Source organism: Paraburkholderia sp. MM5496-R1 (assembly GCF_050436205.1).
Classification (GTDB): Bacteria; Pseudomonadota; Gammaproteobacteria; order Burkholderiales; family Burkholderiaceae; genus Paraburkholderia; species Paraburkholderia tuberum.
This window is the reverse complement of record NZ_JBNDLT010000001.1, coordinates 910,879-968,549: the sequence shown is the minus strand read 5'-3', so window position 1 is coordinate 968,549 and position 57,671 is coordinate 910,879. Positions and strand designations below refer to the sequence as shown.

Sequence of the window (57,671 nt, the reverse complement as noted above, 5' to 3'; positions counted from 1 at the left end):
GAATAAACTGATCGATCTCGCGCTCGCGCACAACTTCGACATCGCGACCGCTTACGCACGCGTCGATCAGGTGCAGGCCGGGATCCGGCTGGCTCGCTCGCAACTGCTGCCGTCGGTCGGTGCTGGCGTGAGCGCCGCGAAGTATCACGGCGGCGAGACGCAGCTCGAGTTCGAGGAAGTGCTCGGCATCAACAATACCGATGCGCAGTTCTGGCGTGTCGGCTTGCACGCGCAATGGGAGATCGACCTGTTCGGTCAGGGACGCGCAAGGCTCTCGGCGGCACGCGAACAGGCACGCGCGGCCGCGGGCGACGCGGAGGCGGTACGCCTGAGCGTGGTGTCGGGTGTCGCGGATCTGTACGTCACCTATCGCGGGCTGCTGCGTCAGCGCGCGATTTTGCTGCAGAGCCGCGCGATCGCGGACGACTTCGTCAACATCGCGGAGAAGAGCTTTAACGCGGGTCTCGTGCTGAGTACGGACATCGAAGCAGCGCGCGCCGGCCGCGCGCAGGTCGATGCGCGTTTGCAGGACGTGGAGAACGGCATCGCGCAGGCACGACTCAATTTGCAGAATCTATGCGGCGTGCAGCCCGCGGAATTTGCGGGGATTCTCGATGAAAGCGACACGCTGATGACCGCGCTGCCGCATATCGAGCCCGGCCAGCCGGTCGACCTGCTGATGCGGCGCCCGGATCTGATCGCGGCGCAGGCACGCGTGAATGCGGCGCTCAGGCAGTCGGATGTCGCGCGGCTCAACTACTGGCCGACCATGTCGTTGAGCGGTTTGCTTGCACGCAATGGTTGGGAGATCGCGGGTCAAAGCCTCGGGGCCAGCACGTTCTGGCTATTCGGCGCGGCGATGGCGCTGCCGCTGATCGACTTTGGCGCGCGGCGCTCGCAGGTGGAGTCATCGGATGCGCAGGCGCAGCAGGCCATGTTGAACTATGAAAAGACCGCGCTCGGCGCGTTCTATGACGTCGACCGTGCACTGGCGCGTTTGAACCGGCAGGACGAGTTGTTCAAGGCACGCAATGAAGAAGTCACGCGTCGCACCACGCAGTTGAGCCAGGTGCGACGTCGCTACGAACTCGGCGATACCGGCCGCGTCGATATCGATCAGGTGCGGGTTGCGCTGCTCGAAAGCCAGTCGTCGCAGGCGAGGGAAGAGGTCGGCGAACTGCAGGCACAGTTCGCGCTGTTCAGGGCGATGGGAGGCGGCTGGTTGGCCAATCCGCCAGTGGCCTCGAATACACGAGCGCCGACGGAAGCCGCGCCCGCCACCGCGAGGGCACCGGCGCCGGCCTCACAGTGAACGACCAGGAGGAGTGCGGTCCGGTACTCGCAAGGCCGTTGGCTTCAGTCGCGAGAACTGACAGGAGATGCGCAATGCACGCGTACCTGCTCCGCGTAAGCCCATTTCTGGAGGAAATCAGCTTCTCTGAAGGGTGGACGATGGCAACCCAGGTCGAGACGAAACTGTCGTTGCCCGCATTGACCGCGATGGTCGTCGGCTCAATGGTGGGCGCAGGGATTTTCTCGTTGCCGCGCAATTTCGCGCGCGCGACCGGACCGTTCGGCGCGGTCATTGCATGGTGCGTGGCGGGCATCGGCATGTATGCGCTGGCGCGCGTCTTTCAGGCGCTCGCGCAGCGACGGCCCGAGCTCGATGCGGGCGTGTTCGCATACGCGCGAGCGGGCTACGGCGATTATGCGGGCTTTCTATCCGCATTCGGCTACTGGATGGCCGGCTGCTTCGGCAACGTGTCGTACTGGGTGCTGATCAAATCGACGCTTGGCGCTTTCGTGCCGGCCTTCGGCAACGGCAATACGGCGACCGCGATCCTCGTGTCGTCGGTGGGCATCTGGCTGTTTCATCTGGTGATGCTGCGCGGCGTCCAGCAGGCCACGATGATCAACACGATCGTCACGGTCGCGAAGTTGATTCCAATCGTGCTGTTCATCGTGATGCTGATCGCGTTGTTTCGCGCCGACATGTTTCGCGCGAATCTGTGGGAACGCAGCGATCAGATCGGCAAGGGCTTGTTCTCGCAGGTTCGCGCGACGATGCTCGTCACCGTCTTCGTGTTCGTCGGTATCGAAGGTGCGAGCGTGTACTCGCGCTATGCGAAAAAGCGCTCGGACGTCGGCGCCGCGACGATCACCGGCTTCGTCGCCGTGCTGTGTCTGCTGGTGCTGGTGACGCTGCTGCCTTACGCGACCTTGCCGCGCGCCGATATCGCGGTGATGCGCCAGCCGTCGATGGCCGCGGTACTCGGCGCGCTGCTCGGCCCATTCGGTGTCGTGTTCGTCAGCGCCGGTCTGATCATTTCGATTCTCGGCGCGTACCTCGCATGGTCGCTGATCTGTGCCGAGGTGCTGTTCGCCGCCGCGCGTCTCGAGACGATGCCGCGTATCTTCGCGCGACAAAACGAGCGCAAGCTGCCGGTCGCCGCGATCTGGCTCACGAGTACCGTGGTGCAGTGTTTCGTAATCAGCACGTACTGGTCGACCGATGCGTTTGCGCTGATGCTCAATCTCACGAGCTCGATGGTGCTGATTCCTTATTTTCTCGTGGCCGCATACGGCATCAAGGCCGCGCGTGACGATAGTGGACAGAATGGCGGCACCTTGAGCGGCGCGTTGCGCACCGAGGGTTTCGTCGCGATGTTCGCGACGTTGTATACGGCCTTTTTGCTGTTCGCGGGCGGCCTGAAGTTCCTGATGCTATCGGCGCTGCTTTATGCGCCCGGTACGGTGCTGTATGTGGTGGCCAAACGCGAGCGCGGGCAGCGGGTGTTTTCGAAAGTCGAGTGGGTCATCTTGGCCGTCGCGGCCTGCGGCGCGATTGGCGCGCTGATCGGCCTCGCCACCGGCACGATCGTCATCTGAGCGGTCGATCATCGTAGTCGCACGAGCGCGGCTCGATCGGAACGTGTTCGCGGGAGAGCGATCGCAGCAATGGACAAGCGCGTCAGACTTTCAGCGCCGGGCCTGATGGCGATGGTGATCGGCTCGATGGTCGGGGTGGGCGTCTTTTCGTTGCCGCAGGCGCTCGGCAAATATACCGGCGTAGTCGGTTCGTTGATCAGCTGGACCATCACCGGCTCCGGCATGCTGATACTCGCGCTGATCTTTCAACGGCTCGCATGGCGCAAGCCGGAACTCGACGCTGGCGTCTACACGTATGCGCGCGTCGGGTTTGGACGCTACACGGGATTTCTGTCGGCGTTCGGCTACTGGTGCGCCAGCTGTCTCGGCAACGTGGCGTATCTCGTGCTGATCAAGTCCGCGCTCGCGATCGTCGCGCCTTCATTCGGCGCTGGCAATACGTTTAGCGCGATCGTCAGTTCCTCGCTGATGATCTGGGTGTTTCACTTTCTGATACTGCGCGGCGTGAAGGGCTCGTCGGTAGTGAATGCATCGATGACGGCCGCCAAGTTGTTGGCGCTTGGACTGTTCGCGGTGCTCGTGCTATCGAGTGTCAAGTGGCAGTTGTTCCTCGGGAACCTGTGGACCGTTCCCGAGCCGTCGGCGACCGGTCTGTTCGGCGAGGTGCGCAAGACGATGTTGGGCACGGTATTCGTGTTTCTCGGCGTCGAAGGCGCGAGTGTCTATTCACGGCATGCACGCGAACGGCGCGACGTCGGGGTCGCGACCGTACTCGGCTTTCTCTGCGTGCTTGCGTTGATGGTCATGGTCACGTTGTTGTCGTATGGCGTGTTGCCGCTCGAGCAGTTGGGCACGCTGAAAAATCCGTCGATGGCTGGCGTGCTGAGCGCCGCGGTCGGCGCCTGGGGCGCGGTCGCGGTCAAGCTCGGCCTGTTGATATCGGTACTCGGTTCTTATCTTGCATGGACGTTGCTCGCCGCCGAAATTCTGCACGCGGCGGGCAAGAGCCGCACGATGCCCGCGTTTCTCGGGCGAGAAAACCGCAACCACGTACCGGTCGCCGCACTGTGGATGACGAGCCTCGTGATTCAGGCCTTTCTGATCGTGACGCTGTTTTCGAAAGAAGCGTTCACGCTGGCCAAGGAGTTCACGACGTCGATGAGCCTGATCCCGTATCTGCTCGTCGCCGGCTATGGGTTGAAGCTCGCAGCGAGCGGCGAATCGTATGCGGGGCAGCCGTGGTCACGGCGCATCGATTTCATGCTCGCGCTGCTGGGCTGCGGCTACGCGCTCTTTCTCGTGTACGCGGGCGGCCTGCATTATCTGTTGATGTCGACCGTGCTTTATACGGCGGCGACCGTGTGGTTTTACATCGCCGAGCGTCGCAAGGGGAAACGGCCTGTGTTTACGCTGCTCGAACGCTGGCTGTTCATCGTGGTTCTGCTTACCGGGCTGGTCGCGTTCGTCGATCTCGTGCGCAATCATTTTGCGGCTTAAGGCTCCCGCTCCTGCTCCCGCTCGCGCGCCGCGCGGCTCACGTGATCGCGGCCTGGCGAATGCAGCGGATGAAATAGTCGGCCGGGCGCGTGTGAATCGCGCCTTCGCGCTGCATCAGATGCAGTCTCGCCGTGCGCGACGTTTCAATGAAACCCAGCTTTTTCATCTTCAACGATCAGGCACTGCCGATCGGCTCCGCCTACTGGGCCACGCTCGTCGAGCAATACCTTACAGCCTGACCTTCGCCAATTCGCGTTTCGCCGACCCGGCGTGCTACCTGGCCGGCGGCCAGACTACGTCCATATCGGAAATCGGCCTGTGGGTGCTCGGCAATCCGGCTGGCTTTCTGCTGCTGCTCGAAGGATTCCCGCGCGAAATGCGCGGGCGATCGCTCGGGATCATCTATAGCGTCGGCGTGACGTTGTTCGGCGGTTTCGCGCCGTTCGTCGTGACGTGGCTAATTGGCGTGACGGGCAGCGCCTATGCGCCGGCCTGGTACATGAGCGCGTGCTGTCTCGTCAGTCTCGCCGCGCTGACCGTATTCGACGAGCGCATTACCGATTAGTGACCGGAGTCACCGTCGATGTCATCCGGCCATACACAACAGGAGAACGAAATGAACGCACAGAAATGGCTGAAGCAAATGGGCCCGCGACCGCGGACCTGCTGTCGCCGCGGTCCGCTAGAAGAAACACGGCCGTGACGCCGGCGGCGATGGGGCATTGCGACGGGCCGACTGGGCTGGATGTTGAAAGCACTTCTTGCACCTAGGACGCATATAGGACTCTGCTGACTTTTTTCTTGTTAGCGCATTGTACAATCCGCCTCTGCGCAAGGCGAAGATGTTTTAATTCCTCGCCGACGAGTTGGGGTGCGTTGCGCTATCCCATCTTCATGATTGATCCATGCCAGGTTGCATGCCCAAAAATTGCTTTATCTTTACCAAAGCACACCGACTTTCTCACCGATTTTGCATCGTTTTAAAAAACACTGGTTCGAAAACTTCTATTTGCGTGGTGCCAAAATGCTTTTGTGGAACGATCAAGACAATTTGATATGCGCTATCTGGACTGCACCGCCTGGTGCGCTTAGATGATAGGCGTTCCCGACGCCGTTCGCTTCATTAGAAGCAGGAAGGTTGCGGCTCTCGATCTTGCTGCTGAGGTGTGCGGCTAGGCCCACGCAAACGCAGCGTCCCGTGGCGACACACAGGATCAGGGAAGTCGACGAGTGGATGGGACGAGATGCCCTGCGCCTTTCTCATCATGTAACGGCGTGAAATGCCATGGTACTTTGGTGACAAATCATGCAGGGTGTTTCGGCAAGGAAAAGGTATTCACCTGCGTGGTATGGAGTGTGAGTGAACAAAATAAGAGTGGGTATCGCCGACGATCATCCATTTATTCTCCTCGGCGTCGAGCATCTTCTTCAGCGTTGTCCTGACATCCAGGTCTGCTTCAAAAGCGACAGTATTGGCCTGCTTCTCCAGCGGTTGGTCGAAGTGCCAGTCGATGTTCTTGTGTGCGACTACGAATTCGAAGGCGATCCGTATGCCGACGGTCTCAACCTTCTTGACCGGATCCGGCGTGTCGCCCCAGCCATACGAGTAGTTTTTTTGAGTACGCATTCTTCCACGCACATCATTTCAGCTGCGCTCAACGCGGGGGCGGCCGGCTTCGTCGGTAAGGGTCCCGAGGGCTTTGTCAGCCTTACCGCTGCCGTCCGCGTTGCCAAAAATAAAAGCGTGTTTCTGCCTGATTCCATTGCGGACAAGATGTTGCGCGCAACGGGGCGCGCAGCGCAAGGCGGATCTTCTCTCAATTTGCTATCTGAAAAAGAATCGACGGTCGTGCGAATGATCTGCGACGGGATGTCGATCGCAACAATTGCCGAGCGGCTCAATCGCAGTCCGAAGACCGTGAGCAATCAGAAGAACGCTGGCATGAAGAAGCTCGGTGCCAGAAACGACGTAGAACTCGTCACAATCGTGCGCGAGTGGTCCTGCTCGTAGCAATTGCCGCGATTCTCAGGCGGATTCTGTCGTTCTCGTGGCGCCTTCTCCCTATCGTAGGGTGGTCCTGTGACCTGTTCAGTTCGAGGAATCGACACGCCGTTTCTCGACTGACCTATTTGGTATTTCATTTTGGGTATTGGCCCATTAACACCGATCTTCTTCAATGAGATCATTCCTCTGCCTTGACGATCGCTGGACGTCCCGGCTTCACAAGGGTTTGTAGTTCTGAAATGGCAACAAAGAGGAATCTCATGAAAAAACAAGTAACGCAACTCATGATCGCGCTGATGGGCCTGTCCGTCGCGCCGATGGTTTTCGCTCAAGCTGTACCGGGCACAGGTCAGGTAACGTTCAATGGAGAACTGTATGACGACACCTGTGTGATCAACTCGGGTGACGAGGACCAAACGGTCACGCTGCCTCGGGTGTCTTCGCAGACGTTGCCTGCGGCTGGCGTAGTCGGCGGGTCCACGCCGTTCAACATTTCGGTGTCGCAGTGCCCGGCAACGCTGACCCATGTCGCGGCGCATTTCGAGACCACGAACATGGACCCGGTTACGCGTAATGCCATTAACCAGGCAACTACCTCGCCGGCCGCGAACGTCGAAGTGCAATTGCTTGACCACAATTTCACGAATGGCGCGGCGCAGGTGCTTCCGCTGGGCAGCACGGGCGAGTTCGTTGCTGTTGGGAACGACGGTACGGCAACGATGTACTACGCCGGCCAGTACTATGCAACAGACAGAGCCACGGCCGGTAACGTGACGGCTGTTGTTCGCTACACATTGGCATACCAGTAAGCGAATCTAAGCCGAATGGCATCGGGTTGCTCTTCTAGTTCGAAGGCAACCCGAAGTGGCATTCCGCTTATCTGTCGCGTGGAGGAGCGAGTGTCTTCAATGAAGTTTCCAATGTTGTTCGCCGCAGCTGTCGCCTTAAGTGTGACCTCGTTTGCTGCACAAGCTGCTATCACCATTACCGGTACCCGAGTTATTTATCCGGCGCAAAACCGCGAAGTCAATGTTCGTTTGAACAATGTTGACAGCCGTCCGGTCCTGGTCCAGGCATGGCTGGACGACGGCGATGCGGCCGCTGCCCCGAATGAAATCAAGGTGCCGTTCACGTTACTGCCGGCGGTATTTCGGGTCGAGCCTCACAGAGGGCAGGCTTTGCGCATCCTGTTCACAGGCGGCGACATGCCGAAGGACCGTGAGGCTGTCTATTGGCTGAACGTTCTCGAAATTCCGCCGAAGCCTAAGGACGCTGATGACCGGAACATGATTCAGCTCGCGTTCCGAACGCGTATCAAGATGTTCTACCGGCCGGTATCGTTGCTCGATGACCCAACGGCGGGGCGGGCACAGCTGAAGTGGCATGTCGAGGCAAATGACAAAGGTCAGAGCATCGTTCGTCTGGACAACCCATCGCCCTACTACATTTCCCTCGGCACGGCAGAGGTAGAAACGGCAGGCAGGAAAGTCGCTCTTTTGCCCGATATGGCACCGCCGTTCGGGCACGTCGATCTCCGTCCACAAGATGGAAAGCTGGATATCAAAGCTCCTGCCACCGTTTCCTATACGGTTCTGAACGACTTCGGTACAGCGATCAAGGACTCGGCGGAAGTGACAGGTGCTCAAAGCGCGGAAGCGCAAAAGAATCAATAATTGAAATACGGGATGTCGGGCGTGCGGAATAGTAAGACGGCGGTTGAAAGAGTATTCAGTAATGTCCCTTTCCGGTTTCATCCACTGGCTTGGGCGGCAATCATAGCGTCGGGCTGGGTCTTTTGCTCAAATTCCGCGGTCGCCGCGTGCGCGCCGGACTCAGCGGCGACGCCATCCAGCGACTGCTCGGCGTCCGAGTTGCCGCAACAGGAAGCCGGTGTCGACGGAGAAGCTGCGCGTACGGATGCGTCATCTACCACGGCGACATCAAATGCGCCCGCTGCGGAAGTTCCGCAAGAAGTCGAGTTCAATCCAGCATTCTTTACGGGCAACGTCGCCGATTTGTCACGCTATACGCGAGGCAATCCTGTTGCTCCCGGTGTTTATCCGCTCGAACTGCTCGTCAATGGTAAGAAGCGTGGACGCTTCGATGTCCTGTTTCAGGCAGTGCCGGGCTCGGATATCGCAACGCCCTGTTTCACGATGCCTGGCCTCGACCGCGCTGGCGTAGATACCGAGCGCGTGGCCCAGCGGTTGAAGGAAGCAGGAAAGGGCGACTTCGACGATACGGATGCGTCAGTGCAATGCGTCCCGCTGGTTGAAGCCGTACCGGGATCGGTTGCATCGTTCAACACCGCCGATCTGCAACTCGATCTGTCGATTCCACAGATCGAATTGCGCAAGGAGGCTGCCGGTTACGTTGATCCGTCCCGTTGGGACAACGGGATCAACGCAGGCTTCGTGCAATACAGTCTCGCCGGCTATATGACCCACCAGAACAATGGTAGCGGAGACTTCAGCAGTGTCTACCTCGGTCTGCAAAGCGGATTCAACGTGAACGGCTGGCGTTTCCGCCAGTGGTCCACGGTAAGCTCGCAGAACCGGGGTTCCGGCACGCATTGGCAAAGTGTCGCGCTGTTTGCGCAACACGATGTCACGGCGCTTAAGAGCCAACTGACGATCGGCGACAGCTCGACGAGCGGCGACGTCTTCGACTCATTCAACGTGCGTGGCGTCCAGCTTTCGAGCGACGACCGCATGTTGCCGGATTCCATGCGCTCCTACGCGCCGGTTGTGCGTGGCGTGGCTGATACCAATGCACGCATCATCGTGCGTCAGAACAACATCATCCTGGCCGAGACCAGCGTGCCGCCGGGGCCGTTTGAACTGAACGACCTGCCGGCTACGGGTTATGGCGGCGACCTTCAGGTCACTATTACAGAATCCGACGGCCGTCAGCGGACTTTTCTGGTGCCGTTCGCGTCCGTCCCGCAGTTGCTGCGGCCTGGTGTTGCACGTTTCAATCTGACGACCGGTGTCTATCGCGATACCGTGCTGAATAACCATCCGTGGGTGGCGCAGGCGGTTTATCAGCGCGGCCTGACAAACCTGTTGACCGCCTACACCGGTGCACAGTTTGCGGAAGGTTACTGGGCTGGCCTGATGGGTGTCGCGCTCAATACGCCGCTCGGCGCATTCGCGTTTGACGTAACGGCGGCGGGAACGAATATTCCCGGCGTGTCTGGTGGTCGTCCCGGTTACAGTACCCGGATCAGCTACAGCAAGCTCCTTCCAGGGCCCAACACGAATTTTTCGGTTGCGGCTTACCGATACTCGACCTCACGCTTCTATAGCCTGCATGACGCGATGTACGCGCGATATGGCTCCCGAGACACCACGGGTCAGTATGACTACCGCACGCGCAGCCGTCTGCAGCTGAATATCAACCAGCCAATCGGCGAGTCGAGTTCTTTTTATATCGCCGGCAGTTCGCAGAACTACTGGGGCGCGTCGAAGGGCTACGATCTGCAATATCAGGTTGGTTTCAACAGCGCGTACAAGCGGGTGTCCTACTCGCTATATGCGCAACGCACGCGCCTGCAAAACTCGAAGATCAGCACGCAGGTAGGTTTGAACCTGACGATTCCGCTCGGCAAGGTCGACTCGAACGAGCATCATATGTTCGACTATCTGACCACCAACGTTTCGCGCGGCTCGAACGGGGATAGCACAATTCAGGCCACTGCGTCGGGCAACACGAGCGGAGCCACGCCGATCACCTACGGTGTCAACGCGTCACGGATCGTCGCCGGCGACAATCGGACCGTTTCCGCGGGTGGTTACGCAATGTATCGCGCGCCGTTCGCTACTTACAACGTCAATGCATCGATCAGCAATCAGACCCGTCAAGCCGCGTTCAACGCCGACGGCGCGGTCGTCGTTCACAGTGACGGCATGACGCTGAGCCCGCCGCTTGGGCAGGCGTTCGCGCTCGTCGAAGCGAAAGGCGCGGAAGGCGGCCGGATCATCAATGGCCAGGGTGCAAGGATTGACGCTAACGGCTATGCGGTGGTGTCTTCGCTGATGCCATACCGGGTTAACACGGTCGCGCTGGATCCGAGCGACGTGTCGCTCGACGTTGAACTGGGCAACACGAGTGAGGAAGTCGTGCCGCGCGCGAGTTCGCTCGTCAAGGTGAAGATTGCGACCACGCAGGGCACGCCGATTTTCGCCGAGGTTTTGGATCGGGAAGGCAAAGCCATGCCGATGGGCACCGAGCTATTCGACGAGTCCGAGAAATCGGTGGGCATCGTCGGTCAGGGGGGCCTCGCGTACCTGCGCGGCCTCGAGCACGAAGGCAAGCTGCTGGTGCGCTGGGGCAATCGCGCAGCGGAGCAGTGCGTGATGCCCTACACGGTGCCGGACGACGACAAGGCGGACAGCGGTCAGCGCGCGGGGATCGTTGCGCGCATCAAGCTGAGCTGTGATCCAGCGCTAGTCTGGTCTCCGCCGGCAAAGTCCGTAGCGCGACGTTCAGCGGGCGCGGCGCTTGTCAGTTCGCTTCGCTGAAGTGCGAAGGTCGATACCCGGTCAGCGCCAGCGCTGCGGCTTAGATGATTCCGCCGACAGTAGAGGTCAGAAAATGAAAAATATTTGTAGATACTTTCGGATTGCCGGACTAATTTCCGGATTGATCGCAGGTGCACTGTTGGGATCGGTTTGCGTACATGCGCAAGGCTCGCCTTCGGTCACGCTCAATTTTAGTGGCACCTATAACGCGACGACGTGTGCGCTGGTGAGTTCGCCCGACATGACGGTCACGTTGCCGACGCTTTCGACGCAATCGCTGCCGACGGCCGGAGCTATAGATCGCGGCTCAAAGTTCTTTACCATCACGATCCAATGTCCAAGCGGTGTAACGGGGGCGCGCGTGTATTTCGAGAGCGGTTCGTCGACCGATCCCAACACCGGGAATCTGGACCTGCAGAATGCGAGCGGGGCGGCGTCGGCAACGAATGTACAGGTCATGCTGGCCAATGAGGACGGATCGCGGATCAAGGTCGGCGACCGGTCTACGATGAGAGTCGTTCCGATCACGTCCACGGATCCAACGCCGGTGAAGTTCATTGCCAGCTACTATGCAACCGGTCGGGCCACGGCTGGCACCGTCAATACATTCGTCACCTATGTCGTCGAAATGCCCTGAGGGTGCCGGCGCGAATACGTTTCTTATTATGTTTGACTCAACAGTCGCGCTCATGCGAGCGACTGCGTTGCATGCAGCACTGCTGTCCGACGGCGCGGAGCTGCCGGCTATTCCTTTTTGGCGCGCGCGTTGCAGTACGTTGGTCGAGACGCTACAGCAGCAAATGCTGGATCGAACTTTTCCGGCAACGGACATCCGGGAAGTCAGCCTCGCACAATGCGTTCTGCTAGATGAACTGACGTTGCATGCATTGCCGTCCAGGCAGCGCGAGGAATGGTTGCGTGACCCGCTGCAGATGCGTTTTCATGGCGTGCGCGATGGCGCCGCATGGGTATGGCACCGGATCGAGGCGGTGGTGGACGGCGGCGATCCGGACCCCGCCGGACTTGAGTTCTACACCATGTTGCTGGGGCTGGGCTTCGACGGCGGACGCGAAAACGCCAACGCATATCTGGAGCGTGCGAAATCGGCGTTGAACGGGCATCCGCGTAATAAGGCGGCGTTCTCCATACCCGACGCACCGGATAACGCCATGCCACCGACCAATTCGCTTCGGCCGTCGGACGTGTCACGCATCTCACATTCACGCAGAATCGCCGGCGGGGTGATTGCTGGTGCGGTTGCCATCGCGTCACTATGGACGGCGATGGACCTTAGTCTGGACGTTGCGACGCGCGGTCTACTTCAAACGTCGTCGCCGCAGAGTAGTCCTATGCAGACGGAGCGTTCGCAATGATTTCCGGAAACAGCTACCGGGCGGCGCTGATCTGGATCGCTGTCTCCGTAGTTGGACTGATATGGCTATGTTTGCCGCTTGCTCTCCAACCATCGTGGCTTGTTGTGCTCAGTCTTGTTCTGTTGACGGGGGTGGGCGCCGCCGTTTTGCCAGCTTACGGGCGATCGCATCCGACTCACGAGGATCAGGATTTTCAGCTCGGGAACGTGCGTCAGTTATCGATCGTTCTCGTCGTCGGGCCGCATGCCGGCGCGTTGTTTGCACGCGATGGCCAGACATCCGCACTGCGACGTAACGGTGATGCGCTGTGGTTGCGTGTCCGGTCCCCGCAGCAGTTGTCCAGCGTGTTGGCCACGGTGATGGAGTCGCATCAACGTCCGCCGGATGCCGTGTTGATGCCCGTTGTTCCCGACGGTGAGTGCGACGATGCTGTGATTCGCCGCGAATTTTCCCGCTGGAAGCATCAAATCGACGCTTGCATCGGTCCCCGGGCGTTCGTATTACCCTGCTATATCGCGATCTACGCGTACCTCGGCTCGAATAGCGACCGCGCAGTGGAACCGGTCTGGTTCGGCGATGCCATGAGTATCTCGACGATGCAACCCGCGACCGCAACCGCGCGGCAACATGTGCAAGCGCTCAGGCAACAGCTGGATCAGGCCTGGCTCGCTGTCGCCCACCCGGAACGTGCGTCGCGCGCGGGTCTGGGGCATGCAGTGTTCGACTGGCTAGAAGATGAGGCGCTGCTATCGATACTTTCATCGCTCGCGAACACCGCGCCGTTCTCGCTGCGCGGCTTGCTGTTGGCCGACATAGGACACCCACCGATGCGTCCAGGCGCATGGACGCGATGGCTCACCGGCAAGACCGCGCTGCGGCCGCTGCTGACGAGGCCGAGGGCTCAACCGAAGCCGCTGTCTCTGCCTTTACTTACGACCATCGCGCGGAACGACAGATTCCGGGTTTCGAAGAGCGAGTGGGCCCGGTCGTATTCCGGAAGCTTGCACGCGTTGGCTGCGTCAGCGGTCGTCCTGATGGTGTCGATTGGTGTCTCCGCATGGTCGAACAGCAGGTTGGTCACGCGAGTCGCCGACGACCTCGAGGCTTACACGCATATACCCACAGCCCGCGCGGATACGAAGCGTGAGCGATTCGAATCGTTGCGCAGACAATCCGCCGAGCTGGCTCGTTATGCGAGCAACGGTGTGCCGACCGGGCTCGGCTGGGGACTGTATCGGGGCAAGCAGTTGCAAGTCGCGCTTGAACGCGTGACCGCGACATCGCATTCCCCGACGATCGCCGCGCATTCCCCGCCCCTTGCTGTGACGATCGACAGCCTCTTGTTATTCGACAGCGGCAAGACGACGCTCAAGTCAGGTGCAGAGCCAAGGCTCCACACGGTTCTCGATCTGATTCGCGCGAATCCCGACAAGCGAATTCTCATCGCGGGTCATACTGACAACGTGGGTGCCAGCGTCGCGAATCATAAGCTCTCCGAGGCACGCGCGCGGGCCATCCGCGATTGGTTCGTCAACACGGCTACGTTGCCCGTCACACGTTTCGCAATTCAGGGGTATGGCGATACCCGGCCGATCGCCGGCAACGAAACTAGTCAGGGGCGCGAAATGAATCGTCGTGTCGAAATCACCGTTGTTCCCGATTCAGGCACGCACTGAAAGTACTCGTCGCGGGTAGCCCTCTGGGAGCCTGCGTTCGCGCACGCCAACCCGGCCTCGCTTTTGCGAACGGGACAGACTTTTGGGCAACCGCCCATATCGCCGCGCTGCTCCGAGACATAACATCTTCAGCTTGCGTATTTCATACGAAAGCGAGCGGTGTCGCCGCTCCTTCTTTTACTTGAGCGAACAACCTCAGAGCACTATGTCGGCTTTTACCAGTTCTCAAAAATTCATCGCACGTAATCGTGCCCCCCGCGTCCAGATTGAATACGACGTCGAAATTTACGGTTCGGAAAAGAGAGTCGAACTCCCGTTCGTGATGGGCGTCCTCGCCGACTTGTCGGGCAAGCCGCTCGAACCGTTGCCCGCCGTCGGCGATCGTAAGTTCTTCGATATCGACATCGAGAACTTCGATGAGCGAATGAAGGCCATGAAACCGCGTGTCGCGTTCGCGGTGCCCAACACGCTGACGAACGAAGGTCATCTGATGGTCGATATCACGTTCGAAAGCATGGACGACTTCTCGCCCGCAACCGTCGCAAAGAAGGTTGACGCGCTTGCGCAGCTACTCGAGGCGCGTACGCAACTCGCCAATCTGCAAACGTATATGGATGGCAAAAGTGGCGCGGAAAACCTGGTCAGCAAGGTGTTGAGAGACCCAGCGTTACTTGAGGCGCTCGCAAAGGCGCCAAAGCCGGAAGCGGGATCCACCGGCGAACCGGTGACCAACGAATGATTTTTGCTTTCCGCACGAAAGCACAGCCTGAAACAATGGGGAAATGATGGCCGAACTTCAAGCGAACACGCGCGCCAAGGCAACGGCGAGCGTGACCAATCAGTCCGATTTCAACGCACTCCTATCGCGCGAATTCAAGCCCAAAACTGAGCGCGCGCGCGAGGCTGTCGAGGGGGCTGTCCGGACGCTTGCTCAACAAGCACTGCTTACATCGGCAACGGTGTCCGACGACGCGTACAAAAACATAGAGTCAATTATTGGGGAGATCGATCGCAAATTATCCGAACAGATCAACCTGATTCTCCACCATGAAGATTTTCAGAGTCTTGAGAGCGCATGGCGGGGGCTTCATCACCTCGTCGCGAACACGGAAACGGATGAGAAGCTGAAGATCCGCTTTATGGATGTGTCGAAGGACGACCTGCGTCGCACGATGAAGCGCTATAAAGGGATTGCGTGGGACCAGAGTCCGTTCTTCAAGCAAATTTACGAGGAAGAATACGGGCAGTTGGGTGGCGAGCCGTACGGCTGTCTCGTCGCCGACTACTACTTCGATCACACGCCCGCCGACGTCGACCTACTGGGCTCGATTGCAAAGGTGGCGGCAGCGTCGCATGCGCCGTTCATTACGGGCGCGGCACCGTCCGTGCTGCAGATGGACTCGTGGCAGGAACTCGCCAACCCGCGCGACCTGACGAAGATTTTTACGCAAAACCTCGAGTACGCACCTTGGAACTCGCTGCGTAGTTCGGAAGACGCGCGCTACATCGGCCTTGCAATGCCGCGTTTCCTTGCACGTCTGCCGTATGGCGTCAAGACGAATCCGGTCGACGAATTCAATTTCGAAGAGGCGACCGCCCGGCGCGGATCATCAACGCTATGTATGGTCGAACGCGGCCTACGCAATGGCGGTGAACATCAACCGTTCGTTCAAGAACTACGGTTGGTGCACGCTGATTCGCGGCGTGGAAAGCGGTGGGGTAGTTGAAAACCTGCCGTGTCACACGTTCCCGACGGATGACGGTGGCATCGACATGAAGTGCCCGACGGAAATTGCGATCTCCGACCGCCGCGAAGCGGAATTGTCGAAGAGTGGTTTCATACCGCTCATTCACCGCAAGAACACTGACTACGCGGCGTTCATCGGCGCGCAATCGTTGCAGAAGCCGATCGAGTACCACGATCCCGACGCAACTGCGAACGCGAATCTATCGGCCCGTCTTCCGTATCTGTTCGCGTGCTCGCGCTTTGCGCATTACCTGAAGTGCATCGTGCGCGACAAGATCGGCGCATTCAAGGAGCGGGACGAAATGCAGCAATGGCTCAACGAATGGGTTATGAACTACGTTGACGCCGATCCCGCTAATTCGTCGCAGGAAACCAAGGCACGTCGACCGCTGGCCGCGGCCGAAGTGGTCGTCGAGGACGTCGAGGGAAATCCGGGATATTACCAGGCGAAGTTCTTCCTGCGTCCGCATTTCCAACTGGAAGGTCTGACGGTTTCTTTGCGTCTCGTCGCGAAGCTGCCGCTCGTGAAGGATGCAGCCTGACCTGACGTCTACCGTTCATTCGGTGATTGAGCGACGGACAGGCGCTCACTAAATATGCCTGACTTTCATTGAGCATCTTTAAAACTAATCGGTATCAAGGAGTATTTTTATGGCGCAAGACATCTTTCTCAAGATTAACGGGATCGATGGTGAGTCGGCAGACGCTAACCACAAGGACGAAATCGATGTTCTGAGCTGGGCGTGGGGCGTTACGCAGCAATCGAATATGCACGTTGGTTCCGGTGGTGGCGCTGGCCGAGCCACGGTCGACGACTTCACGTTCGAGCATTTCATCGATCGTGCAACGCCCAACCTGACGCAATACTGCCTGACCGGTAAGCACATCGACGAAGCCAAACTCGTCGTGCGCAAGGCTGGCGGTAATCCGCTCGAATACATCAAATTCACGATGAACGACGTGCTGGTTACCTCGGTGCATCCGTCCGGCGTCAGCGACAGTGAATCGCGTCCGTGCGAAACGGTGCGTCTGTCCTTTGCTCGCCTGAAGCAGGAATATGTGGTGCAGAACGCGCAAGGCGGTAGCGGCGGTGCGATCACGGCGACCTTCGATATCAAGAAGAACACAGCCTAAATCGCACATTTTCCTGAATCTTGGCACGACGACCCTTTTGTCCGGGACGCCGTGTCAAGGTTGTTAACCGGGATGCCCGACTGGATGCAGGCATCCTGGTTCATTCAGGGCGACGTGCGAGATCACCTTGATATCGTCAGATGGTTTCGATCTTTTTTTCCCGCTTCGCGATATGGCTGCGTATCGGGGGCTGGCTAGCCCTAAGCGGGGCGAGCGCATGGCTGTCCGGGTGCGCTACCGCGTCGGCTCCCGTTGTCAAGGAGCGAACGACCCTCCGGCTTCAGATCGCGGCAAACGAGAACGTCAATCCGAACGAGTGGGGAACGGCGGCGCCGATCCTCGTGCGGGTCTACGAACTGAAGTCGCCGACGGCGTTTCAAACCGGCGACTTTTTCACGCTGCAAAGCGACGACAAAAAAATCCTTGGCGACGACGTGCTGGTCGTTGACGAATTTATTCTGCGTCCGGGCGATACACGCCAGATCGTCCGGAAGTCGAACCCCGCCACTACCGCAATTGGCGTGCTGGCCGGCTACCGGGATCTCGGGAAATCGGTCTGGCGCGCGGTTTACCGGTTGCCAATCGCGCCCGACGCCGCATGGTACAGGATGGCTCTTCCAGACAAGGAACAGAAGCTGACGATCCAGCTCGATCAACGCACTGTTTCGATTTCAAAGTCAGACTAATTTCGATGAGTTGGTATAGCAAAGTTGTTTGGAGCGAAGGACTCTTCCTGCGCCCGCAATTGTTTCAGCAGCAGGAGCGGTATTTCGAGTCGTTCGCGCATCGCCGGAGCGCGCCGCTAAGCCCGTTTTTCTGGGGCTTCAGCCGTTATGAAATCGATCAGGAATCGCTCGCGTTCGGCAAGCTGGTGTTCAAGAGCGGGCTCGGCGTATTTCCAGACGGCACACCGTTCGAGGTGCCTGGCCTGACGCTGCCCCCGCCCCCACTGACGATCGGACCGGAACATCAGGAGCAGGTGATTTACCTGGCGGTCCCGCTTCGCTTGCCTAACACCGAGGAAACCGCCTTCACCGAGCAGAGCGGATCGCTGGCCCGTTACCATGCGTACGACGCCGAACTGCGCGACAGCAACGCGATCGGCCAAGGTCCGAAGCCCGTCCAACTCTCGAATCTGCGCTTGCGGCTGTTGCCCGAGAAAGAGCTGACGCAGTCGTGGATCGGGCTTGCGCTGACGCGCGTGAAGGCGCTGCACGCCGACGGCGCCGTGTCGCTGCACAGCGCCGACCACATTCCGCCCGTGACCGGTTACGGCGCGAATCCACTGCTGCGCGAATGGGCGATGCAGCTGCACGGCCTCGCGCGACTACGCGCCGACGCGCTCGCCGCCCGTCTGTCAGGTGCTGACGGCCGTACGGGCGCGGCGGCCGAAGTGGCCGACTATCTGCTGCTCCAGGTGCTCAATCGCTATGAGCCGCTGCTCGAGCATATTTGCCAACTCGAGGAGACCGCGCCGGTGACCCTGTATCGCGAGCTCGCGCTTTTCGCGGGCGAGCTTTCGACCTTCGTGCGTCCGCAAACGCGGCGTCCGCGGGCGGCGCCGGGCTATGACCATGCGCAGCTCTACCGCAGTATCAGGCCCCTCGTCGAGGAGGTTCACTATCTGTTGAACCAGGTGTTGATTCGTGGTGCGCAGCCCATTCCGCTTACGGAGCAGGCGCATGGCATCCGTACGGCCGCCATGCTGCCGAACGAATTGGCCGGTTATTCGAGCCTCGTGCTCGCCGTGGGCGCGCAGATGCCTTCCGAATTGCTGCAGCAGCAGTTTCTTGCCCAAACGAAGATCAGTCATCCGCAGCGCTTGCCGGAATTGATCCGTTCGCACCTGCCGGGTCTGACAGTAGCGGCGCTGCCGGTTCCTCCGCGCCAGATTCCGTTCAACTCGGGCTTTATCTATTTCGAACTGTCGCGTACCGGACCGTTCTGGGAACAGATTGCGCGGCACGGAGGGCTTGCCATGCATGTCGCCGGGCACTTCCCGGAACTCAAGCTTGAGTTGTGGGGCGTGCGTCAAAAATGAGTACCGGCGCATACGGGGACGACGCGTTCGAGTTTCTGTTGAACCCCGACAACTCTGCTTCTGGCCAAAGCCAGCCGTCTGCCAGTCCCGCTGGGCGTCCCACAACCGCGGGTGTCGCCAATCAGGAACCGGTGGTCGATGCGGCCGCGTTCGATCCGCCGGAACAAGTGCAGACGCGTCTGGAGCGCATGAAGGCTGCGCGCAATCCGTTGTGTGAAGCCGCGCAGCCTTTGTTGCGCATGCTGGCGGACATGCCGGCTTCGCTCGATTCGTTGGCTGCGGTCGCGAGCTTGCGCTCGCTGCTGGTGCGTGAGGTCGCCGCATTCCAGAAGGTCTGCGACAAAGCGAGTTTGCCGTGGAAGCACGTGGCGGCTGTCCGTTACGCGCTGTGCACCGCGCTCGACGAAGCCGCCAACCGCACGCGTTGGGGAAGCGGCGGAATTTGGGCCGCGGGGGGGCTGCTGCTCAAGTTCGAAGGAGAAGTGGACGGCGGCGAGAAGTTCTTCCTGCTGATCGGCCGCATGGCAACGGATCCCCAGGAGTACATCGACGTCCTCGAGGTGTTGTATCGCATTCTCAGCCTTGGATTCGAAGGACGCTACAGCGTTGCCGCGGACGGTCCACGTCATCTGGAGCAGATCCGGCAGCGAATGCTGACGCTTATCAGCGGCACGCGGGACACGATGCGGCTCGAACTGTCGCCGCACTGGCGCGGCGAGGAGCCGGGCAGGATGCGGCTGCTGAAAAGCGTGCCGGTCTGGGCGACGGCGGGCGTCGCTGCGCTATGTGTGTTCTCGCTGTTCGCCTGGTACAAGTATCGGCTTCTGGCGCAAAGCAATGCGCTGGAAGCGAAGATTAGCGCGATCGGAGAGCCGGTCAAGGCCGCGGCTCCGGTCGTTCACGAGCGCTTGCGCCTGTCGATTTTGCTGAAAGACGAGATCGCTCGCGGCCTGGTCTCCGTCGAAGAGACCGCGAGCAGCAGCCGGGTCGTGTTCCGTGGCGACTACGTGTTCCTGCCGGGGCAAAGCCGCATTCGACCGGAACTGGATCCGGTGTTGACCAAGGTCGCGCAGGAGGTCGTCCGGGTCGGCGGCAATGTCACTGTGACCGGGCACACCGACAACCAGCCGATTCATACGGCGGAGTTTCCTGACAACCTGGTGCTATCGGAAAGGCGCGCCGCGTTCGTCGCCGACGTATTGAAGGCGCACGGTATGCCCGGCAATCGCATCCAGGCTGTCGGCAAGGGCGATACACAACCTGTCGCGGACAACAGTACAGCGGAAGGTCGTTCCCGCAATCGACGCGTGGAAGTCTTCGTCACGCATTAACGGGAAAGCCTTGATGTCTTATTTGAACCGCTTATCGAAACTTGTGCTCACGCGCCAGACGCTGGTGCTCGCCGCGATCCTCGTGACGGCTGTGGCCGTCTGGTTCGTGGGACCTCTGATTGCATTTGGCGACTACCGCCCACTCGAGAGCGTGCTCTCGCGCACGCTGTCGATCGTCGTGCTGTTATTGCTGCTGCTGTTCTGGCTGCTCGGCTGGTCGCCTGGCGTCATCGGCGTCGCGTTGCTGTGTCTCGCGCTCTGGTATTTCGGACCGATACTCGCGTTCGGCGAAACGCATCCACTCGGCACCACATGGTCCCGCGTGCTGCTGATCTCGGTGCTGCTTGCCTGCTACGCGATCTATGGGCTGTATCGTCTGTGGCGGGCAGTGCGCAGCGATGACGTGCTGCTGCAGCGCGTTCTGAACCCGTTCACGAAGAAGTCGGCCGCGACCCCTGTCGCACGAGACGAAATCCGCGCGCTTCACGCGGTCGTCGCGAAGGCCATCGACAAGCTCAAACGCATGCGCGGCGGACCGGCAGGGCTGCGTCGTCTGCTCGAAAGCCAGCGCTATCTGTACGAACTCCCGTGGTACATGGTGGTGGGCTCGCCAGGCGCCGGCAAGACGACGTTGGTCCTGAACTCGGGTCTGGATTTTCCGGAGGCGGATCAGATGGTCGCGGCGTCGCTGAGAAGCCGCGTCGAAACGGCGAACTGCGACTGGTGGTTCGCGAACGAAGCGGTGCTGATCGACACCGCTGGCCGCTATACGGTTCAGGACGCAGCGTCGCAAGACGCCGCGAAGGTTGACGTCGACCCGGAAGACCTGAAGAGCGTGAACGAGGCCGAGTGGCGCGGCCTTCTGGGGCTGCTCCGCAAGCGGCGCCCGCGCGCGCCGATCAACGGTGCGTTGCTGGTCGTTTCAATCGAAGAGTTGTTGACGCGCCCAGCGCCCGAACGAAAGGCGCTCGCCGCGTCGATGCGCGCTCGGCTCGGCGAGTTGCGCCAGCAGTTGGGGATTCGATTCCCCGTCTACGTGCTCGTCACGAAGCTCGATCTGCTGCCCGGCTTCGGGGAGTATTTCCAGTCGTTGACGGCGGAAAGCCGCGCGCAGATTTTCGGCTTCACACTGCCTTATCAGGAAGCGGCGGAACAACACGGCCGCGACACACTGCGCCTGAACTGCGCGGCAGAAATGCGTGAGCTGGAGCAGGGACTCGAAGACGGCGTCAACACGAGGCTGCAAGAGGTGTACGAGGTCGATCTGCGCAAGAAACTTTATGCGCTGCCGTCAGAATTTCGTAGCCTGTGTGCGGAACTCAATGAATTGCTCGCGCTGGTGTTTCTCGATTCGAAATACGACGACACGCAGTTGAACAGCACGCTGCGCGGCGTCTATTTCACGAGCGCGGCGCAAACTCACGAGGCCGTGTCCGCCGACAGCTCCACGCTCTTGCAGCGGCTGCGTCGCGGGCTCGCGGGTTTATTTGGTGCCGCGCCGAATACGGTCTCGCCGTCGTCCGGCGACGCGACGCCTACCGGCTATCGCGGCTATTTCTTGCGCAATCTGTTTCAGCGCGTGATCCTGGCCGAAGCGCATCTGGTGCGGCCGAACCTGTACTGGGAAGTCCGCTTCCGCGCGTTGCGTCTTATCGGACATCTGCTCGCGATCGTCGTGGCGGTGTGGCTGATTGGTGCGCTCGTCGTGAGCTTCGGCAACAACCGCGAGTATCTCGCCGCGATCGATGGCAAGGCCAATGCGCTCGCCGCGCGGGTCTTGTCGCAACGGAAGGCGCCGCAGCCCGGGACGATGGGGACGCTTCTGTCGGCGTCGCGTGACCTGCCTCAGTTCGACGGCATGGACCTCGACAGTCCCGGTGTCGCATGGCACTACGGGCTCTACACGGCGCCCGCCATCCGCGCCGCCGCCGGCGAGACTTACAACAATCTGCTGAAACAGATGCTGCTGCCGCAAGTCGTCGGCCGGCTCGAAACGGTGCTCGATACGCAAATCGGCGTACAGGACGCGGACGGCGTTTATCGCACGCTGATGGTCTACCTGATGCTGTTCGATGGCTCGCACTACGACGCGAAAGCGATCAAGGCATGGGTGCTCGGCGACTGGGAACACGCCAACAGCGTCGCATCGCTCGGCGAGCGCAACGTGATGGCGCGTCACCTCGATGCGCTGATCGTGGAAGGGGTGCCCGCGGTGCCGGCAAGACCGGTGAATGCGCAGCTCGTGCGCCGCGCGCGCGAGTTCCTTGGCCGCAATCCGGCGTCCGGACGGCTCTACGAACGTGCGATGAACGCGATGGCTCCCGAGGCGCCCGAGAACGTCACGCTGCTGAGCGCCGCGGGTCCGCAGGCCACTACCGTGTTCCTGCTGGCCGGCGGTTCGACGCTCGCGCGAGGTATCCCCGGTCTCTATACCTACGACGGCTATCACGCCGTTTTTAACAAGCGCCTCCCTGATTTTCTCGAGCAGGCGCGAAAACAGGACGCCTGGGTGATGGGCGAGGCCGATGCATCGGCGCGGCGGCGGCGGATGGCAAACGGCAACGCACCGCGCAAGGACAGGCTCGCCGACGATATCCGTCGCCAATACCTGACCGACTATGGCAATTACTGGAGCCAGTTTCTCGACGACGTGAGACCGATGTCCGGCAGCGAAGGCACCCTGGCGCCCGATTTGCAGACGCTGCGTACGCTGGCTGCGCCGGATTCGCCGCTGGCGAGACTCGCGCGAACGGCCGCGCGCGAGACGTCGCTGTCGATCGTTGATGGCGCGGACGAGCCGTCGGCCGCCGGTAGTGCCATCAACGTGATCATGCGTCGCTCGCAGGCGGCGCGCGCAGCGAGCGCCGTGGCCGCAACCGCCACGATCGGTCAGCTCGCGCAACAGAAGATGGAACGTGAACTGGTCGACAGACGCTTTGCCGCGCTGCGCGAAGTCGTGACCGGCCAGGCCGATAGCGGGAGCGCGCTGCCTGGCGGCAGCGGCGTGCTGCAGCTGGGCGGCGTCATCGGGCTGATCAACGAGCAGTACACGCGATTGATGACGGCCGGCGACGTGCTCGCCACCAACAGCATGCCGCCCACGGACGACCTCGGCTCCACGATGCAGCTCGAGGCGCAGAAGCTTCCGCCGCCGTTTCGGGCCGTGCTCGCGGGCCTCGCGTCGCAGTCGATGCGTAAGGTGGACCGCAATGTCGGCTCCCTGCTCATGATGCAGGTCGAATCGAGCGTTGGCGCGCAATGCCGACGTGCTGTCGAAGGCAAATATCCGTTTGCCGCGACCGCCCAGGAAGTCGACATCGACGATTTCAATCGCGTGTTCGCGGCCGGCGGCCTGCTCGACGACTTTTTCCACAAGACGCTCGCCAGCCGCGTCGATACGAGCATGCGGCCATGGCGCTATAAGCCGGTCAGCCCCGGCATGCCGCCCATGCAGGGACCGGGCCTCGAACCGTTCGAGCGCGCCGCGGCGATCCGTCAGACATTTTTCCGCGATCCCGGCGCGACCCGGATGTCGTGGAACGCGGGCCTCAAGGTCGTGTCGCTGGACCCCGAGATTACCGATCTGCTCATCGACGTCGACGGGCAAAACCTGCGCTATGCGCATGGTCCGGTCACGACGTCCCCGATCACCTGGCCGGGGCCGCGCGGCGGTTCGATGGCCGGCCTCACCGCGAATCCGCGCGTGCGTCCGGACACGTCGACCGTCATGACCGAAGGTCCGTGGGCGCTGTTCCGTCTGATCGACCGGGGCCGCGTGACGTCGACGTTGTCGTCGAGCCGCTCGGCGGTGGACTTCAATTTCGACGACCGGCACGCGGTCATCGAACTGACATCGGGCGGACAGTCAGGACCGCAACTCACGGCGTTGCTGCGCGATTTTCGTTGTCCCGGTAGCGGAAACGCGATGGGAAGGCGAGCGGACGCGTCGTCAGGCTCCGCATTCGCCGACGAGCTGTAGCGTCTTTTCGATATAGAGAATTTAGAGGAGTGCATGTCAAGTAATCCCTTGAACGCGATAAGTGTGCAAAGCCGCGCAGTGACCGTATCCAGCGCGGCGATACCGCGGTGGCCGGGGCAGACCGCGGACGGACAGACGCAGCCGGCGCTGGAGTTCATGTCACTGAACGGCGACGAGCATCTCGGCAAGCTGTTTGAGTACGAACTGCTGTTGCGCACGCCTGACGATTACACGGTACCGCTTGCCGTCAGTGCCAACCTCGACCTGAAGGCGCTGCTAGGCAAGGAAATGACCGTCGCGATCGACCTCCAGCCGAGCGCCGACACCGAAGCATGTCAGCGCGAAATCACCGGACTCGTCGTCGCCGCGCAATACCTGCGTCGGGAAGGCCGCTACAACGTCTATCGTGTCGTGCTGAAGCCGTGGCTGTGGCTGGCGACCCTGACGACCGACTACAAGATTTTCCAGAACAGGACGGTCATCGAGATCATCGACGAGGTGCTGAAGGACTATCCGTACCCGGTCGAAAAGCGCCTCGACGTGAGCCGCTATGCGCTCGAGGGTGAGAGTCCGACCAACGAACCGCGCACGTTCCAGGTCCAGTACGGCGAGACCGATTACGACTTCATTCATCGCCTGATGGAAGAGTGGGGCATCTACTGGTTTTTCGAGCATGCCGACGGCAAGCACCGGCTCGTGCTGTGCGATCACATTGGCGCGCACCGCCACTCGCCGAACCCGTCATACCGGACGCTGGCGTTCCAACCGCAGGGCGGCAAGACCGACACCGAATACATCAGCGCGTTTTCGACGGCCGAAGTCTTGTGCACCGGTCACTACGTGACGAGCGACTTCGACTTCACGCGTTCGCGCGCCGACATGCGGGCGATCAATCAGCAACCGCGCGACACCAGTTGGAACCTGCTCGAGCGCTACGACTGGCCGGGAGACTACACCGACAGCAGCCACGGTGAACTGCTGGCGCGTACGCGCATGGAAGCACTGCGCGCGCCGGGTACGCGAGCGCAAGGCGAAGGTAACGTACGGGGACTCGCGTGCGGGCAGACGTTCGTGTTGACCAACTACGACTATACGGCCGCGAACTGCGAATACCTCGTCATCGGTACGAAGCTCGACCTGACCGGTACGCCGGACGAATCGGGTAGCGGCTACGAATACACCTGCAGCAACAAGTTCGACGTGCAACCGACAAGCGAAGTGTTCAGACTGCCGCGGGAGACCTCGAAGCCGGTCGTCAACGGGCCGCAGTCGGCTGTCGTCGTGGGTCCCGAGGGCAAGGAACTGTGGACCGACGAATTCGGCCGCGTGAAGGTCCGCTTCGTCTGGGACCGTTACGGCCGAAACGTCGAAACCGACTCCTGCTGGGTCCGTGTGAGCCAGGCGTGGGCCGGTCAGGGTTTCGGTGGCATCTACATTCCGCGCATCGGCCAGGAAGTCATCGTCGACTTCTGGAACGGCGACCCGGATCGTCCGCTGATCACCGGGAGCCTGTACAACGCGGCGACGCGTCCGCCCTATGACCTGCCAGGCAACGCGACGCAGAGCGGTTTCATGAGCCGGTCGATGGAAGGGGGCCTGCAGAACTACAACAGCATCCGCTTCGAGGACAAGGCGGGTGCCGAGGAATTCACTTTGCAGGCGGAACGGGACATGAACCGCCTGACGAAGCTGAATGAGTCACACGTCGTCGGTGCCGACTACACGATCGGCGTGGCCGCGGCGCACAGCATGACCGTCGGCGCAACGTCCAGCACGATCGTCGGCGGCAAGTACTCGGTAAGGGTGAAGGGTGTCGCCTTCTATTCCGTGGGTCTTGCACACTTTGTCTCGATTGGCGGGGCGGAGGAGACCGCGGTTGGGGGTGCCTCCCTTCTGACGGTGGGCGGTGCACGTACGGTCACGGTTGGTGGCGCGTCGACGCACGCGGTAGGCGGAGCCTATTCGCTGTCGGCCGGGAAGGCGCTGTCTATCGTGTGCGGCAAGTCCTCGCTGACCATGAACAAGGATGGCGAGATCAAGCTCATTGGTAAGTCGATCCGCATCCAGGGTGACACCCGTGTCGTGGTGCAAGGCACGCCGCTGGACCTTAACCCCGGTGACAAGGAATGCGGCAGCTCAGTGACGGTGCCAGTTCCTGTAGTGGTGCTCGATGCGCTGGACGTTCCAGTTATTCCGCCACCTCCATCGGACGAGCCGCTTCCGACGATATGTCCGCTGCCGACGGAAGAACCACTGCCGTCGGAAGAGCCGCCGCCATCGGAAGAGCCGCTGCCATCGGAAGAACCGCTGCCATCGGAAGAGCCGGCACCGTCGGAAGAACCGCCGCCGTCCGAAGAGCCGCCGCCGTCGGAGGAGCCGCCGCCCTCGGAAGAGCCGGCGCCATCGGAAGAACCGCCGCCCTCGGAGGAACCGCCGCCCTCGGAGGAACCGCCGCCATCGGAAGAGCCGGCACCGTCGGAGGAGCCGGCACCGTCGGAGGAGCCGGCACCGTCGGAGGAGCCGCCGCCGTCCGAAGAGCCGCCGCCGTCGGAGGAGCCGCCTCCCTCGGAAGAGCCGGCACCATCGGAAGAGCCGGCACCATCGGAAGAACCGCCGCCATCGGAGGAACCGCCGCCATCGGAAGAGCCGCCACCGTCGGAAGAGCCGCCACCGTCGGAAGAGCCGCCGCCCTCGGAGGAACCGCCGCCGCCGATCGAACCACCGCCGGCAACCGGCTCGGACGCGTAACAGCGTATTTCGGAATACCGTGCAGACGGCGAATGCCTTCGCGCATCGCCCTGCACGGACGTTCAGTTTCCATGAGGAGAAAATCGATCATGTTTCCAGCGGCTCGCAAAGGCGATGCGATCGGACACGGCGGTTCGATCGTCTCGGGTTCCCCGACGGTCTTCATCAATCGATTGCCTGCGGCGCTCGTCGGTATGAGCTCTGCCGTTTGCGCGCTGCACCCGTGCTCGCAAGCTGTGGTCGCGGGTTCGGGTACGGTGTTGATCAACAACGTGCCGGCGGCATTGGTTGGCGGCAAGGTTTCGTGTGGCGCGCCGTGTTCCGCTGGCTCGCCAGACGTGCGCATCGGTTCATGATGACGATGGGGGCCATGTGACGACGGGAGTCGCGGGAATCGGCGGCGAGCTGGTCGGCTTGCCCGGCGCCGTATTGCCCCTCGCCAGTGTCGGACCGTTGCTCGATCGCTGTGAGCGGCTCGGCGACGTCGTCGACCGCTTTCGGATGCGTCGTGCGCTGTCGGGCATTCTGTGCGGCTCGGTCGAGGTAATCAGCGGCAGCAAAGTCTGCCTACCTACCGACCAAACCGACTTCAGGCTGCGAGGCCGTCTTCCGCTCGTATGGTCGCGTTGTTATTCGAGCGCGCAGCACGCGCTCGGGCTGCTCGGCGTCGGTTGGCGCACGAGTTGGGAAGTCACGCTGCACAAGCGGGACGATCAACTGCTCTACACCGACGAATACGGCAGCACGCTCAGCGTGCCGTTTCCCGGGCGCGGGTCGCAGGTAATTGCGTCGGCTGCGCAGTTGCACATCGCGCATCTGAGCGACGGACGCCTCGTCGTCGCGGATCTGACGCCGCATTACCGCGTGTTCGGCGACTTCGACGCGAACGGAATCGCACGGCTCAAATACGTCGAGGATCTTCGTCAGCAGCGGATCGGCCTGATCTGGGATCCCGGCGGGCGCTTGCTGCGCATGCGTGGAACCTGCGGCCACGAGCTGCGCATGCACTACGAAGCGCGGATGGGCGCGCGTCTGAGCGCTGTCGAGTGTGTCGACGGCGGTCCCACCGGCGCGCTGGTCCAGTACGGCTACAGCCAGCGCGGCGAACTCACCGAGGTACGCAACCGGGTCGGCGAAATCGTGCGTCGCTTTGCATACCGCGATGGGCGGATCGTCGAAGAAGCAGACGCGCTCGGAATGGCGACACGCTATGTGTGGCAGACGATCGGCGGCGCCGCGCGCGTGATTCGACGAGTCACGTCAGAAGGCGCGCGTGAGCGCTTCGCCTACGACTTCGATAGCCGGACCAGTGAGGTCAGCGACGTCTTCGGCAACACGGCGCATTGGCAATACGACGAGCAGGGCCGCGTGCTGTCGCACACAGACTTCGACGACCGGCGCTACCGGTTCGACTACGGCGACGCCGTCGCGCCGCTCACCATGCAACTGCCCGGCGAGCGGGTGGTTCACGTCGAATACGACGGGCTCGGACGCGTCGCGTGTGAGACGGATCTCCAGGGCGCAACCCGCTCGACGCAGTATGCGTTTGCGTCACGCGAGCCCGTGTCAGTTGCGTTGAGCGATGGCCGTGTGTGGATGTGGGCACGCAACGATCGCTTGCAGCCGTTGCACTATCAAACCCCGTCTGGAGAATTCACGCGTTTCGACTATGGTGACGATGGCGATGTCGTGTGCTCGACGGATGCGCAGGGGGTCGCCACGACCTTCGCGCATAACGCGTGGGGGCAGGTGACACGTTGCACCGGAGTTGGCGGAAGCACGACGGACTACGAGTATGACGTCAATGGTTACGTGGTCAGTGTGACCGACGCGCTCGGCGCGGTCACGCGAATCGAGCGCGATGGGCTCGGCCGACCGTTGACCATCACGCGTCCGGACGGACAGGCCGAGCGTCATGTGTGGAACGCGGCTGGCCAGCGGACGTCGTTCGTCGGCCCGAGTGACCGAAGCCGGCACTGGTATCGAGACCGGCGTGGCAATGTCGTACGCGCGGTCGACGAAGAGGGGCACGTGATCGTGCGTCGATACGATGCGCATGGGCGCCCGGTTCGAATCGAAAGCGCGAACGGCGCGGTGCAGTTGCTTCGGTGGAATGCGAGCAGTTGCCTGTCGATCACGGATGCCGATGGCGTGGAACGCAACTTCGACTATGCGGATACCGGGCAGGTCCGTTGTCTCACGTGGAAGGCGGGCGCGCAACAGCGTCGCGAAACGTTCGACTACGACCGCGCGGGCCGTCTGATCCGGCGTGAGACCGCGCACAACCGCTATATGTATCGCTACGGGCCGCGCGGATTGCTCGACTGCGTGAGCCGCGAGCCAACACGAGAAGGCGAGCTACTCGGAATCGGAGCGGATGAGATCCGCTTCGAACACGACGCCGGTGACCGTCTGATCGCCGAGCACGGCGCAAACGGCACACTGCGCTACACATACGACGTCGTTGGCCGCCTTGTCGCGATCCAGCTGCCACAGGGGCAGGAGTTGCGTATGCGTCGCTTCGAAACTGGCGCTGTCGCGTTCGTCGAACTGGACGATCGACAGATTGCGCGCTTCTGGTATGACGCGATGAGGCGTCCGGTTGCGCGCACGCAAGGCCGTTTGCGCACGCATACGGGCTATTCGTCGCTCGGCTTGCCGGTGTGGTGGCGTTCGGTGATGGGGCGCGACGTGGATACGCCGGGCTGCGCGACAGAACCTGTCGCCGGATTGTGGCGCGAAGCCGATTACAGTCTCGCTGACGTGATCGTCAGGACGGGCGCCGAGGCCGACGGTCAGACGTGGTACGACTACGACCGGCGTGGCTGTCTGTTGCGCTCGGTGTCGGAGAAGGGGGACATCGAGTATTTCACGTGGGACGCCGCTGGCAATCTGCTCGATACGCCTGGCGGCAGCTGGTTCCCGGCCGTTTATCCCGACCACCGGTTAGGGGAGTGCCGCGGACATCGTTATGACTATGATGTGTGGGGGCAATTGGTGCGTAGGCGTGGCCGCAACCATACGCTATCGCTCGATTGGGATGCGGAGGGGCACGTCATCGCCGCGCATCGCAAGGGCTATACCGTGCGCTATCAGTACGACGCGATCGGTCGACGTATCGGCAGGCGTGTCGAACCCGCTTCGTCACGGCGTGCGCAGCAGTCATCGACGCCGGAACAGGACGAGCTCACGCGCTATTTGTGGCAAGGACACAGACTGATCCAGCAGCAGCGCGCGATGGAACTGCGCACGTACCTGTATCAACCCGAGCCCGACCGCTCAACCGGCTTCGCGCCGCTCGCTTGCGTGGACCAGACCCTCACCGATGATGGCGCGATCAAGAACACGCAGGTCTATCACTATCACACTGACGTCGCCGGTACGGCCGTCGCGCTCACGGATGAGACCGGCCAGGTGGCATGGCGCGGGCGTTACCGGGCGTGGGGCAGTCTCGTGACGCCGGAGTGGCTAAGCAGCGACGCGTTTGCGCAGCCGCTTCGTTATGCCGGCCAATACGCGGACGATGAAACCACGCTGTACTACAACGGTGCGCGTTTTTATGATCCTCACGCGGGCCGCTACATCAGCCCCGATCGCAACGGCGAAGGCGGAGCCAGTCCGTATCGCTACGCGCCGAATCCGCTGACGTGGTGCAATCCTGTCGGCCGCGCGACGCCGGAGGCGTTTCCGTGCGTCGTCGTCGCGGATGCGTCATGCATCGATGGCGCACCGGACCCGGCTCAATACCTTGCCGGCGTCGTCGAACAACTCCACGACGTAGCAGGCGGGGAGCTGGCCAAGTTCTGATTCGAAAATCACATGGAAGTCGAGCCAGCCGTTTTTTCGGTGTCGGGAAAGACCGCTGCCGTCGACGGTCTCGCGGCGCAGTACCGTCTCGTCGTTGCCGTAAATCACGACGGTGACTGACGTCGCGGCCCGCAGCGCGTGCTCGACGCCGGGCGTGACCAGATGCCTGTCGAATCCATTCTGATGTACGCACACACGGACGTCGTTTGCGCGTAGCAGAGAAGCTTTCCATGTCGCTTCGTCGGGACGTTGCGTGCCCGCGACTGGTGGAACATCATTCAATACCGACTGCTGGACACCGCGCCACTTGAAGCCGATGCCCGCGTAGGCCTCGTAATCGGCGAGCGTGCGTTCCGCTCCGAGTCCATACTTGCCGAACTCAACGTCAGCCAACGTTTCTCCGTCGATACCGAGCAGAGCACGATTGCGCTGCAACGAGCGCTCGTTGCGCTCGTGCCAGGGCTCGTCGATTTCACCCCGTTCCTTGGCCTCGTGATTGTGGTCGTTCCACATCTTGACGCGGTATGAGCGCAGATATTCGTGCCAACCGATCAGCCTGTGCGGACTGTACAGGTCATAGCCGTGGGTGAACGCACGGACGGCAAGCGAAATCTCCTCGCCGTGAAAGAAATAGTCAGGATCGTGCTGGACCGCCTGGGCAAAGTGACCGTCGGCAAATGCGAAGTGCGCGCTGAAGAAGCGCGAACGGACCGGGCGAATGCGCGTTCTCCAGTCGGAGAGTGTCTTCGAGCGAAACAGGACCACCCCTTCCCTGGAAAACCTTGCATAGGCCAATATGCTCGGCTCGTTGCTGGATCGAGCGTCGTCGTTCTCGGGGTCGTACATCGGAAGGTAGGCGGTCAGCACGGGTTTCGGACTTGCATCGCGTAAAGACTCCTGCATCTCGATTGCGAGCGTGTCCCATGCGTCGACGAAGCGGTGGTGCGAATCGAGTTGCAGCGTGTAGCGCTCGCCGCCGTATCGCTGTTGGACCAGATTGCGAGCCCAGCATGCGCCCTGCGTCATCATGTGGGGCACGTCGATCAGTTCGATTTTCGCTTCACGATGACTGAGATGTTGGATGGTCCAGCTGTCGGTCTGCTCGGTTCGCCAATTGCCAAAGCCGTGCTGCCAGAATTGGATCATCGTCTCGTCGTGCGCATGCTGCCAGCAGACGATGATCCGTAGTAGATCAGGTTTTCTAGCTTTCTGGATCAAATCCAGCAGGGTGGGGATCAACTGCGGGTCGCGATAACTCGCGATTTGCACGAAGATCGAGTGCGGCGGTGTGACGGATAACTGGGTCATGCGCGTTGATTCTGGTGGACCTTCGTCATTGAATAGTCGATTCAAAGAATGGTCATCGTGACTGTTGCGGTTGCCTGGATCCTGCCTGCGCTCGGCGTTGCTGTTCCGACGCGCAGCACCGTCGCCTCGAGTGCAAACGGCGATTGCATCGCGCCCTGCGGTGTGTGGACGAGGGTGCTCGTCGGATCGTTGGGCCTGAAGATTGTGTTGGTTGAAACATCCCGCAAACGAATCGCGAGATGCGTCGCGCCGGTGTTCTTCAACATGCTGCTATCTTCTGTATCGGGGGTTCCGGAAAGTACGGCAGTAATCGAAGCCGGTGGCGTGGGCCCGGTGCAGAGCACCGTAAAGTCGACTGGCTGGGTTGGCCCGCTTGTGGTCGACACATCGCTCGGGCCGAACGTGCCGAAATCGATGTTCAGTGTGCTGGTATTGACCGAGCAACTTGGAAGAACCTTGACGTTGATGCTGCCGCCTGTGATGGTCACGACCCGATTGCCGTCACCCTCGGCGACGCCGGCTCCCACGGTGTTGAGTATCACGTTGACGTTGCTTGCGATGTCGCCCGTTTTGACCAGTTCGATCTCGAATTGCGAGCCAATGCCGAAGCGCCCATACATAACCTGATCGGGTTCGCCCGCGGGAAAGGAAGGCGTAAACGGAAGTGGCGAGTTCACGCCGGTTGCACGAAGATAGGTCAAACGAAAGCCGATGCCTGGGACGTTCGTGTTATAGACGGTAGCCCCCAATACAACGGACGGCGTTGCGTTGGAATACTGTATTGATACCGTGCCCCCGTTGGTGCAGTCCGCGAAGTTCGCATAGGTCGCGTACGCCGGCGACAAGCCCGTGGCGATCACCGAGCCGACCGGTAACGCCGGATCGATCGATACCGAGCTTTCCCGGAACGGTATGTTGACCGCTAATGGTTGTCCCGCGATGTAGCCTTGAGACAGCAGTTCGGAAATTTGCGAAGGCTTCAACTGGATGCAGGTGGCGAACGCGAAATGGGGTATCGCGAAGCAAACCAGGATAAGAAAATGAATGAGTCTTTTCATTGGAAGTTGTTGGTTGACCGGCGGACTGAATGGGCTGACAGCGGGGAAAGTCGCACATGCGCGCACGTCGCCTCAACTGTCGGCTACGTCCCATTTAGCGAGTAAATCGGCGGGAATGATATGGGCGAGTTCTGAAAACCGTTTGCCCACCATTCGTTCCGATTGGCGCAGCAAAACAATGACAGGACTGCTCGGTTCGTTTTGCTCGAACCACATGCGTGTTTCCTGAATGGCTGCGAGCGCGCTCCAGCGATCCATTGGAGAAGGCGCAGTGATTGGCAGATCGGTCGGCGCGTCGGACTGCGGTAGCGTCGCCGCAGCCACGATCGCTGACGCCGGTCCACGCACGCTGTCGTTGTCCTGCTTGTTGTCCTGCTCGTTGACGGCTCGGGCGGGCGCTGGCGCGGACCCGCCGCCGCCCACCCGATGCTGCGCGAATGGCTCCAGCGCTCGGGACAACGCGCCGAGATCGGGCGCGTCGGCGTCGAGCATCTCATCGCACCATGCGGCAATGCGCTGCGTCAGACACTGCGCTTCGACCAGTGCGGCCATTGCCGCGTCGCGTCGGCCCCACAATTCCTTGAGCAACCGGGCGACGGATTCAGGGGCGAGCGCGTCCTTCTGGCGCGGCGTCGCGAATGATTTTTCGATATCGCGCAAATGCAGTTGAAGCCCCGCCGCCCTCGGCATCGGGATGTCGCGCGCATCGGCCAGCGTGCCATCCGGTTCGACGAGTCCGCCGATCGCGTTGGCGAACATCGCCGGGTCTCGCTCGCCTTCGAACACGGGCAGCGGGTGGAGCGCTTCGCCATAGCATTCGAGCATCGCCATCAGCAGTGCCAGTCCGTCGCGCAGGCCAGCCGCGCCGTCGAGCCGGGTTCGGCAACGTAGCAGGATCACCGCGAGGCGGATGTCTTTTGTCCGCAGCAGCAGCGCGCGGCAGTCGCGTTCAATGTCGGCCCAATTGGCCGTTGGCGGCACGTCGACGAAGTCGCCGTACTGCGCTTCGGCGCGTGGGGCCGTGGCCGCCTGCAGCATCACGAAGGCCGGATCGTATTCGAGATCGGGACCGCAAGGCGCGTGTGCGGAGACCGGTTCGAGCAGATCGGCGTAGCGCAGCACGACGGCGGGAGCGTTGGCGTTCATGCGAGGGAACTCCGGGGTCGGTCGTTGTACTGTTCAGGTTCGAAAACCATGCCGACGACCGGCAGGTCGTCGAGGGAATCACCGAGCCACGTCGAGTAGCCGAGTCTCTGCGACGTGCCGATGCAGGCGGGTGGCGCCGCGCGGGGGTTGACGAGCAGCTTGACCTCCCACGCGTATTCGTGGCCGACGAAGGCTCGCACCCATTCGACGAACGTCGGCAAGTCCTCGCCGTGCGGCGTGAGGCGCAAATACTGATCGAGGTCGAGCGGACCCACGACGAGCCGGAACTTGTGTTGCCGGTCGGGAATTGCCTCGCCGAGTTGGGCGCATTCACCGATGATCGCCGCGGGCCCCGGCACCCCGAGCCTCGTATGTTCCGATGCGCACAGATGGATCCAGTGCGGCACGAATTCTTCGATCGTCATCGGAACACCGAAGTAATGCGAGAGCGTCGCCGCGATGCCGTGCGGAGTCCGCGCCTCGCGCACGAGGTGCGCCGCCGCGCTGTAGCGCGAGTGCGTGGGCAGACAGGACTGCTCCGCCTCGGCCGGATCGACGCCGATCAGACTGGCGACGTAGAACGAAAACGTTTCGTCGCCGGCACGGTCGAGCGACGCGGTGGCTTGCCCCGATGCCCACGCGCGATAAAACTGCGACAGCGCGCGGTGATGGAACAGATCGACCAGCCCGACGAGCGCATGATCCTGGTGGCTTTCCACACGACTGTGAGCCAGCTCCGTCATATGCAGCGGCAGCGGCCCCTGCGGCCCCCACAGGCCGAGCCCGAACAGCCGCACGTCGAGGCGACCGTCTCGCATGCCGAGCGACGCGATTTCGCGTGGCGCAAACGCCAGAGTGGGTTGCTGACCGATCCGGAACGGCTCTTCTTGCGGCAGACTCGCGGTGCCCGGCAACGGCATCAGCGGATCGCGCGCGGCGATAGCGCGCAGCAGGCTCAGGAAGCCGGACTGCCACGGCGTGTCCGGATCGAACCACGCGTCGAGCGATTGCGGATCGAGCGATGATCGCGTTGGCGCGACGGCGCTCGCCATTGCCCCATCCATGCTCATACCGCTCCGCGTCCGCCCATGCGTGGCCGCCATTGGGTGATCAGGCCACGTTGCATCGAACGAAGTTCGGTTTCGGTGAACACGTTGATCGAGACGTGGCGCGCGAGGTAATGCTCGAGCACGAGTCCGAGCAGATACGGGCTGATGCCTGAGAAGCCGGTTTCGTCGACCGTCAGTTCGCAGCGCACGCCACGCCCATACACGAGTAGTCCGTCGCCCGGCAGACGCCGGACCACCGGTTCAGTGCGTGCGCCGACGAGTGCCTCGATCTGCCGTGCCTGTTCGCGCTCGCCTGGGGCGATGAAGAGGCCGAGCATGTTGCGCAGCGCCTGGCCGCCGTCGCCGTGGTCGAGTTCGGCGAGCGGCATGTAGTTGAAGCTCAACTGCCTGATCAGACGCCACGCCGTTTCACCGCTCGCGTACGGCGCGCGCGGCGCGCTCGGTGCATGCACGAGGCGCACGCCCTCGATCGGCACGGAGTCCGACATCGTGAGGTCGGTTTTGCCGTTACGCGGGATCAGGCGCGGCAGGTCACGGTTCGTGACCCACGCTTCGACCGACAGGTAGCGGATGTCGTCAGCGTACGGCGCCTCCGCCTGATCGACGAGCGACACGTAGACCTCGGTCCCGATATACGGCGTACGGGTGCCGTACTTGCGTGCATTGGCCGACAGCGCGCGCTGCTCGCGGCGCACCGAAAAATAGCGGCCGTGGTTGCCCACGTCGCTATGCAGCGTCTGATAAAGCGGATTGAACTCGACTTCGAGCGATGTTTGCGCTCGCTGACCGAATACGCGCGACACCGAAAAAATCTCGTAGTCGAGCGGCCGGGTGCGGTCGGCGAGCAGATGAAAATCGGTTTGCGCGCGATTGATTTCGACGCGGTCGGTGCGCTTGCGAAACAGGTTGATGACCGGCGTACAGAACAGCAGGAAACGCGCTGCGTCGACGTGCGCGGCCAGCTCTTCCGGCAGGCGGTCGAGCAGCAGCACGACCTCGGCCTCCTTGCTGTCCACGCGCGCGAGACCCGCCGCGAGCTGCGTCAGCGCAAAGAAATAGAAGCGCTGGCGGCATGCGAAGTATTCCTGAAGGAGGTTGTGGCCGTGAAACGTATTCCACGTGAGCGGCAGCAGACCCTGTTGCGCTTGCAGACCTTCAAATTCGACCGGTGTTTTCGCGACCACGTGCCCTTCGTCTCTCGACGCGCCGTACGCGCGCACGACGGAGGCGACGCTACCGGCGTGGATCAGCTCGAACAGATGCGAAGCGATACGTTCGTCGCCACCGATGTAAATGGGCAGCCGGTCGAAGTCTGTCATCTGGTTGAACTTCACTTCGCCTGTTGTGCGCAGGCGCAGCCGTAACGCGCCGCGCAATTGCAGGTGCGGCAACAGATGGCGATCGGTGTCGGGGATATCCGGCGGCACGGCGCTGAGCCGGGCTTCAGCGATCTCGATAGGCCATAGCGTGACGTCCTGGCTGCTGCGGAATTCGCACGCGGTTTGCTCGCCGGGCGGGATCGCCGAGCGCAGCATGCTTTGCCGGGGCACCTTCAGCCCTCTCGTGAAATCGCCTTCGCGCAGGCTCGGACGCAACTGCGCGACGGCGATCGACGGCGTCGGCGCGACATAGTTCGGATAGACCACTTCGAGCAGGCGCTGCGTAAAGCGCGGAAATTCGGCGTCGAGTTTGATCTGCGTGCGCGCCGACATGAAGCAAAACGCCTCGATGAGCCGCTCCACGTAGGGGTCGGCAACGTCGATGCCCTCCATGCCGAGGCGGCGCGCGATTTTCGGGTGCTGGGCGGCGAACTCGCCGGCCATTTCCCGCATGTAGGTCAGTTCGCGGCTGTAGTAGTCGAGAAATCGTGGGTCCATGTCAACTTCCCTTGCCGGAGCCCAGCTCGAACGTGACGTGATTCATTTCGATGTCGAATGCACTCTGGATGCGAAATTCCAGTGGATAGGGCGACCAGCGCATGAGGCCATGAATCTCGAACTCGAGCTGGTTGTAGCGTACCGGGTTCTTGCTATTGAGCGGCCGGATGCGCAGCGACTCCGGAATCAGCCGCGGCTCGAAGCGAACGATCGCGTTGCGGACCATCTTCTCGACGGTTTCCCAGTTGCGACTGGTGAGGTAGCTACCGGACAACGCGGGAATGCCGTAATTGACGACCGACGCGGCTAGCATGGGGTAGCGCGCGATGTCCATTTCGTCGTCCAGGTTCGTCGTGTTGAGCAGCAGGCCGAGATCACGCTGGATGATGCGGCGCATGCCTTCGCTGTTGGGCGCATAGGCCTCGGGCCGCTCGCTGCGCCGCGCGGGCGCATCGTCGAGCAGGCGGTCGATCAGCGACGGCATGTAGGCTTGCCGGTGTCGCGCGTCGGAGGTGGTCATACGTGCTCGTCGTGATTGAACCGGCATTCGCCGATGTCGAGCACGCCGACGTCGCCCTTGTCGGTGCTCCAGGTTTTCTGGCCGAGCGCGATCACGCCGGTTTCCCCTACGTCTTTCCAGGTTGTTTCGCGCGAGAGCCGGGCGGCGGCGGGACCACTTTCCGAGCCTGGATAGCGCACCGGCAGGTAGCCGCGCAGGATAGTCGCGTCGCGTAGGCCCACGACGGCCGAGCGCCAGACGAGGTCGGTCAGCGCGGTGACCGGACCGAGTGTCAGCGATTTCATCGAGTCGAACGGCACCCAGCGATACCCGCCCGCTACGGTCAGCTCACACACGGGGCCCAGCCGGCTATCGCTATCGGTCAGCCACTCGAATGCGCCGATCTGCGTGCTGTCGCCGCGCGTGGCCGGCGCGGCGTTCAACGCGGCGCCGCGCAGTTCGTCGGCGGCGGCGAGGTTGCCCTCGCCCAGCTTGACGTTGGCTTGCAGCAGCGATTTCACCCACTCGGGCAGCGGATTGATCTCGCCCGGCGCGCGCTGACCCGCGAACACCTCGGCGCGGAACATCTCGCTGCGAATCAGCCCGCGATACATCTGGGCGCGCGATGTGCCTTCCGGCTCTAGCGTGGCCCAGGTTTGCAGCTGCTGTAACGCGCGTTTCCATTCACCGTCGAGGCACAACAGCTCGAACAACAGCCAGCGTTCGCGCACGTTCGACGGATGCTTGCGCACGTTGTCGATGGTTTGCTCCTTGAGTTCGCAGTAAGTCTGCGCGTCGAGCAGGCTGCGAAGTGTTGGCGTCTCCGACTTGGGCAGGTTAGCGGTTATTTTCATCTGAAAATTCAGGCTCTTCGTATTCAATCGATTCAGGCATGGCGATGTGGCTGTCCATACTGATCATGTGATGTTCTTCGCGCGCAAGCTGCGCGGTTCTGCTCGCACGGTGCGCGGGAATTCCGCGCGGCGCGAGCAGCGCGAGGATCTCGTGCGTTTCGTCCGCCTCGAAAATCTGCTCGGCACTGAACGAGTCAAGGCTATCGAGCAGGGTGTCGATGTTCTTCCCCTTCGTCAGCAGGTCGAACACCGACGCTTCAGCACGCGACGGATCGACAAGCTCGGCGAACGGATCGTGAGGTGAGCCGATGATCGACCCGCCGTGATCTTCGGCCGACGCCTTGGGCTCGTGCGCGTTGCCGCTCTCCTGGCTCAACAGCGCGTGACGATATTCCAGCGTGAGCGCGGCGAGCGGGTCCGCTGCGTCGATGTCGGCTGCCAGAAGCTTTGCCATGCCGTCGTGTGCGCCGGGTTCCGCTGGATGCGGTTCGCGCCGCAACTGCAGCAGATCGTTATCGCCCTCGTCGGCGAGTGCGATCAGGTCGCTGAAGTCATCCGGGTTCATGAGCACGGGCTCGACCCGATCCGCGGCAGAATTCACGCTCGACGGTGGTGCCTGGACAAAGTCTCCAGACGCATTCGCTATTTCGAGAGGCGGGTTCCGTAATAAATCGGGCATAGGCTGAAGGTCGGTATGCGCGCTCAGCCTAGCGCGAGGCGAACACTCCACGCCGGCGTGACGGTCCTCGCGTGCGACGGCCCGCTGGCTTGCCTCACTCATTTCCGACAGATCGATTCGCGAAACGGTTGGAGCGAACCGGAAAGACTGGATCGTTCGTGCGAAGGTCCTGAGCGCGCTTGCTTCGAAGGGCGAATGGTCCCAGCGGGCGTGATATCCAGTCATGGCCTGACCCGTATGCAACGGCGAATGAGATTTGCCTGGAAAGCGCGCATTTGTAAAAACTCTCTCGCCGCAGAAATAAAAAAATCACCAACTGAAAATGCGGGTTGGCGCGTGGAAGATATGAATGCTACTTCGCGCTCCTCGAGCGGAATATGGGCGACGGCCCAAATACACACAGCGATCGACCGGCTATCCTTTGTCGCTCGATCAGTCTGGCCGGCGCGCTTTGTCGGATACCTGCCCGCGGAGCGCGGGATGCCGACGCGAGGCCACGCCTTTCCGCTACAAACATCTTTACCTGCAACGTCATCATGTCCATTTCACGCCACGCGTTGTTCGGCAAGCTCGGCGCAACGCTCTTCAGGAGCATCGAATCCGCAACGGCGTTTTCCAAGCTGCGCGGCAACCCGTATATCGAGCTCGCGCACTGGCTGCACCAGTTGCTCGCGCAGTCCGATAGCGACCTGCACCGCATCGTCAGACACTGCGGCATCAGCCGCGAACTGCTCGAGCGGGACCTGCAGACCGCGCTTGCCGCGCTGCCGTCAGGCGCAAGCGCGCTCACGGATTTTTCGCTTCACGTCGAGACGGCAATCGAGCGCGCGTGGGTGGTCGCGACGCTGGCATTCGGCGACGGTCGGATCCGCGGCGCATGGCTGATGGCGGCGCTTGTCGAGACACCTGAGTTGCGGCGCTTGCTGCTGGCCATTTCGCCGGAGTTCGGCAAGATTGCCGTCGACGGCCTTCACGATGCGTTGCCGGCGTGGATTGCCGGCTCCCCCGAAGCGGAGGACACCCCGTACGACCAGAGTGATTTTTCGTCGGCGGTGCCGGGCGAGGCGTCCGGTGCGCTCGCTGCATCGGTGAAGGGCGCGGCACTCGCGCAGTTTTGCGCGGATCTGACCGCACGCGCGCGCGCCGGTGAAATCGATCCGGTGGTTGGGCGCGAAGTCGAGATTCGCACGATGATCGACGTGCTGTTGCGCCGGCGTCAGAACAATCCGTTGCTGACCGGCGACGCCGGGGTTGGCAAGACGGCGGTGGTCGAAGGCCTCGCGCGCGCGATCGCGGCCGGCGAAGTCCCGCCGAAACTTTGCCGACGTGCGGCTGTTGAGCCTCGACGTCGGTGCGCTGCTCGCCGGCGCGAGCATGAAGGGCGAGTTCGAGGCCAGGCTGAAGTCGGTACTCGAGGAGGCGGCGAAGTCGTCGGCGCCGGTCGTGCTGTTCGTCGATGAGATTCACACGCTGGTCGGCGCCGGCGGCCAGGCCGGCACCGGCGACGCGGCGAACCTGCTGAAACCGGCGCTCGCCCGCGGCACGTTGCGCACGATCGGCGCGACGACGTGGGCCGAGTACAAGCGGCACATCGAGAAAGACCCGGCGCTCACGCGGCGCTTTCAGGTGCTGCAGATCGCCGAGCCCGAGGAGCCGTCCGCGATCGATATGGTCCGCGGACTCGCGCGCACGCTCGCGAGCCATCATGGCGTCGTGGTTCTCGACGAAGCGATTCGCGCAGCCGTGACACTGTCGCATCGCTACATCCCGTCGCGTCAGTTGCCGGACAAGGCGATCAGCCTGCTCGACACCGCCTGCGCGCGCGTCGCGCTATCGCAGCATGCGCCGCCGCGCGAATTGCAGCGGATACGCGAGCGCTTGCAAGCCGCGCGCGTCGAAGCCGAGCTGCTCGGTAACGAGGTGCGCATCGGGCTCGGCAGCGAGGCTGCGCTGGCCGACGTCAAGGCGACCATCGCGACGCTCGAGCTCGAGGAACGTGTTGTCGAAAACGCCTGGCAGGCCCAGTCCGATGTGGCGAAGGCGCTGGCGCACGCGCGCGAGGTCGAAAGCGAGCGCGCCGCCGCCGGACCTGAGGCCGAAGTGCGCGATCGCGCGGCGACCGCGCTGGAGACGTTGCGCGAGCTGGAGCGGACGTTATCGAACCTGCAGGCGGATACGCCATTCGTGTTCCCGGAAGTCGGCGAAGCGATCGTCGCCGACATCGTCTCTGACTGGACCGGTATTCCAGTCGGACGCATGATCACCGATGAGGTCAGCGCCGTTCAGGTGCTGCCCGCCACGCTGGCGGCGCGCGTGATCGGCCAGCCCGACGCGTTGCAGCAGATCGGCGAGCGCGTGCAGACGGCGCGCGCCGGGCTCGCGGACCCGCGCAAGCCACTCGGCGTCTTCCTGCTCGCGGGGCCGTCCGGCGTCGGCAAGACGGAAACCGCGCTCGCATTGGCGGAGGCGCTCTATGGCGGCGAGCAGAACCTCATCACGATCAACATGAGCGAGTACCAGGAGGCGCATACGGTCTCGGGACTCAAGGGCGCGCCGCCTGGCTACGTCGGGTACGGCGATGGCGGCGTGCTGACTGAAGCGGTGCGCCGACGTCCGTACTCGGTCGTGTTGCTCGACGAGATTGAAAAGGCGCACGGCGACGTGCACGAAATGTTCTACCAGGTGCTAGACAAGGGCTACATGGAAGACGGCGATGGTCGCTATATCGATTTCCGCAATACGACCATCCTGATGACCAGCAATGTCGGCTCCGATCTGACCGCGAGCCTATGCGCGGACGAAATGCTTGCACCGGACTTTGACGGCCTGCGTTCCGCGCTTTCGACGGAATTGCTGAAGGCGTTTCCGGCCGCCTTCCTCGGACGCGTGACGCTGGTGCCGTATCGTCCGCTGGGCTCGGATTCGCTCGCGCGGATCGTGCGTTTGCATCTCGATCGAGTCGTTCGGCGGATGGCGGACAACAACCGCGTCGCGCTGAGTTATGCGGCGGAGGTGGTCGACTACATCGTCGCGCGCTGCCTCGTGCAGGAGACCGGTGCGCGTCTTTTGATCGGCTTCATCGAACAGCACGTGCTGCCGCGCCTCGCCCGGCAGTGGCTCGATGCGTTTGCAGCGAAAAGCGCGCTCACGCATATGACGATCGAGGTGACCGATCCAGCCGCGGCACCTGTTGAAGCGCTCGTGGTTCGGTCGTCCTGCCATGTGTAGTCGGCTTCGCACTCGGTGACCTGCATCGCGAATGACGAGTCGCGTTGATCGTGCCGCGGCGTGACGAGGCGCATAGCCGGCCGGTCAGGGGCTGCATGGATGCTTCGCAAACGTCTCTTTTGGCATTTTTTTTGCCGGGCAAAAGCGCTGGTTTTTTGACATCATTTTCACATATGCATGTTCAATGCCACGCGGCATGATCGCCACACCACCAGAAATCGTCAATCGAACGGAATCCTTAAAAATTGCTCGCGTTACACGATCGGGATAAGCTATAAAGACAAAAAGATCCGCATCATGCATTTGCGGCGCCCGAAGTCAGGAGCACAAATGAAAGACGTGACGAACAGCGGGTTTGTGGCTTTAAACGAGCCATTGAAACTCATGCATGTCTTTCATACAGTATGAATGCGCGTGCGAATCGACATGCGGTCATGGTAGGTTTTCGGCGCTGCCGTGCTGATCGTATGCGTCATCCATAGCGGGGCAACCATAGCTCGAAATCCGTTAAGCCGTTCAATTGCAACCGGAATGACTGGAGAACAACAATGCTTTTCTTTAATGATGGTTTCACATTCCCGAATTTTCTGGCCGACGTTTTCTCCATCTTCATCTTTATCCTGTGGTTCTGGCTGTTGATCACGGTGTCGAGCGACCTGTTCCGCCGCCATGACGTGTCCGGATGGGGCAAGGTTCTGTGGGTGATTTTTCTCATCATCCTGCCGTATATCGGCATCTTCGCGTATCTGCTCACGCAGCATCGCGGCATGGCGGAACGCGATCAGGCGCGGGTCAAGCAGGTGCGCGAAGATCTGCGCAATGTGGTGGGCTTCAGTGTCGCCGACGAAATCGAGAAGCTCGACAAGCTGAAAGCGTCCGGTTCAATTTCCGAGGAAGAGCACTCGCGTCTGCGCGCGAAGCTCGTGCAGTAAGCGTCGGTTACCTGACTGCAGCCATGGGCGAGCGGGCGCGCAGCCCGTGTCGCCTCGGCTTTTGCGCGGTGAGGGATCGTGCGATCGAACGTAACGGGGGAACCCTTGCTTACCCGCCTCGCCCGCGTTCGGAACGCTGCCGCGCGAACCGCGCGCGCGCCGCTGGCATTGCGCCGCGCCGCGCTCACGTGCGCGACGGCGTTGATGCTCGCGGCTTGCGCGCAACCGTGGCAGCAATTCCAGGCGGGTCAGGATCAAGCGGCGATCGTCGCCCGCATGGGTCCGCCGCGCGAAGTCTATGACCTGCCGGGGGGCGGCCGCCGACTGATGTGGCCGACCCAGCCGATGGGCTCGACCACCGTCGCCGCCGATATCGACGCTTCAGGCAAGATCGTGAACGTGCGTCAGGTCTTGCAGTTGAGCGAATTCAATCGCGCGGAAATCGGCAAATGGACGCGCGACGATGTGCTGGTCAATTTCGGCCGCCCCGTGCAAACGCAGTTCTTCCGGCTCTCGCAACGCGAAGTCTGGTCATATCGTTATATCGAAAGCAACATCCACCACATGTTGTTCAATTTCGCGTTCGACACCAACGGCGTGTTGCGCGAGACGCAGCGCACGCCCGATCCCCTGCGAGATCGCGATTTGCGACGATTCTGAACTGTGAGCTATAGCAGCGACTCAATTGGCATAATCGACAGCATCCATACACCGAGCCGTGCGTACCACGTCGTATTCGGTTCGGTGTCGTGGCGGGTTTCGACGTCGCCGTTGGTTTCGATCCAGTACAGCTTGCCGTTTTTGTCGAGATGTACCGCGTACGCGACGCTCGGCAGCAGCGCGAGAAACTTGCGATCGACCCGCGTCGCGAGCTCGGTGCTGTCGATGACGAGTCCAAGCTCGGTATTCAGATGCGCGGAGCGCGGATCGAAGTTGAACGAACCGACGAAGACCCGCTGGGAGTCCACGACGAAAGTCTTCGCATGCAAGCTCGACCCGGAACTGCCGAACGGCCCCGGCGACTGTTCTTTCTTGTAGGTGGCGCCCGCCACGCGCCGCAATTCATACAGGTGCACGCCGTTTTGCAGCAACTCGACGCGCCGCCTCATATAGCCCGAGTGCACGGCGACGACATCGGTCGCTTCGAGCGCGTTCGTCAACACCCGCACGTCGACGCCCTGGGCGGCGAGCCCGCTCAGATACCGCGTGCCCGTGTCTGCCGGCACGAAGTACGGGGAGACGAGGTCGAGCGACTTCGTCGGCTGGCCCATCACTTCGCGGAGCTGGTGGGAAATCAGCGCTTCCGGCGGCGCGTTGTTCAGGCCTTTCGCGGGGTCGTCGCTGATCATCTTCGTTTTGGCCCAGTCGAGCGGCAGCTTGTCGTCGAGCAGGTTCTGCACGACGCGCGGGCCGCGCAGCGCTTGCTTGTACTCAGCGGCGGCAGGATCCTGCTCGATCGCCTGCGCATTACGCTCCAGCGTGGCCAGCTCATCGACGCTCTCGTGCGGCAGGATCTTCCCGACCGGATACGCCGACGCGCTTGCCCAGTAGCGGTCGAAATCGCGCGAGACGTCGGTCGCGGCCGGTCCGACCGCGAGTACGTCGAGGTCGGCGAAGACGACGCCGTCGGTGGCATCGAAGTACTCGTCGCCGATGTTGCGGCCGCCGAGGATCGTCGCGGTGGCGTCGGCGGTCAGGGACTTGTTGTGCATGCGCCGATTGGCGCGCGAAAAGTCGGTCACGAAGCCGAGGATTTTCGGGCTGCGCACGACGAACGGGTTGAACAGGCGCACCTCGATGTTCGGATGCGCGTCGAGCGCCGCCAGTGTCGGGTCGAGCGCGGAGGCGATGCCGAGATCGTCGAGCAGCAGGCGCACCCGCACGCCCCGGTCCGCCGCTTCGTGGATCTGTTCGAGCAGCAGCGTGCCGGTCAGATCGTCGCGCCAGATGTAGTACTGGATGTCGAGCGTGCGTTGCGCGGAACGGATCAGGTCCATGCGCGCGGCAAACGCGACATGCGCATCCGCCAGCGGATAAATGCCCGCCAGCCCCGCGTGCGCGGCCAGCTCGGGCGCGACCGCGCGACCGAGATCCGTGGTGGCCGCCACCGCGGGCGGCAACGCATGCGACGCCTGGCGACCCTCGAGCGACGGTAACGGCGCGCAGCCGGCCAGCAGGCTTGCGCACAGCAGCGCGCACAGCGCGCCTCTCCATCGGCGATGCGGGAACGACGGGTGGTGTATCTGCGCTTGCATGGAGTCCAGGTCTTCGTTTGGGTCGCGCGAGCCGGCCGGTTCCAGAATCGGAACATCGCGTGGCGTTGCTCGACAAAGCTTCGCTCGACCGCCTGTACTGACGGTGTCGCGCGCATGCTTGCACGCAACTTGCATTGGTTGAGAAGAATACTGTGAGCGCATGCCCATCGGTGCGCCGCCCGACGCTCTTGTTGCGCAAAGCGCTTTGTCCGATGATACGAGCAGGCTGCGCGAATTCGAATGGGGGCCAACCCGGCTGCGCATCGACCGCATGGTTTCCATGCTATCGAGCGTGATCCGCTCCGTGTCAGCGTAAAGGGTCATAAAGGGTCCGGTTCACGGCGCCTTCGAGCGTTTCGCCCACTATGGAGTCGAGCAACGTGAAGATCTCCCGCTTGCTGCTTGCTAGCGTGCTGCTTTTCGTGGTGGGCACCGCGCTGCAGATGATATGGCCGCTCGCGCAGCCGGCCTCGTATCACCACTTCGCCGATCAACGCTCGCTGGGGCCGCTGCACCATGCTGCCGACGTGCTGTCGAACGTCGTCATTCTGATCGCCGGTGTGCTCTGTCTGCGTTGGGTCCGGCGCCATGCGTCCGACCAGCCGGCGCAATTTCCCGGCATGGTCGTCGTCGCGCTCGGGCTGCTCTTCACCGCGTTCGGCTCGGCTTACTACCACATGGCGCCGAACGATGCGACGCTCGTCTGGGACCGCCTGCCGATGACCATCGTGTTCGCCGGCATCCTCGCCATGCTATGGACGTCGTGGGGCGGACAGCGCGTCGGCTGGGCGCAGATGCTGATCATGGTGGTCGTGTCGCCCGCCACCGTCGGCTACTGGCTCGTGTTCAACAGCCTGTGGCCTTACGCGATTCTTCAGTTCGGCGGGCTCATGCTGATCGTCGGCCTGACGCTCACGCGCAAGGTGGACGGCGTGATCGCGTGGACGCTCGTGATCGTCTTCTACGGGGTCGCGAAGATTTTCGAAAGCCTCGATTGGCAGATCTGGGAGCTGACGCATCACGTGATCGCCGGCCATGCGTTGAAGCACGTGGCGAGCGGTCTCGCCGGCGCGGCGATGATTCTGGTCGCGAACGCGGCGCCGCGCTCCGTCGCGGGCATCGTGCCGCGCGGGCCGGGCGGTATCGGGCATTCGGGTACGTCGCGTTGAAGCCGCGCCATGGCGAAGTGACGCGGCCTCCGGCCGACGTCACTGCGGTTCGTACCACGAATCCGTCGCCAACCTGCTTACCGGCGGCGTACCGATTTGCAGCGTGATGTCGCGCAACGACGTCAGCTCGATACTGCGCAAGTCGCCCATATAGCGGCGCGAATCGCCCACGCGCGGCGCGGCTTTACTGCATGGATTCGGCCGTGCGCTGCCACCGCGTGACGCAGGTGCTCGCTTCGGATCACGTCAGGTGATTGAAACCGATTAGGGCAGCGTAGCAGATGGGTTTCACGAGCGAATCCGGCGCATCACAACGTTTTTCGCGACATTCTGCGGGCGCATTTCGAGGTGTCGGCCCGGAGTTTGCCGGCGGAGCGATCTGGCGCGCTTTTTATGTGAGCTGTCATCGTTCTGTGCGAAGATCAGTGCTGTCCATCGCGCGACCGGCTGGTAAGGGGATCGCACGGCGGGCGCGTGCCCGGCCATCGCCTTCGTCCTCGGGTGACCTTGGGGTGACTCTCTGGCGCACCTGTTTGCGGATTCATGGAGCACTGACCAATGACCGACAGATTGCAAGCGTCCGTATATGTAGTGGTGCTGCTGCTGATTGTGGGCTGGGTGCTGTATATCGGGCGCGCGGTTTTCGTGCCGATCGTGTTCGGCGCGATCGCGGTATACGTGGTGGTCGACTTCACGCGGCTGCTGCAACGCATTCCGGTGCTCGGCCCGCGGCTGCCGGTCCAGTTGCGCTACGGACTCTCGATGTTCCTGATCGGTGCCGCGATCTTCTTCGCGGTCGACATGCTCGTCGAGAACTACGACGCGCTCGTCGCGCTCGCGCCGCGCTACCAGGACTCGGTCCTGCTGATGATCCACAAGATTTCGACGCTGCTGCACCTCGAAAGCGAGCCGACGTGGGAATCGCTGCGGCGGAACATGCTCACACAGTTGAATATTCAGGCGATGGTGACCGGCATGCTGGCGTCGCTGTCGTCGGTGATCATCGACCTGTTCGTGATCGTGCTGTATGCGAGTTTTCTGCTGGTCGAGCGCCGGACGTTCGGCGACAAGCTGACGAACATGACCGCCAATTCGACCAACGCGGCGCGTATCCGGGGCGTGGTCACCGACATCAACCGGCGCATCGGCGCCTATCTCGCGCTGAAGACGTTCCTCGGCGTGCTGCTAGGCGGGATCTGCTGGCTCGCGATGCGCAGCGTCGGCCTCGAGTTCGCCGGGCTGTGGGCGATACTGACCGCGCTGCTGAACTACGTGCCCTATATCGGCTCGGTGCTCGCGATCGTGTTCCCGGTGCTGATGTCGGTGCTGCAGTTCGGCGACCTGAATTCGATCCTGGTCGTGCTGGTGTCGCTGACCGCGATTCACTTCGTGATCGGCAATATTCTCGATCCGTATCTGACGGGCAACTCCCTGAACCTGAGCCCGTTCGCGATTCTCGCGAGCATGGCCGTGTGGTCGGCTTTGTGGGGCGTGCCGGGCGCCTTTCTCGCGGTGCCGATCACCGCCAGCATGACGATCATTTTCTCCGAGTTCGAAATGACGCGGCCGGTTGCGGTGCTGCTGTCGAAAAACGGCCGGCTCACTTACGGCAAGACCGAACAGACCGCGTGAAGCGCCCGCCATGGCGGACATATGATCGACCCGGCGCATGAAACACGTCTATCTCGACGCGTGTGGCTTGCCGCCGCCGCACGCTGTTGCCATCAGCGTTTAACGCTTGCTGCTTACTGTGAAGAACCCGACCACGTCTGGCCGGTCGTCGCCGGTGCTGATGTAGTTGTAGGCGAACACGACGTTCTTCAGGTAGCCGTCGAACGCGATCTTGCCGGCCGACGAAGTCGTGGTGCTGCCGGTCGCCAGCGCCTGCGTGACCGCCTTCGACGCCGAACCCGGGTCGAACGCGTCGGTGTTCTTCGCGGTATCGTCCACAGCACCATTGCCATCTCTTTAAATAAATCGAAAAATTTTCGAGCGGCCTTTGACGCGAGGTTCACGCAAAGCCGTGCAACAATGGCCTCGGGTTGCGGCCAGGGGCCGCGGCTTGTGCGTCTTTCCATCAACACGAGGCCCGCCGCTCGATGACAAAGCCTGCCTCGACGCTCCTCATGGCCGCGATCGTTCTCGGCGCGGCGGCGGCCGGGCATCGGCTATCGGTTCTAACGCGAACATATGCCCGGCTCACACGACCCTGCAGTCCAGCCGACCCCCGTCTCGGGCGGCGCCGAAGCACTCGAAGACCCGGCTCTGCTGCGTCGCCTGCTGCGTGCGAAAGACCGCATCGATGTGGCCTCGCACGAAGCCTGGCCCGTGCGGCGCCTGGCTGAAGTCAGCGGCGTGTCGGAGGCGCACTTCGCGCGTTCGTTCAAGCGGGCCTTCGGCGTGCCGCCACACCGCTATCTGCTGACGCGGCGTATCGAGCAGGCCACCACACTGCTGCGCGATACCGACCTCGGCATCACCGACATCGCGTTCGCGACCGGCTGGGAAAGCCTCGGCACGTTCGGCCGCGTCTTTCGCGACATTACCGGCCTGAGCCCGAGCGAGATGCGCGTGCAGGCACGCGCCAATCCCGCTGAACTCGATCGCGTGCCCGCCTGCGTGCTGAAGGCCGCGCAACGCCCCGATCTGACGACCGCAGTTCTGGAAAAGCGCCGCCGCGTGGTCGGCGACACTGCCGAGCCTCCTATCAGCGAGACGTCGTGAATGAGGGTATCGGTGCATTGAGCCGGGTCGTCGATGGCGTCGACGCGTTGCGCCGCGCCGTGCGCGAAGAACTGCAGATGGGCGCCGACCAGATCAAGATCATGGCCTCCGGCGGCGTCGCGTTGCCGACCGATCCGATCGGCGCGCTCGGTTACCGGAGGACGAGATTCGCGCGGTCGTCGCCGAAGCCGGCGCGCCGGCGTGCCGAAGGCCGGGCAAACGCCCGAACCAGCCGATCGCAGTTTTGGAGAAGCGCCGCCGCGTGGCCAGCGATACAGTCGAACCCTCAACCAGCGAGGGAGGAGTCATGAATCAGGGTATCAATGTGGTCGGTTTGTACGTCGACGATCAGGATGCGGCGCTTTCGTTCTACGTCGACAAACTCGGCTTTCGCGTCCACACCGACGTGCGCAACGGTGCTTACCGCTGGCTCACGGTCCAGCACCCGGAACAGCCGACTTTCCAGTTGGGACTGTTCGCGCCGGGGCCGCCGGTCCACGATGAAGCTACCGCGCAAACGCTGCGCGCGATGGTCGCGAAGGGGGCGATGCCGCCATTGGTGCTGTCCGTTGCCGACTGTCGCGCGAGCTACGAGCAGTTGAAGGCGCGCGGCGTGGAATTCACGCAGGAGCCGGTGGATCGTTTCGGCAGCGTCGATGCGGGCTTTCGCGATCCGGCGGGCAATGGATGGAAGATGATCCAGGCGGCAACGGGCAAGTGAGCGTGAGCGATCCGCCGCGCGTGGGCGCGGCGCGCAGCCGCATACGGCGGGCGGTGCGTCGCACGATCGCGACGCACCGCCCGCCGTCATCCCGGATCACTGGACTACCGGACTCTCACTGCTGATGCTGCTGCAGATACTGCCGAACGTCGTTCAACGTCACGCGGCCCGAATGCGCGGTATCGATCTCGTCAAAATGCCTGGCGATATAGCCAAGCCCATTGCTTTGCGCCTGGGCCTTGGTGATCGACGAGCCGTTGCTGAGCACCGATTTCGCGCCCAGTCTGCTCTCCACGCGCTGCTGAGCCTGCTGCTGCAGCGTCGAGCCGGTGGTCGGCGCGACCGCGTTGGCACGGTTATGAGGAAAGAACGGACCGTCCACGCCGTGTTCGCCGTTGGGTAGCGTCACGGGCGCCACCGGCTGGGGCGGCAACGCATGCGCACTGCCGACGATCACACCGAGGACAATCAATGCCAGAGTACGTCGCAAGATATCGAGTGAAGACATGATCTTTCGCCATAAAAAGTAGTCAGAGGGTTTCGCGCGAAGCGAAACCACCACCGATCAGGGCGCGGCCGCGGCGAGTGCCTCGCTCGTCGGCGTAGCGGCTGACGCTTCGTCGGCCCACGGCTGAGGCAGCGTCGCGAGCGTCAGCGCGCCCGCTATCGGCGTGCCGCCATAGAAGGCCGCGAGATCCGCCTTCATCTGCGGGCGCGCCTCGTCATCCAGATAAATCATATGTCCGCCCTGGAAGAAGTTGACCTGCAGATTCGGGTTGAGACCCTGGACCGTCTTGAGCCGCGCGAGCTGCTTCTCGGTATTGAAGAACGGCGTGGCGAGATCGTGGAAGCCGTTTTCCGCCAGCACCTTCAGTTGCGGATTCAGCTTTAGCGCGCCGAGCAGATCGGGGATCGTGTCGGGCAGCGGCTGGCCGCCGTGCGAGAAATCCCACACCTCGATGATCGCGTCGTTCAGCGGCATGTACGCCGCGTTCGGCGCCGTGTAACCGAGGTAATCCGGCATCTGTGTCGCCAACGCATTGGTGAATGGCAGCGAGATCAGGATGTCCGACGGGTCGCCGTCGCTCTGCAGACGCGAGTCCGAGTTGGGCAACGACACGCGACCATCGTAGCGGCCTATCGTCGAGCCTGGCACCAGCGTGAGGTTGAACGGATTGACGTTGAAGTAGCCCTGCATCGCCTGCAACGTGAGACCGGATTCGGCGTCCCAGAACTTCTCCAGCCACGTGGGCGGGAAGTTCGGCGGTCCCGCGTAGGTGGGCGCGCCGAGCTGGCTCAAGGTCCAGTACAGCGAATAATTCTTGAACAGGTTGTAGTTGGCGGTCACGAACGCCTCGCTGCGAAGCGCGTAGGTCGCCTGACTCACTGGCGCTGGCGATACCTGGTTGTAGTACGCCGCGACCTCGGCGTAGCCCGGCATGTAGCCGCTCAATGTATCGGTTTCGAGCGCGAGCTGGTCGGGCGAACCCGTGATTGCCACCGCCTCGATCGCATCCGCGAAGTAGTTCAGGATCGAAGACTGCAGCGTGATCCCCGTCAGTTGCACGCCGGCCGATTCGAGCGCGAGCGCGAGGATGTCGGTGCGAGGCGTGCCGTACGATTCGCCGTACAGATAGATCGGCGAGCTGCTGCGTGAATTGACCGTCAGGTAGCGGATGATGAAGTCGCGCATGATGTTCGCGTCGGCATCGGTGCTCCAGTAGGTCTGGTTCGTGTTCGGCAGGATCGCTTCGGAGAGGCCCGTGCCCGGCGGATCGATGAACACGAGATCGGTCGTGTCGATCAGGCTCTCGGTGTTGTTCACAAGCGGATAGTTCGGCCAGCTGGTGCCGTTCAGCAGCGGATCGGTGGTCGCGACGCGCGTCGGCGCGAACGATCCGAGACGCAGCCAGATCGACGAAGAACCCGGCCCGCCGTTATAGACGAACGTAACGGGGCGCGGTTTGCCATTCGTGCTCGGCGCCGTGTAGGCCACGTAGGACATCGTCGCTTCGGGTGCGCCGCTCGTCAGATCCATTGCGCTCAGGTGGCCGGTGGTCGTCGTGTAATTGACGGTGGTGCTGCCGGACGTCCATTGGTAATGCATGATCGCCGCTTTCTCCGCGACTAGCGACGCGGCTATCCCGGACGTCGCACTCGTCGAATAGGTGGTGAGATCGGTGTAGGGCTGATTGGCGGATGGCGTCTGCGGCGCCGACGCCGCTTGCGCCTGATTGGCGACCTGCGCCATGCCGCTCGGTACCGCCGACGCCGACGAACCTCCGTCGCTGCCGCCGCATCCGGCGAGCATAACGATTCCGAGTGTCAGCGCGCTTAGCGCGGCGAGCCGGCCATGACGACGGACGCGACCATCGTCGGTACTCCTTCTGTCTGGATTCATCTCGTTCCCTGGTGAGTGATACCGCTACACAAAGGCCGCTTTTCGCAATGCATTAATTCAAAATACTTGCATCAATATTTCCATTCGCTTTCTGAAATTACTAATTGAATGGATAAATGGATTCCCTGTCGATTTATCTCGACATTTCAAGAGAAATTTAAAATTGAATCTTTCCGTTGCTTACAGCAAGAGTGAAAATAGGATGCGAAATGCGGTCTTGTCAAGGATCAAGCGGCAATTATGCGATTCAGAATAAAGTCGGATTTTGTGGAGGAGTAGCGCTTTGAGATCGAGCGTTGGCGCGGTCGCCGCCGCATGGGGGCAGAAAAACGCTGGCGGATTTATCCGAATTGCATTGAATGGCGACGACGAACTGCGAATTTTCGTGGCTATGTCGTCGGAATTAATTGCATTTGATAAATATAACTGAATGGTAAATTTAACCGGTGAAAACGCGTCCTCAATAGAATTAAAAAAAATAGCAGGCTGGGGAATTTCCGTCCGGGCGGCGTCGATCGCTTCGGCGAGCGGGGCGGCGGTACGCCCGTCACGCTCGTGGCCGAATTCGGAACCACGTAACAATCACTGCCAGCAAGAACGCGACATAGGCGACTACGAACACCCAGCCCGGAAAGTCGTAATACAGCCAGGCGCTGACCCAGCGCTGTATGAAGCCTTGCGGACCGACCGTTCCCGTGCGCAGACGATCCTCCAGAACGGTTAACGGGCACGGCACATTGAGCACCGCAAGGGTCGCCACGATACCGATGGCGAGAACATGTACCGTCCGGAATGTGCGATTGCGCGCCCACGGGAGTCCCAAACCGTGGGCGATCCAGATGGCGAATAGTCCGCCGACGATAAACACCACGATCAGCGCGTGCAGCACGAGAACAATATTGGCGAGCCAGATCATTCTGCTTCCATTGGGACTAGCCGCACGACACTCGCTTGACGATGCCGCGGGGACTCACTGCCCATTGCCATACAGATCGAGCAGCATCAAGGTTACGCCATTGGTCCACCCGAAGCCGTCCTGCAGCGGATACTCGCCACCCCCGCCGCCGCCTTCGCCCGCGCCTTCCACGACGTACTTCTCGACGAGCTTGTGCTGCGTGTTGTAGACGTTCTCGACGTCCGCGAGAAAGCGCGTGCCGATCGGCTGCGCGAGGTCGGCGCGTCCGTAGCGCTTGAGGCCCTGAATTGCGATCCAGTGCAACGGCGCCCAGCCGTTCGGCGCGTCCCATTGCTGCGTGGTGTTATAGGTCGACGTCGTGAGGCCGCCCTGCTTGAGCAGCACATTCTGCACGGTCTGGGCGGTCTTCCACGCGCGATCGGGCCACGCCACGCCGGCCATCAGCGGATACAGCATCGCCGGTGTCTGGTTGTCGCGCGACTTGCCGAGTTGCCAGTCGTAGTCGCCGTAGTAGCCGTTGCGATTCCACAGATAGCGGTTGATGCCTTGCGCGCGCCGCGCCGCGTAGCCGATGAACTGCGCGACGCAACGGAAGTCGCGTGTCTCCGAGCAGCCGCGCGCGATCGTCGTCTCCAGATGGAACAACAGGCTGTTCAGATCGACCGGGATGATCGATGTCGTGCGCACCGTTGCGAGCGTCTGGTTGTCGCCGAACCAGCGTGAGCTGAAATCCCAGCCGCTTTCGGCGGTCGCGCGCAGATCGCGGTAGACCTGGTTGGCCGGCCGGCCGCTCGCCTGCGCGGTCTGCACGTCCTCGAGGTACGACTCGTCGCGCGGCGTGTCCAGATCGTCCCAGTAGCGGTTCAGCACGGTGCCATCGTTGAGCACGACCACATTGTGCGTAGCGCCGCCGGGCGGCGTGCTGGACGAGCCTTGCATCCAGTACGCGTACTCCTTGCGCAGCACAGGCAGGTACTTCTGATAAACCTTGTTGCCTTCCTTTTGCGCCGCGAGCTCCACCATATACGAGTAGAACGGCGGCTGCGAGCGGCTCAGATAGTACGTGCGATTGCCGTTCGGTATGTGGCCGAACGTGTCGATCATGTACGTGAAGTTGTCGAGCATATCGTCGACGAGATCTTCACGTCCGGACTCCTGCAGCCCCAGCATCGTGAAATAGGTATCCCAGTAGTAGCCTTCGCGAAAGCGGCCGCCCGGCACGACGTATGGTTTGGGCAGCGGGATCAGCGAGCTGTAGTCGGGCGCGCTCGTCGTCGTGCGCGTGAGGCCGTCCCAGAGCCAGTCGATGTGCTCGCGCAGACTCTGGTTCGGCGGCGGCGTGATGCTCTGATCGGGCGGCGGCGTGAAGTACTGGCTGACGAATTTCTGCAGCGAAAAGCCGGGCTGGTTCTTCTGCGTTTCGTATAGCTGGACGATCGCGGCGGGATTGCCATTCGGCGTCGCGTCGACGAACGTCTTCTGGTCGGCGAAGATCTGCGCGGTTTGCACGGCGACGAACAGATCGCCGTACAGAATGTCGGGCGCCGGCGGCAGCGTAGCGCCCACCTGGATATCGGCCAGACAGCTCGCGGATGCGAAGACGAGCGAGGCGATGCAGGCGACGCCGAGCGTGATCGGCGAACGCCGCGGCGCGAAGTACTTACTTGAGCTGGGGAAGAGATGGGCGGTTGATGCGTTGCGGCTGCGAGACAGTGATTGAATGCTCATGATGCCTCCAAGGTTGTGGGCATTTCACTGGTCTCATCGCGTGCCATTCGAGGTCGTCTCCCGGCGACATGCGAGTCCGACACGAGGGTGGCCGGATCAATGGCTCCGAAAGCATCGCACGCTTTCGAAGCATCAGGCAACTGCGGCGCAGCAGAGCGTGCATGCATTCAGCACGAAGAATGAAACGTGATGAACGAGGGAGAAGGTGCGCGTAATGGCGTATCCGCGCTTGCTTCGTGATTCGAAGCAATGGAAGCGTTGATCGCGAGCGATTGCGCGGCAGAAACCGCTCAGCGAGCAAGCGGCGTACCTGCGTCGACCATTCGGCAGCTCGGCGCGGGTACGCGAGAACAACGAGAAAATTACTGCGCGACAGGCTGAGTCACGTCCGTGCCGAACCAGTGCATCGAGATCTTCTTGAGCGTGCCGTCCTGCTTCATTTGGGTCAGCGCGTCGTCGAGTGCTTTCGCGAACTTCGGATTGTCCTTGCGGAACGGGATGCCCATTTCCTGCTCGGCGCCTTTTAGCACCGCGCCCGTACGCAACGGCAACTGCGAGTTCTTGATGATGTACGGCAGCATCAGCCGGTCGTCGATCGTCGCATCGATACGCCTGGCGGCGAGATCGCGCAGTTTCTCGGGTGCACCCGGATAAGTTTGCACGTTGATGCCAGGTACCGCGCGGGCCATCTGGTCGTAGTTGGTGCCGAGCGTCACGCCGATCTTCTTGTCGCCCTTGAATTCGTCGAGCGATTTGAACTCACGCTTGTCGTCCGCCCGTTGGATCAGCTGCGCGGCCGAGTACGTGTACGGCTGGCTGAAATCAAGAACCTGTTTGCGTTGCGGGGTAATGGTGACCTGATTGATGATCACGTCGAATTTGCCGCTCTGCAGCGCCGCGATAATGCCGCTCCACTCGGTCGGAATGAATACCGGCTTTACGCCGAGTTTCGCCGCCACGGCTTTCGCGACATCGACGTCGAAGCCTTCGAGCTCGCCGTCCTTGTTGCGCGAGTCGAAGGGCGGATAGGTGCCTTCGAGACCGATCTTCAGGACTCCGGCCTGTTTTACCGAGTCGAGCAGATCTTCGGCATGAGCCGCGACCGCGGTAAAGCTGAGAGCCGAGAGCGCCAACGCGTTTATAAGCAGCTTCGAAAGTTTCATTGAGTGTCTCCTCTGTACTTGAGTATCAGGCTGCGCAACGCAACGATTTCACCATCGCGTCGGCAACCCGGCAGTGTCGCTTCGTGGAACAAGCCGGGTTGCGCGCGTCATCCTAGCACTCCAGAAGTCGCCTGTTTTATCTTTGTTCGGAAGCGGGCGCGCGCGGATGAAACTCCGGCTTCGAAAAATCGCAGCGGCGCGATCTCGTGGTGGATAGACTGAATGCGATCGATGGGCTCTATTGTCCTCGTCCGACCGGCGCCTTCTATGTCTATCCGTCATGCGCGGGAGTGATCGGGCGGCGTACGCCCGACGGACGCGTGATCGCCAACGACAGCGATTTCGTCATGTACCTGCTCGAAAGCCAGGACGTCGGCGTGATCCAGGGCGCGCCACCCCTACGCTCTCACCACAGTCACCCCAGCCGCTTCGATCGGCTTCGTCAATTCCGCGCGGGTCTTCTTCTCGACCACGATGGTCTGCGCGAGTTTGATCTCGCCGATCACGAACCGCGATGCGGCGTTCAGTTTCGACGATGACGCGAGCACGACCGTTTCCGCCGCCCGCGCGGCGAGCGCGCGCTTGATCGCGGCTTCCTCGAAGTCACCGGTGCTCAGCCCAGCGCTGGGATGCACGCCGGTCACCCCCATGAAGTACAGGTCGGCATGGATGCGCGAAATGCCTTCCATCGCCGCGGCGCCGACGGCCACGATCGAATGTTTGTAAAGCCGGCCGCCAATCAGGATCACCTCGACACAAGGATGCGCGGCAAGCGCCGTGGCGACGCTCGGACTATGCGTGACGATGGTCGCGTGCAAATCGGACGGCAGCGCCTGGACCAATAGCGCCGACGTGGTGCCGCCGTCGACGATCACGGTTTGCCCCGGCGCGATCAGTTCGACCGCTCGCCGAGCGATGCGCCGCTTGGCGAGCGTCTCGATGTCCTGACGCTGCTCGAATGACGCGAGCGCCGCCGACGCGGGCAACGCGCCGCCGTGGACGCGCTGCAAGCGCCCCTGCGCGGCCAGTTCGCGTAGATCGCGGCGGATCGTGTCTTCCGACACGCCAAACGCCGCGCTCAGCTCGCCTGCCAGGACCTGCCCGTTGCGCGCGAGTTCGTCGAGGATCGCTTTCTTGCGTTGGGTCGTCAACATTGCATTGCACGAAATATCTTGAAATTGCACGAAGTTGCA

General features: G+C 62.0%; 44 protein-coding genes and 3 pseudogenes (1 of these 47 running past the window's edge). 29 read left to right on the top strand and 18 right to left on the bottom strand.

The features are described from left to right. The 3 genes from OKW38_RS04845 to OKW38_RS04835 form a co-directional block, all read left to right on the top strand. Positions 1-1,312 carry the 3' portion of an efflux transporter outer membrane subunit gene (locus OKW38_RS04845; RefSeq protein ID WP_429360235.1) on the top strand. The gene continues 191 nt to the left of window position 1, outside the view, so 1,312 of the gene's 1,503 nt are visible here — the last part of the coding sequence; its start codon lies off the left edge, out of view; it ends in the stop codon at positions 1,310-1,312. A gap of 140 nt (positions 1,313-1,452) precedes the next feature. Beyond that, entirely contained in the window at positions 1,453-2,889 is a 1,437-nt protein-coding gene (locus OKW38_RS04840; protein ID WP_429360695.1) for a basic amino acid/polyamine antiporter, read from the top strand. Between the two features lie 69 nt (positions 2,890-2,958). Beyond that, positions 2,959-4,386 (top strand): basic amino acid/polyamine antiporter, encoded by a 1,428-nt coding sequence (locus OKW38_RS04835; protein WP_429360233.1) that lies wholly within the window; start codon positions 2,959-2,961, stop codon positions 4,384-4,386. A 37-nt stretch (positions 4,387-4,423) separates the two neighbouring features. Here OKW38_RS04835 and OKW38_RS04830 read toward each other — a convergent pair whose 3' ends face one another. Continuing rightward, entirely contained in the window at positions 4,424-4,552 is a 129-nt protein-coding gene (locus tag OKW38_RS04830; protein WP_429360231.1) for a hypothetical protein, read from the bottom strand. 156 nt (positions 4,553-4,708) lie between these two features. Here OKW38_RS04830 and OKW38_RS04825 point away from each other — a divergent pair, with 156 nt between their 5' ends. The 18 genes and pseudogenes from OKW38_RS04825 (at position 4,709) to OKW38_RS04740 (ending at position 30,750) form a co-directional block, all read left to right on the top strand. Continuing rightward, complete coding sequence (locus OKW38_RS04825; protein WP_090810684.1) at positions 4,709-4,951, top strand: hypothetical protein; 243 nt, start codon at positions 4,709-4,711, stop codon at positions 4,949-4,951. A gap of 795 nt (positions 4,952-5,746) precedes the next feature. Then, positions 5,747-6,397 carry a response regulator transcription factor gene (locus OKW38_RS04820; protein ID WP_090810686.1) on the top strand — a complete coding sequence of 217 codons (651 nt, stop codon included), beginning with the start codon at positions 5,747-5,749 and terminating at the stop codon, positions 6,395-6,397. A 254-nt stretch (positions 6,398-6,651) separates the two neighbouring features. Then, positions 6,652-7,200 (top strand): fimbrial protein, encoded by a 549-nt coding sequence (locus tag OKW38_RS04815; RefSeq protein ID WP_090811826.1) that lies wholly within the window; start codon positions 6,652-6,654, stop codon positions 7,198-7,200. Between the two features lie 99 nt (positions 7,201-7,299). After that, entirely contained in the window at positions 7,300-8,064 is a 765-nt protein-coding gene (locus tag OKW38_RS04810; RefSeq protein ID WP_429332609.1) for a fimbria/pilus periplasmic chaperone, read from the top strand. Between the two features lie 198 nt (positions 8,065-8,262). Next, entirely contained in the window at positions 8,263-10,914 is a 2,652-nt protein-coding gene (locus OKW38_RS04805) for a fimbria/pilus outer membrane usher protein (RefSeq protein ID WP_429360230.1), read from the top strand. A gap of 73 nt (positions 10,915-10,987) precedes the next feature. Next, complete coding sequence (locus tag OKW38_RS04800) at positions 10,988-11,551, top strand: fimbrial protein (RefSeq protein ID WP_090810690.1); 564 nt, start codon at positions 10,988-10,990, stop codon at positions 11,549-11,551. Beyond that, a complete protein-coding gene (locus tag OKW38_RS04795) occupies positions 11,532-12,287 on the top strand; it encodes a DotU family type IV/VI secretion system protein (RefSeq protein ID WP_429360228.1) in 756 nt (251 codons plus the stop codon). The genes OKW38_RS04800 and OKW38_RS04795 overlap by 20 nt, the downstream gene beginning before the upstream one ends. Continuing rightward, positions 12,284-13,963: an OmpA family protein gene (locus OKW38_RS04790; protein ID WP_090810692.1), complete on the top strand. Its 1,680-nt coding sequence runs from the start codon at positions 12,284-12,286 to the stop codon at positions 13,961-13,963. Before OKW38_RS04795 ends, OKW38_RS04790 begins: the two co-directional genes overlap by 4 nt. Positions 13,964-14,168: 205 nt before the next feature. Continuing rightward, positions 14,169-14,702 (top strand): type VI secretion system contractile sheath small subunit, encoded by a 534-nt coding sequence (gene tssB, locus OKW38_RS04785; RefSeq protein WP_429360693.1) that lies wholly within the window; start codon positions 14,169-14,171, stop codon positions 14,700-14,702. A 46-nt stretch (positions 14,703-14,748) separates the two neighbouring features. Beyond that, positions 14,749-16,252, top strand: a pseudogene (gene tssC, locus OKW38_RS04780) (type VI secretion system contractile sheath large subunit). Positions 16,253-16,361: 109 nt separating this feature from the next. Then, the gene (locus tag OKW38_RS04775) at positions 16,362-16,844 is read left to right on the top strand and encodes an Hcp family type VI secretion system effector (protein WP_184023663.1); all 483 of its coding nucleotides are present in this window, start codon (positions 16,362-16,364) and stop codon (positions 16,842-16,844) included. A 140-nt stretch (positions 16,845-16,984) separates the two neighbouring features. After that, the gene (gene tssJ, locus OKW38_RS04770) at positions 16,985-17,530 is read left to right on the top strand and encodes a type VI secretion system lipoprotein TssJ (protein ID WP_429360226.1); all 546 of its coding nucleotides are present in this window, start codon (positions 16,985-16,987) and stop codon (positions 17,528-17,530) included. Between the two features lie 5 nt (positions 17,531-17,535). Further along, entirely contained in the window at positions 17,536-18,885 is a 1,350-nt protein-coding gene (gene tssK / locus OKW38_RS04765) for a type VI secretion system baseplate subunit TssK (RefSeq protein ID WP_429360224.1), read from the top strand. Then, positions 18,882-20,216, top strand: coding sequence for a type VI secretion system protein TssL, long form (gene tssL / locus OKW38_RS04760; protein ID WP_429360223.1), 1,335 nt, complete (start codon positions 18,882-18,884; stop codon positions 20,214-20,216). The genes tssK and tssL overlap by 4 nt, the downstream gene beginning before the upstream one ends. Positions 20,217-20,229: 13 nt before the next feature. Next, entirely contained in the window at positions 20,230-24,195 is a 3,966-nt protein-coding gene (tssM, locus tag OKW38_RS04755) for a type VI secretion system membrane subunit TssM (RefSeq protein ID WP_429360222.1), read from the top strand. A gap of 33 nt (positions 24,196-24,228) precedes the next feature. Further along, positions 24,229-26,943, top strand: a complete 2,715-nt coding sequence (locus tag OKW38_RS04750; protein ID WP_429360220.1) for a type VI secretion system Vgr family protein — start codon at positions 24,229-24,231, stop codon at positions 26,941-26,943. 89 nt (positions 26,944-27,032) lie between these two features. Continuing rightward, the gene (locus OKW38_RS04745; protein ID WP_090810707.1) at positions 27,033-27,299 is read left to right on the top strand and encodes a PAAR domain-containing protein; all 267 of its coding nucleotides are present in this window, start codon (positions 27,033-27,035) and stop codon (positions 27,297-27,299) included. Between the two features lie 16 nt (positions 27,300-27,315). Continuing rightward, positions 27,316-30,750, top strand: a complete 3,435-nt coding sequence (locus OKW38_RS04740) for an RHS repeat-associated core domain-containing protein (RefSeq protein WP_429360219.1) — start codon at positions 27,316-27,318, stop codon at positions 30,748-30,750. Here OKW38_RS04740 and OKW38_RS04735 read toward each other — a convergent pair. From OKW38_RS04735 to OKW38_RS04700, 8 genes are all read right to left on the bottom strand, one after another. Continuing rightward, positions 30,655-32,058 carry a GlcNAc-transferase family protein gene (locus tag OKW38_RS04735; protein WP_429360691.1) on the bottom strand — a complete coding sequence of 468 codons (1,404 nt, stop codon included), beginning with the start codon at positions 32,056-32,058 and terminating at the stop codon, positions 30,655-30,657. The genes OKW38_RS04740 and OKW38_RS04735 overlap by 96 nt on opposite strands. 41 nt (positions 32,059-32,099) lie before the next feature. Then, the gene (locus OKW38_RS04730) at positions 32,100-33,116 is read right to left on the bottom strand and encodes a fimbrial protein (protein WP_429360217.1); all 1,017 of its coding nucleotides are present in this window, start codon (positions 33,114-33,116) and stop codon (positions 32,100-32,102) included. A 72-nt stretch (positions 33,117-33,188) separates the two neighbouring features. Further along, positions 33,189-34,262 (bottom strand): ImpA family type VI secretion system protein, encoded by a 1,074-nt coding sequence (locus OKW38_RS04725; protein ID WP_429360216.1) that lies wholly within the window; start codon positions 34,260-34,262, stop codon positions 33,189-33,191. Next, complete coding sequence (tssG, locus tag OKW38_RS04720; RefSeq protein WP_090811834.1) at positions 34,259-35,326, bottom strand: type VI secretion system baseplate subunit TssG; 1,068 nt, start codon at positions 35,324-35,326, stop codon at positions 34,259-34,261. The genes OKW38_RS04725 and tssG overlap by 4 nt, the downstream gene beginning before the upstream one ends. 2 nt (positions 35,327-35,328) lie before the next feature. Then, positions 35,329-37,209 (bottom strand): type VI secretion system baseplate subunit TssF, encoded by a 1,881-nt coding sequence (tssF, locus tag OKW38_RS04715; RefSeq protein WP_090810718.1) that lies wholly within the window; start codon positions 37,207-37,209, stop codon positions 35,329-35,331. A 1-nt stretch (position 37,210) separates the two neighbouring features. Continuing rightward, a complete protein-coding gene (tssE, locus tag OKW38_RS04710) occupies positions 37,211-37,729 on the bottom strand; it encodes a type VI secretion system baseplate subunit TssE (RefSeq protein ID WP_090810720.1) in 519 nt (172 codons plus the stop codon). Then, a complete protein-coding gene (locus OKW38_RS04705; protein ID WP_429360214.1) occupies positions 37,726-38,562 on the bottom strand; it encodes a type VI secretion system accessory protein TagJ in 837 nt (278 codons plus the stop codon). The genes tssE and OKW38_RS04705 overlap by 4 nt, the downstream gene beginning before the upstream one ends. After that, positions 38,546-39,343, bottom strand: coding sequence for a TagK domain-containing protein (locus tag OKW38_RS04700; RefSeq protein WP_429360213.1), 798 nt, complete (start codon positions 39,341-39,343; stop codon positions 38,546-38,548). The genes OKW38_RS04705 and OKW38_RS04700 overlap by 17 nt, the downstream gene beginning before the upstream one ends. Positions 39,344-39,777: 434 nt before the next feature. Here OKW38_RS04700 and tssH point away from each other — a divergent pair. After that, positions 39,778-42,469: pseudogene (gene tssH, locus OKW38_RS04695) on the top strand (type VI secretion system ATPase TssH). Positions 42,470-42,553: 84 nt separating this feature from the next. Here the strand turns inward: tssH and OKW38_RS04690 are convergent. Continuing rightward, positions 42,554-42,772, bottom strand: coding sequence for a hypothetical protein (locus OKW38_RS04690; protein ID WP_143037291.1), 219 nt, complete (start codon positions 42,770-42,772; stop codon positions 42,554-42,556). Between the two features lie 245 nt (positions 42,773-43,017). Between OKW38_RS04690 and OKW38_RS04685 the strand changes: the two genes are divergently transcribed. Together OKW38_RS04685 and OKW38_RS04680 are read left to right on the top strand one after the other, a co-directional pair. Then, positions 43,018-43,401 (top strand): SHOCT domain-containing protein, encoded by a 384-nt coding sequence (locus tag OKW38_RS04685; RefSeq protein ID WP_090810728.1) that lies wholly within the window; start codon positions 43,018-43,020, stop codon positions 43,399-43,401. Positions 43,402-43,506: 105 nt separating this feature from the next. Then, positions 43,507-44,061 (top strand): hypothetical protein, encoded by a 555-nt coding sequence (locus tag OKW38_RS04680; protein WP_090810730.1) that lies wholly within the window; start codon positions 43,507-43,509, stop codon positions 44,059-44,061. An 8-nt stretch (positions 44,062-44,069) separates the two neighbouring features. Here the strand turns inward: OKW38_RS04680 and OKW38_RS04675 are convergent, their stop codons facing one another. Further along, the gene (locus OKW38_RS04675; RefSeq protein WP_429360211.1) at positions 44,070-45,656 is read right to left on the bottom strand and encodes a phospholipase D family protein; all 1,587 of its coding nucleotides are present in this window, start codon (positions 45,654-45,656) and stop codon (positions 44,070-44,072) included. A 380-nt stretch (positions 45,657-46,036) separates the two neighbouring features. Here OKW38_RS04675 and OKW38_RS04670 point away from each other — a divergent pair, with 380 nt between their 5' ends. Together OKW38_RS04670 and OKW38_RS04665 are read left to right on the top strand one after the other, a co-directional pair. Continuing rightward, positions 46,037-46,825, top strand: coding sequence for a hypothetical protein (locus tag OKW38_RS04670; RefSeq protein WP_090811839.1), 789 nt, complete (start codon positions 46,037-46,039; stop codon positions 46,823-46,825). A 558-nt stretch (positions 46,826-47,383) separates the two neighbouring features. After that, positions 47,384-48,457, top strand: coding sequence for an AI-2E family transporter (locus OKW38_RS04665; RefSeq protein ID WP_429332626.1), 1,074 nt, complete (start codon positions 47,384-47,386; stop codon positions 48,455-48,457). 99 nt (positions 48,458-48,556) lie between these two features. Here OKW38_RS04665 and OKW38_RS04660 read toward each other — a convergent pair whose 3' ends face one another. After that, positions 48,557-48,775, bottom strand: a complete 219-nt coding sequence (locus OKW38_RS04660) for a hypothetical protein (RefSeq protein WP_429360721.1) — start codon at positions 48,773-48,775, stop codon at positions 48,557-48,559. Positions 48,776-49,015: 240 nt separating this feature from the next. Between OKW38_RS04660 and OKW38_RS04655 the strand changes: the two genes are divergently transcribed. The 3 genes and pseudogenes from OKW38_RS04655 (at position 49,016) to OKW38_RS04645 (ending at position 50,270) form a co-directional block, all read left to right on the top strand. After that, complete coding sequence (locus OKW38_RS04655; protein WP_090810734.1) at positions 49,016-49,549, top strand: helix-turn-helix transcriptional regulator; 534 nt, start codon at positions 49,016-49,018, stop codon at positions 49,547-49,549. A gap of 11 nt (positions 49,550-49,560) precedes the next feature. Then, positions 49,561-49,745 (top strand): annotated as a pseudogene (locus OKW38_RS04650) (amidohydrolase family protein); the annotation flags it as partial. Positions 49,746-49,856: 111 nt separating this feature from the next. After that, positions 49,857-50,270: a VOC family protein gene (locus OKW38_RS04645; protein ID WP_090810736.1), complete on the top strand. Its 414-nt coding sequence runs from the start codon at positions 49,857-49,859 to the stop codon at positions 50,268-50,270. Between the two features lie 115 nt (positions 50,271-50,385). On the opposite strand, the gene OKW38_RS04640 is transcribed toward OKW38_RS04645, so the two are convergent. The 6 genes from OKW38_RS04640 to OKW38_RS04615 form a co-directional block, all read right to left on the bottom strand. Next, on the bottom strand, positions 50,386-50,778 hold the full coding sequence (locus OKW38_RS04640; protein WP_429332628.1) for a 2-oxoglutarate dehydrogenase: 393 nt from the start codon (positions 50,776-50,778) through the stop codon (positions 50,386-50,388). A 57-nt stretch (positions 50,779-50,835) separates the two neighbouring features. Next, on the bottom strand, positions 50,836-52,671 hold the full coding sequence (locus OKW38_RS04635; protein WP_429360210.1) for a S10 family serine carboxypeptidase-like protein: 1,836 nt from the start codon (positions 52,669-52,671) through the stop codon (positions 50,836-50,838). Positions 52,672-53,218: 547 nt separating this feature from the next. Continuing rightward, positions 53,219-53,587 (bottom strand): DUF2784 domain-containing protein, encoded by a 369-nt coding sequence (locus tag OKW38_RS04630; protein WP_090810742.1) that lies wholly within the window; start codon positions 53,585-53,587, stop codon positions 53,219-53,221. Positions 53,588-53,641: 54 nt separating this feature from the next. Further along, complete coding sequence (treA, locus tag OKW38_RS04625) at positions 53,642-55,315, bottom strand: alpha,alpha-trehalase TreA (RefSeq protein WP_429360209.1); 1,674 nt, start codon at positions 55,313-55,315, stop codon at positions 53,642-53,644. Between the two features lie 362 nt (positions 55,316-55,677). Then, positions 55,678-56,478, bottom strand: a complete 801-nt coding sequence (locus OKW38_RS04620) for a transporter substrate-binding domain-containing protein (RefSeq protein ID WP_184023733.1) — start codon at positions 56,476-56,478, stop codon at positions 55,678-55,680. Between the two features lie 398 nt (positions 56,479-56,876). Next, entirely contained in the window at positions 56,877-57,632 is a 756-nt protein-coding gene (locus tag OKW38_RS04615) for a DeoR/GlpR family DNA-binding transcription regulator (RefSeq protein WP_184045063.1), read from the bottom strand. Positions 57,633-57,671 lie beyond the last annotated feature (39 nt).

Bases quoted from the DNA above. Each gene is read 5' to 3' on its own strand.
- OKW38_RS04840 (WP_429360695.1), top strand. From the start codon at position 1,453: ATGGCAACCCAGGTCGAGACGAAACTGTCGTTGCCCGCATTGACCGCG.
- OKW38_RS04835 (WP_429360233.1), top strand. From the start codon at position 2,959: ATGGACAAGCGCGTCAGACTTTCAGCGCCGGGCCTGATGGCGATGGTG.
- OKW38_RS04830 (WP_429360231.1), bottom strand. From the start codon at position 4,552: ATGAAAAAGCTGGGTTTCATTGAAACGTCGCGCACGGCGAGACTGCAT.
- OKW38_RS04815 (WP_090811826.1), top strand. From the start codon at position 6,652: ATGAAAAAACAAGTAACGCAACTCATGATCGCGCTGATGGGCCTGTCC.
- OKW38_RS04810 (WP_429332609.1), top strand. From the start codon at position 7,300: ATGAAGTTTCCAATGTTGTTCGCCGCAGCTGTCGCCTTAAGTGTGACC.
- OKW38_RS04800 (WP_090810690.1), top strand. From the start codon at position 10,988: ATGAAAAATATTTGTAGATACTTTCGGATTGCCGGACTAATTTCCGGA.
- OKW38_RS04795 (WP_429360228.1), top strand. From the start codon at position 11,532: ATGTCGTCGAAATGCCCTGAGGGTGCCGGCGCGAATACGTTTCTTATT.
- OKW38_RS04790 (WP_090810692.1), top strand. From the start codon at position 12,284: ATGATTTCCGGAAACAGCTACCGGGCGGCGCTGATCTGGATCGCTGTC.
- tssB (WP_429360693.1), top strand. From the start codon at position 14,169: ATGTCGGCTTTTACCAGTTCTCAAAAATTCATCGCACGTAATCGTGCC.
- OKW38_RS04775 (WP_184023663.1), top strand. From the start codon at position 16,362: ATGGCGCAAGACATCTTTCTCAAGATTAACGGGATCGATGGTGAGTCG.
- tssJ (WP_429360226.1), top strand. From the start codon at position 16,985: ATGGTTTCGATCTTTTTTTCCCGCTTCGCGATATGGCTGCGTATCGGG.
- tssK (WP_429360224.1), top strand. From the start codon at position 17,536: ATGAGTTGGTATAGCAAAGTTGTTTGGAGCGAAGGACTCTTCCTGCGC.
- tssL (WP_429360223.1), top strand. From the start codon at position 18,882: ATGAGTACCGGCGCATACGGGGACGACGCGTTCGAGTTTCTGTTGAAC.
- tssM (WP_429360222.1), top strand. From the start codon at position 20,230: ATGTCTTATTTGAACCGCTTATCGAAACTTGTGCTCACGCGCCAGACG.
- OKW38_RS04750 (WP_429360220.1), top strand. From the start codon at position 24,229: ATGTCAAGTAATCCCTTGAACGCGATAAGTGTGCAAAGCCGCGCAGTG.
- OKW38_RS04745 (WP_090810707.1), top strand. From the start codon at position 27,033: ATGTTTCCAGCGGCTCGCAAAGGCGATGCGATCGGACACGGCGGTTCG.
- OKW38_RS04735 (WP_429360691.1), bottom strand. From the start codon at position 32,058: ATGACCCAGTTATCCGTCACACCGCCGCACTCGATCTTCGTGCAAATC.
- OKW38_RS04730 (WP_429360217.1), bottom strand. From the start codon at position 33,116: ATGAAAAGACTCATTCATTTTCTTATCCTGGTTTGCTTCGCGATACCC.
- OKW38_RS04725 (WP_429360216.1), bottom strand. From the start codon at position 34,262: ATGAACGCCAACGCTCCCGCCGTCGTGCTGCGCTACGCCGATCTGCTC.
- tssG (WP_090811834.1), bottom strand. From the start codon at position 35,326: ATGGATGGGGCAATGGCGAGCGCCGTCGCGCCAACGCGATCATCGCTC.
- tssF (WP_090810718.1), bottom strand. From the start codon at position 37,209: ATGGACCCACGATTTCTCGACTACTACAGCCGCGAACTGACCTACATG.
- tssE (WP_090810720.1), bottom strand. From the start codon at position 37,729: ATGACCACCTCCGACGCGCGACACCGGCAAGCCTACATGCCGTCGCTG.
- OKW38_RS04705 (WP_429360214.1), bottom strand. From the start codon at position 38,562: ATGAAAATAACCGCTAACCTGCCCAAGTCGGAGACGCCAACACTTCGC.
- OKW38_RS04700 (WP_429360213.1), bottom strand. From the start codon at position 39,343: ATGAGTGAGGCAAGCCAGCGGGCCGTCGCACGCGAGGACCGTCACGCC.
- OKW38_RS04690 (WP_143037291.1), bottom strand. From the start codon at position 42,772: ATGCATGATGCGGATCTTTTTGTCTTTATAGCTTATCCCGATCGTGTA.
- OKW38_RS04685 (WP_090810728.1), top strand. From the start codon at position 43,018: ATGCTTTTCTTTAATGATGGTTTCACATTCCCGAATTTTCTGGCCGAC.
- OKW38_RS04675 (WP_429360211.1), bottom strand. From the start codon at position 45,656: ATGCAAGCGCAGATACACCACCCGTCGTTCCCGCATCGCCGATGGAGA.
- OKW38_RS04665 (WP_429332626.1), top strand. From the start codon at position 47,384: ATGACCGACAGATTGCAAGCGTCCGTATATGTAGTGGTGCTGCTGCTG.
- OKW38_RS04655 (WP_090810734.1), top strand. From the start codon at position 49,016: ATGCCCGGCTCACACGACCCTGCAGTCCAGCCGACCCCCGTCTCGGGC.
- OKW38_RS04645 (WP_090810736.1), top strand. From the start codon at position 49,857: ATGAATCAGGGTATCAATGTGGTCGGTTTGTACGTCGACGATCAGGAT.
- OKW38_RS04640 (WP_429332628.1), bottom strand. From the start codon at position 50,778: ATGTCTTCACTCGATATCTTGCGACGTACTCTGGCATTGATTGTCCTC.
- OKW38_RS04635 (WP_429360210.1), bottom strand. From the start codon at position 52,671: ATGAATCCAGACAGAAGGAGTACCGACGATGGTCGCGTCCGTCGTCAT.
- OKW38_RS04630 (WP_090810742.1), bottom strand. From the start codon at position 53,587: ATGATCTGGCTCGCCAATATTGTTCTCGTGCTGCACGCGCTGATCGTG.
- treA (WP_429360209.1), bottom strand. From the start codon at position 55,315: ATGAGCATTCAATCACTGTCTCGCAGCCGCAACGCATCAACCGCCCAT.
- OKW38_RS04620 (WP_184023733.1), bottom strand. From the start codon at position 56,478: ATGAAACTTTCGAAGCTGCTTATAAACGCGTTGGCGCTCTCGGCTCTC.
- OKW38_RS04615 (WP_184045063.1), bottom strand. From the start codon at position 57,632: ATGTTGACGACCCAACGCAAGAAAGCGATCCTCGACGAACTCGCGCGC.